Source organism: Streptomyces sp. NPDC033180 (genome assembly GCF_055577645.1).
In genome coordinates this window covers 1-54,747 of the sequence record NZ_JBVIPU010000001.1, presented here as the reverse complement: position 1 = coordinate 54,747, position 54,747 = coordinate 1, and the positions used below count along the sequence as shown (strand labels likewise).

Sequence of the window (54,747 nt, the reverse complement as noted above, 5' to 3'; positions counted from 1 at the left end):
CACCTCGACGCCGACTCCATCGTCTGGCTGCGGGACTACCTCAAGTCCTACCGCGGCGGTTTCATCGTGATCTCCCACGACGTCGAACTGGTCGAGACGGTCGTCAACAAGGTCTTCTATCTGGACGCCAACCGCGCCCAGATCGACGTCTACAACATGGGCTGGCGGCTCTACCAGCAGCAGCGCGAGTCCGACGAGAAGCGCCGCAAGCGCGAGCGCCAGAACGCGGAGAAGAAGGCAAGCCAGCTCCACTCGCAGGCCGACAAGATGCGCGCCAAGGCCACCAAGACCGTCGCCGCGCAGAACATGGCCAAGCGCGCCGACAAGCTCCTCGCGGGCCTCGACGAGGTACGCCAGAGCGACAAGGTCGCCAAGCTGCGCTTCCCGGAGCCCTCACCCTGCGGCAAGACCCCGCTGATGGCCGAGGGGCTCTCCAAGTCGTACGGCTCCCTGGAGATCTTCACGGACGTCGACCTCGCCATCGACAAGGGCTCGCGCGTGGTCATCCTCGGCCTCAACGGCGCGGGCAAGACCACCCTCCTGCGGCTCCTCGGCGGCGCCGAGAAGCCCGACACCGGGCAGGTCATCGAGGGCCACGGCCTCAAGCTCGGCTACTACGCGCAGGAGCACGAGACGCTCGACCCGGAGCGCTCGGTCCTGGAGAACATGCGCTCGGCCGCTCCCGACCTCGACCTCGTGGCGGTGCGCAAGACGCTCGGTTCGTTCCTCTTCTCCGGCGACGACGTCGACAAGCCGGCGGGCGTCCTGTCCGGCGGCGAGAAGACCCGGCTGGCGCTCGCGACCCTGGTGGTCTCCTCCGCCAACGTGCTGCTCCTCGACGAGCCCACCAACAACCTCGACCCGGCGAGCCGCGAGGAGATCCTCGGCGCGCTGCGCACCTACAAGGGCGCGGTCGTCCTCGTCACGCACGACGAGGGCGCGGTGGAGGCGCTCCAGCCGGAGCGGATCATTCTGCTGCCCGACGGCGTCGAGGACCTGTGGGGCCAGGACTACGCGGATCTGGTCGCGCTCGCCTGATCCGTGGACGCCCCGCGGGGCGTCCACATTGATTGATCGAATAACTGATCCACAGCGTATGGATCATTCGGCCGATCCGTGATCCTTCATCTGTGTGAGGTGTCCTCGTACCGAAGTGCGGGGTACACGGATTTCGGGGGTGGCAAGGGCGTCGGACCCTGTTCTCGCCCGCCACCGCGCTGACCTGGCACTTCGGCCCGCAACCCATTCGGTCGCATGGAATTCCCTGCGCGGAATCGTTAATTCCACTCGTGGTGTCGCCTTCTTCCGCGGGAAACCTCGTCGTACGGACCTTGCCGAATGGGTGGCCAGGAAGGCCGGGAGGGGTGATCATGAGAAGTCCAGAGCGCACTTCCTATGAGGAGGCACGGGTGGCCGAGACTCTGAAGAAGGGCAGCCGGGTAACCGGCGCCGCGCGTGACAAGCTCGCGGCAGACCTGAAGAAGAAGTACGACGGCGGTGCGAGCATCCGGGCGCTGGCTGAGGAGACGGGCCGTTCGTACGGCTTTGTGCACCGCATGCTCAGCGAGTCCGGAGTCACGCTGCGAGGACGCGGCGGGGCGACGCGAGGCAAGAAGGCCGCAGCCGGCTGACGGCTGCGGGCGGTTCACCGGCTCCGACGGTGGCCACCCGGTCGATCGACTGATCGGCCGGGTGGTTACTGTGCAGTCACTTACGGGCGCGTACGTGCGTCCGGACCGACTGCACACCACCATCGGAGGCCCCCATGGTTTCGCCCGGCAGTGAACTCGGCGGATCCGCACCGGTACTCGACAAGGACGGCGTACGCCTGACTGTCGACGAGGCCGTCGCCACGGTGACGCTGGCCAACCCGGCCAAGCGCAACGCCCAATCTCCCGCGCTGTGGAGGGCGTTGGCCGAGGCAGGCCGGATGTTGCCGGGCAGTGTCCGTGTCGTTGTGCTCCGCGGTGAGGGCAAGTCCTTCTCCGCGGGCCTCGACCGACAGGCGTTCACACCCGAGGGCTTCGACGGTGAGCCGTCCTTCATCGATTTGGCGCGCGGCGACGACGACGTCCTCGACGCGACGATCGCCGAATACCAGGAGGCGTTCACCTGGTGGCGGCGCAGTGACATCGTGTCGATCGCTGCCGTCCAGGGGCATGCCATCGGTGCGGGCTTCCAGCTCGCGCTCGCCTGTGACCTGCGGATCGCCGCGGACGACGTGCAGTTCGCCATGCGCGAGACCAGCCTGGGCCTGGTGCCCGACCTCACCGGCACACACCCCCTCGTGGGACTTGTCGGCTACGCCCGCGCGCTGGAGATCTGCGCCACCGGGCGGTTCGTCCACGCGCCCGAGGCCGAACGCGTCGGCCTGGCCAACCTTGTCGTGCCCGCCGACCAGCTCGACGCGTCCGTGAGCGATCTCGCGGCCGCGCTGCTCACCGCGCCGCGCGACGCCGTCATCGAGACCAAGGCGCTGCTTCAGGGCGTCGCCGGTCGTACGTACGAGGAGCAGCGCACCGCCGAGCGTGCCGCGCAGGGGCGCCGGCTGCGGGACCTGGCGGGGCTCGGCGACTGACGCCGTCACTCCACCCCGGTGACCAGGACGGTCACCGACGGGTGGTCCGTCAGCGCGTCGCCGACCGCCGTACGGACCGCGAGCGCCACATCAAGGGCGCGGTGTTCGCGGTCCGTCGCCAGCTCCACGCGCGCGTGGCGACGCGGCAGGGACGCATCCGCCGCCCGATCGCTCACGGCCTCGTCGAGATGGACGCCGCGGCCGAAGCCGCCGAGGGCGCCGGTCAGCCGCCGCACGCCCGGCACGTCGAGGGCCGCGCTCGCCACGCGGGCCTCGTCCTCGTCGCCGGGCGCCGCCTGCGCACCGTCCGGCGGCGTCGCTGAGTCCACCCGTACGTCCACGGGGGCCTGCCCCGCGTCCAGCAGCGACGTCACGCTGAGGTCGACCTCCTCGACCACCAGGCCGAGCCGTTCCCCGGCCGCCACGAACAGCGCGGCCCGGAGCCGGGCCGCCGCCGCGGGCAACGGCTCCGTCGGCTCGGCCGCGAACTCCGCGGTGATCCGCAGTGGCCCCGGCGGCAGCGCGCTCGGCGGCGCGGGCACGGAGGAGACGTACTCCTGCGACGGATCTGCGAGCGCCACCCGCAGACGGCCCAGCCGTACACCGCTCACTCGCTCCGCCGCACGGCGCAGCACGCCGTCCGCGCACGCCTCGGTCAGCCAGGAGCCGTCACCCGGTCCGCCGAGGGGGAGAACGCGCCCCAGGCCGAGCTGTCGCCGCACCGCATCGGTCCATCCGTCACCGGTCATTGCCCCAGCCTGCCGCATCCCTGGCGCGCGAGGACGTAACCGCACTTAGTGTGGACGAAGGAGTAGATCCCCGTTCGAAAGGGACACACGGCGATGAGTGACATCGGACAGCGGAACCGGCCTGGGGAGGCCCTTGAGAAGGGGGCTTCGGACGAGGCGGCGGGGAAGAGCGGTACGACCAGGAAGGGCGGCGGTGACCCCGCGTCCCGTGGGCGTACCACCATCGCGGACGGCGTGGTCGAGAAGATCGCCGGGCTCGCGGCCCGCGATGTCGACGGCGTGCACGCGATGGGCGGCGGGCTCGCGAGGACCTTCGGGGCCGTCCGCGACAGGGTGCCCGGAGGATCGAACTCCAAGTCCGTCTCGCGCGGCGTGAAGGCCGAGGTCGGCGAGGTGCAGACGGCACTCGACCTGGAGATCGTCGTCGAGTACGGCGTCTCGATCGCCGACGTCGCGCGTGATGTGCGGGAGAACGTCATCGGGGCGGTCGAGCGCATGACCGGGCTCGAGGTCGTCGAGGTCAACATCGCCGTGAGCGATGTGAAGCTCCCGGACGACGAGGAAGACGATGAGCCGCAAGGCCGCCTTCAGTGACATCCGTGTCTTGCTAAGGAGCGCACGATGAGCATGGCCGTGGTCGGCATGATTGCCGGAATGGCGCTCGGCTTCGCCGGGTACTTCGGCGGGTTCGGGGCGTTTGTGCTGGTGGCGGCCCTGGGCGCCATAGGGTTTGTCGCGGGCCGGTTCCTCGAGGGGGACCTGGAGCCCGGCGACTTCTTCCGTACCCGTGGCGACGACCGGCGGCGGTGAGCCGTGGCGGCACAGGTCGCGCCCGGGGAGCGCGGCGCGACCCTGATCGCCGACCGGGTCGTCGCGAAGATCGCCGCGCAGGCGGCACGTGAGGCGCTGACGGAGCTGCCCGCGGACTGCTCGCCGCCGCACGCGAGCGTCCACGTACGCCATGACGTGGCCCGCGTCAGGGTCAGCGTCGAGCTGGACTACCCCTCGGACATCGGCGGGCAGTGCGGCGCCGTGCGTCGCCAAGTCGCCCAGCGGGTAGAGGCGTTGGCGGGGATGGAAGTTCCCGAGGTCGCGGTCCAGGTCGAGCGGCTGCACTCGGCACACGTGCGCTCCGCGGCGCAGGGGAGGACGCGATGAGCGAGGCTCAGGGGTCGCACAGGGCGGGCGGCGGTGGCGGCACGCAGCCGCTGCCCGTCGTCGAACGCGCCGAGGGCGAACTCGACCAGTCGGCCTCCGCGGCGTCCTACGAACCGCCGCCCACGCTGGCCGACGAGACCAAGGCGACCCGCTTCTGGTCACCGCGGCGCGTGCCCGCCGCCATCCTCGCGCTGCTTGTCCTCGGTGGTGCGGGACTTCTGCTGTACGACATCGCGGCGGTGCGGGCCGATCACTCCGCCATGGGGTGGCGGCGCGGCCTCGCCCGCGAACTCGCCGAACGGCCTCTGGACAACACGGCGGTGCTCGTCGGCGCCGGGGTGGCCGCGGCCGCCGGCATCTGGCTCATCGTGCTCGCCGCGACACCCGGGCTCCGGGCGGTCCTCGCCATGCGGCGCGAGGACACGGACGTGCGGGCGGGCCTGCACCGGGGCGTCGCCGCGATGGTGCTGCGGGACCGGGCGATGGACGTGTCCGGCGTGCAGTCGGTGCGGGTCCGCATGAAGCGCTCCAAGGTGGACGTCCACGCGGTCTCGCACTTCCGTGAACTCGACGACGTACGAAGCGACTTGGACGCCACGCTGGCCGACGGCATCAGGGACCTGGGCCTTGCCCGCCGCCCCGCGCTCTCGGTCCGGGTGGCACGGCCTGGCAGGAAGGGCTGAGCGCGTGATGCTGAAGACGGTCAACCGTGTGGTGCTCGGCCTGATCGGCCTGGTGCTCGTGGTCGGGGGCGGCTCGGTCCTCGCGGTCGGGCTCGGGGCGTCGCCGCCGTCGTGGTGGGTCCACGACGGGAAGCGCGATGTGCTGCTGAGCGATGCGGACCGGGCGCGGTGGCGGGACGAGGGCTGGTTCTGGCCCACGGTGATCGCCGTGCTCGCGGTGTTCCTGCTGCTCGCTCTGTGGTGGCTGGTGGCGCAGTTGAGGCGGCGCAGGCTGGCCGAGGTGCTCGTGGAGACCGGCGACGGGGAGGGCGCGCTACTGCGGGGGCGGGCCCTGGAGAGCGTGCTGGTAGGGGAGGCGGAGTCGCTGGAGGGCGTGCGGCGGGCCGGGGTCGTGCTGACGGGGCGCCGCAACGCGCCCGAGGCGCGGGTGGCCCTGCACCTGGAGCCCCACTCGACGCCCGGTGAGGCGCTGCACCAGCTCTCCGCCGAGGCGCTGGCGCACGCGAGGGATTCGGCGGGGCTGGCCAGGCTGCCCGCGGTGGTGCAGTTGCGGGCGGTGAAGCACCGGGCCGAGCGGGTGAGTTGACGGGCCGGACGTTCCAGCCCGTCCTGCCGATCAGAAGCCGTGCCGTGCCCCGCCGTCCACCGGCAGCATGACGCCCGTCAGGTATGAGGCGGCGGGCGAAAGGAAGAACGCCGCCGTCCGTCCGAACTCCTCCGGAGTTCCGTACCGCCGCAGCGGGATCCGCGACTCGTGGCCCGCCCGAGTCGCCTCGGGGTCGGCGGAGAGCCCGTCGAGCTGCCGCACCCGATCCGTGTCGATACGGGACGGAAGCAGTCCCACGACGCGGATGCCCCGGGGGCCGAGCTCGTCGGAGAGCGACTTCGCGAAGCCCGCGAGTCCGGGCCGCAGGCCGTTGGAGATGGTGAGCCCCGGAATCGGTTCGTGCACGGAGGCGGAGAGCACGAAGCCGATGACACCCCCATCGCCGAGCTCCGCCGCCGCGGAACGGGCAAGGCGCACCGCCCCGAGGAACACGGACTCGAAGGCCGACTCCCACTGCTCGTCCGTGTTGTCGGCGGCGAAACCGGGCGCAGGCCCGCCGACGCTGATCAGCACACCGTCGAAGCGCCCGAAATGCTCACGCGCGGCGGCGATCAGCCGGCCGGCGACGGCCGGATCGGCGTTGTCGGCGGCGAGGCCGCGGGCGTTGCCGCCGAGCTCGGTCGCCGCTTCGGCGACCGTCTTCTCGTCCCGGCCGGTGATCAGTACCTTCGCGCCGTCCGCGACCAGCGCACGCGCTGCGGCGTTGCCCAGGCCCCGGGTGGCACCGGTGATGACGTAGACGCGGTCCTTCAGTCCAAGATCCATGGCTCTATCCTGCCGCCTCGCGACAGTGCTGTCTGCGCCGAGGGGGGCTACACCGCGGCCGGGGCAGTCTCCGGAGCCGGTGCCTGCGCGGCGGCCCTGCGGTCCCGCATCTCCCTGCGCACCAGAACCACCCAGCCGATGGGTACGCCCGTGCAGAACAACCACCACTGGACGGCGTACGCCATGTGCGGCCCGATGTCGCCGTGCTCGGGCTCACCGATCAGCTGGGGGGAGTTGTCGGCGGGCTCCGGTGAGGTCAGCTCGACGTAGCCGCCGAGCACTTCCTTGCCGAGGCTGTGCGCCTGCTGCCCGCTGCTGATCAGCATGATCTGACGGTCCGGCAGCCCCTGGACGTCCTTGATGCCGCTCTGCGCGGACGTCTCGTCGGCCATCAGGCGGCCGGTGACGGTGATCTCGCCCTTGGGCGCGGCCGGGACCTTCGGGAACGCGGTCTGCGGTCCGTTCGCCGGGATCCAGCCCCGATTGACCAGGAGGACCTTGCCGTCGTCGAGGACGAACGGGGTCAGGACGTGGAAGCCGATCTCCTCGTCGGAGTTCGTGCGGCGCCGCACGACGACCTCGTCCTTCGTGTCGAACGTTCCCCGCGCGCTCACCCGGCGGTAGCGCTCGGAGTCCGTGACGGAGTGGCCGGGCGAGGTCAGCCGCTCGGCCGGTACCGGCTCGGCGTCCAGCGCCTTGGAGATCTCCGCGTTCTGCGCGACGCGGTGCTCGTGGCGGTGCAACTGCCAGAAGCCCAGCTCGATCATCGTGGGGATGAGAACGAGGGCGATGAGGGTGAGGATCACCCACTGCCGGGACAACAGGAAGCGGTACACCCCACGACGGTACAACTCGGTCGTGGGGTGCACGGGGGTGGGGTACTCCGGAACGGAGCCGGGAAGGGCCGCCGGGACCCTGGGGAGGGCCCCTGTCACACCCTGTCGACGATGCCCACCTGCCCCTCCGCCCGCGAGCAGTGCGCACCGCAGTACCACTGCCCGTCGGCCTCCACGCCCTGGCCGATGATCCGGCACCGGCAGTGCTCACAGATGGGCGCCATCCGGTGAATGGCGCAGGAGAAGCAGTCGAAGACGTGCACCGCGCCTTGCGCGTGCACCTCGAACGACATGCCGTAGTCGTTTCCGCAGACCTCGCAACGTGCCATGCGCCACAGGGTGGGACGCCAGGCGCCCGCATGCGAGCAAGCAGGCGGACGCCGGTCCGACAATCACCCGTCTGCCGCCCGCGGGCGGCTCAGCCCTCCGCCGCCGGAGCGACATCCTGGAGGAGCTGGCCGAACGCGGCCTCGTCGATGACGGGCGTGCCGAAGGACCGCGCCTTCACGGTCTTGGAGGTGCCCGAGTCCGGGTCGTTCGTGACGAGCAGGCTGGTCAGACGCGACACGCTCGTCGCGATGTGCAGGCCGGCCTCGACCGCGCGGTCCTCAAGGAGCTCGCGCTCGATGGAGGTGTCGCCGGAGAACGCGACGCGCATGCCCTGTTGGAGCGTTTTGCCCGGTTCGTACCGACCCGGGTTGGGGTACGGGCAGGCGGGCCGCTTGCGCGAGGGACGCCAACTCGCCGGGCCGTACGAGGAGTACGAGGAGGTCGACGAGCCCGGTCCGGTCGGCTGGCGGACGATCCGGGCCGCTCCGTCGGACCACTCGGTGAGCGGACGGCACTCCAGGAGCGGCAGCCGCACCCCGCCGCCGGCCGCGGCCTTGAGGCTGGGGCGGAAGGCCTCGGCGAGCACGCGCGCGTCGTCGAGCGCGTTGTGGGCGTTGCGCTGTTCCACCCCGAAGTGCGCGGCGAGCGACTCCAGCTTGTGGTTGGGCAGCGGGAGCCGCAGCTCCTTGGAGAGGGCGATGGTGCACAGGCGCTGGCGCACGGGGGCGGTGAGTTCCGCGCGTGCGTACTCCCTGGCGATCATCGACCAGTCGAAGACGGCGTTGTGCGCGACCAGGACGCGGTCGGCCAGGCGCGCGGCGAACTCCTCGGCGATGTCCTTGAAGAGGGGGGCGTTCGCGAGCAGCTCACTGGTGAGGCCGTGGATCCAGACGGGTCCGGGGTCGCGCTGGGGGTTGACCAGCGTGTACCAGTGGTCCTCCACCTCGCCCCGGGCGTCCACGCGGTAGACGGCAGCCGACACTATGCGGTCGTCGCGGGCGAGACCTGTGGTCTCGACGTCGACGACCGCGTACCCCGTTGGGTACGCGGCCGGCCAAGAGGCTGCGGACGCTGCGGTCGTCTGGTCTTCGAGCATGGTCCATGAGGATACGGGCCGCGACTGACAGTCAGGTCCCTGGGCTGTTCTCCCGGCCGAGGAGTCCGGACACCAGTGCCGTCACCGACAGGGTGAACAACGCCTCGGGGTCGACGGGTCGAGCGAGCGCGCGGGCGAGCGCAGGGTCCTCTTCGGCCGTCTGCGCGCCCCACAGTTCTTCCTCGCCGGGGCGCTGCAGGGGGGCGCGTTCGCGGTTGCGCTCGACCAGGACGTGGCCGACGACGTGGACCTGGACCGCGCGTACGGCGTCGGCCGCGCGGGCGCCGCGCAGACCCGCCGCGTGCACTTCGTGGACGAGGACCTGCTGGGCGGGCAGGAACATCCGCTCGGTGAGGCCGCGTTCGTGCACCATCGCGACGAGGTGCGGGTGGTCGCGCAGCTGCCGGCGCAGGGCGCGCGCGACGGAGACGATGCGCCCGTCGGGGGTGCGGCCGGTGGGCCGGATCGCGCCGAGGTCGGCGAGGGTGCGCTCGACGAGGGCGTCCAGGAGCGACTCGCGGTTGCCGACGTGCCAGTAGATCGAGGTGACGGCGGCGCCGAGCTCGGCGGCGAGCCTGCGCATCGTCAGGGCCTGCGGGCCGTGCCGCTTGACGAGCGCGGTGGCGGCGGCGAGCACCTGCTCCCGGTCGAGATGGCCGCGTTCCCGGTTCAGATGCGTGCGCGTCTCTTCACTCTTCACGGTTCCTGTTGTAACTGTGTTACAGAACCGCCGCAAGTCCCCGTCGCGGGCCCGATTCCCGCGCTGACGAAGGGTGGTACGACATGGCACGCGTACGGTACGGAGCGCGCACGGAGGCGGAGATCGCCGCGGCGCGCAGCGCGAGTTCGAAGCTGCCCGACATCTGGTCCACGGGTGTGGTGGCCGTCTGGGAGAGCGACCCGGACGCGGTGGCGGCCGTCCTGCCGCCCCCGCTGAAGCCCACACACCGGCCGCTGGTGCGCGCCAACATCAGCAAGGTGGACCTGCCCGGGTATCCGCTCGGAGCGGGCTCGGTGGCCGTCGCCGCCGAGCACGACGGGGTGGCGGGCTGGTATCCGCTCGTCATGCCGATGACCCATGAACGGGCCCTGATCGGCGGACGCGAGGTCTTCGGGGAGCCCAAGAAGCTGGGTGAGGTCGAGGTGGAGCGCGACGGCCTGGTCATCCGTGCCTCGTTGGCCCGGCACGGCATCGCCTTCGTGGAGGTGCGCGGCGCGGTCAGCGGCGCCCTGCCACTTCCCGAGCCGGCCCAGAAGACGGACTTCTACTTCAAGTTCCTTCCCGCGGTGGACGGTTCGGGCTTCGACGCGGACCCGGTGCTCGTGCACTGCGTGCGCAACGAGAAGGTCCGCAAGCTGGAGGGCATCACCGGGGACGTCGTCCTGCGCGAGTCGATGTACGACCCGGTCGCGGACCTTCCCGTACGCGCGGTCGTCGAGATCACGATCGGCGAGAAGACCACCGACCAGAAGGGCCGGGTGGCCGAGCGGGTCAGCGCACAGGCGCTGCTGCCCTACATCCACCAGCGCTACGACGACCCGCAGCAGATCCTCGACGGCCCGCCCGAGGGGAGCGTCTGAGATGGAGTTGCGGGAAGGGCAGGTCGCCGTCGTCACGGGCGCGGCGAGCGGCATCGGTCTGGCCATGGCGCGGCGGTTCGCGGCGGACGGCCTGAAGGTGGTCCTCGCCGACGTCGAGGAGGGCGCCCTGGAGAAGGCGGCCGCCGGGCTGCGCGAGGACGGGGCGAGCGTGCACGCGCGCGTGGTCGACGTCGGCTCCCGCGAGGAGGTCTTCGCGCTCGCCGAAGCGGCGTACGACACGTTCGGCGCCGTGCATGTGCTGTGCAACAACGCGGGCGTCGGCTCGGGGGCCGAGGGCCGCATGTGGGAGCACGAGCCGAACGACTGGAAGTGGGCCTTCGAGGTCAATGTGTGGGGCGTCTTCCACGGCATCCAGGCCTTCGTGCCCAGGATGATCGCGGGCGGGGGGCCCGGCTATGTCGTCAACACCTCGTCCGGTGACGGCGGCATCGCACCGCTGCCGACGGCGTCCGTGTACGCGGTCACCAAGGCGGCCGTCGTGACGATGACGGAGTCGCTGTACGCCCATCTGAAGGCGGAGCACGCGCGCGTGGGCGCTTCCGTGCTCTTTCCGGGGCCGCACATGCTGCGCACGGGGCTGTGGGAGTCGCACCGCAACCGCCCCGACCGGTATGCCAAGTCCCGCCCACGCAAGACCCCTTACCGCTCCCTCGACCAGTGGGAGTCCGCGATGAAGGACGCGGGCAAGGAGGTCGAGTTCACGCCCGTCGAACAGGTGGCGGACTTCGTGGCGGAGGGGATCGCGGCCGGCCGCTTCTGGTTGCTTCCCGCGAGCGAGCACAGCGACCGGCAGATCAAGGCGAGGTCGCGGTCGATGCTGGACCGCGCGAACCCGGCGTATCTGGAGAGCTTCATTCTGGACTGAAGGGCACGTGATGACCGACCAGGATCCCTACCTGATCATTTCCTCCGACTGCCACGCCGGGCTCCCCACCGAGGAGTACCGGCCCTATCTCGACAGCCGATTCCACCGGGACTTCGATCAGTTCCTGGGGGAGCGCGACGCACGCCGCGCTGAGGCGACACGGCTCGGCATCCGCAACGACGCGTTCGCCGCCAAGTGGTTCCAGGACAACGAGGAGGGCCTGCGCGGCGGCTGGGAGACCGCGCAGCGCCTCAAGGAGCTCGACGGGGACGGGGTGGCCGCCGAGGTCGTCTTCCCCGACGCGGACGCCGTGGACAGCCAGACGGCCGCGCCCTTCGGGGTGGGCCTCGGCCTCTCCGGGGACCAGGACCCGGAGCTCGGCATGGCGGGCGCGCAGGCGCACAACCGCTGGCTCGCCGACTTCGTCTCCGAGCACCCCGAACGGCACTGCGGCGTCGCCCTGTTGCCCATCACCGGGGAAGTCGCCCGGGTCGTCGCCGAGGTCCACCGGGCCAAGGAGTCCGGGCTCGGCGCGCTGATGATCCCCTCCATGTGGGTCGACAAGGCGCCCTACCACGACCGGCGTTACGACCCCGTGTGGGCGGCTGCGGCCGAGTGCGCGATGCCGGTGGTGACCCACTCCGGGGCGGCGCCCCGCCACGAGTACGGCGACCACCTGGGGATCTACGTCTCCGAAGTGACCTGGTGGCCCGCGCGGCCGCTGTGGTTCATGCTCTGGTCGGGCGTCTTCGAACGTCACCCGGGGTTGAAGTTCGGCGTCGCGGAGTCCGGCTGCTGGTGGCTGCCGAACCTCCTGTGGTTCATGGACCGCCTCTACCTGGGCGCGCACGGCGGCAAGAAGCTCTCCCCGTTCTCGGAGCTCAAGCGGCCACCGCACGAGTACCTGGACCGGCAGATCTTCATCTGCGCGACCAACACCAAGCGCCGCGAACTCGCCCAGCGGTACGAGATCGGCGTGGACAACATCCTCTGGGGCAGCGACTTCCCGCACCCCGAAGGGACCTGGCCCGACACGCGCGCGTGGCTGAGGAAAACCTTCCACGACATTCCGGTGGGCGAGACCCGCCGGATGCTCGGTCTCGCGGCCGCCGAGGTCTTCGGCTTCGACACCGAGAAGCTGGCGCCGCTGGCCCGCCGGATCGGCCCGACGCCCGCCGAACTCGGCCAGCAGGCGGATCAGTTGACCGTCGAGGCGTCCTGGGCGCGCTCGCGCGACGTGGGCCGCCACTGGCTGACCGACCACGACTTCCCGGTGATGGGGGCCCAGACATGACGACTCACCCGACCGAAGAGCGCCACACCACCGAAGAGCGCTACACCGTCATCTCCGCCGACTGCCACGCGGGGGCCGACCTCCTCGACTACCGGCCCTACCTGGAGTCACGCCATCACGACGCGTTCGACGCGTGGGCGGCCACCTACGTCAATCCGTACGAGGACCTGCTCGCCGACACCGCGGACCGCAACTGGAACTCGGACCGCCGCCTCAGGGAGCTGGAGCAGGACGGCATCGTCGCCGAGGTCGTCTTCCCGAACACCATCCCGCCGTTCTTCCCGAGCGCTTCTCTGATGGCCCCGGCGCCCACCCGCGAGGAGTTCGAGCAGCGCTGGGCGGGACTGCGTGCCCACAACCGCTGGCTCGCCGACTTCTGCGCCGCCGCCCCGGGGCGCAGGGCGGGCGTCTTCCAGATCCTCCTGAACGACGTGGACGAGGCCGTCAAGGAGATCCACCGGTCGGCCGACGCGGGCCTGAACGGCGGCCTGCTGCTGCCCGGCACACCGCCGGGCAGCGGGCTCGCGGAGCTCTACTCGGCGACGTACGACCCGATCTGGGCGGCCTGCGCCGAGCGCGGCGTGCCGGTCAACCACCACGCCGGGTCGGCCTCCCCGCCTCTTGGCGAAGAACCGGCCGCGCGGGCCGTCTTCATGGTGGAGACGACGTGGTTCTCGCACCGGGCGCTGTGGCACCTGGTGTTCGGCGGCGCCTTCCGCCGCCACCCGGAGCTGCGGCTCGTGCTCACCGAGCAGGGCTCGGGGTGGATCCCGGGCGTCCTCGACATGCTGGACTACTACCACGGCCGGCTGGTCGCCGCGGCCTCGAAGGCGGACACCGCCGAGTCGAAGTTCGGTGCGGGCCTGGCCGATTCGATGGGCAAGGGCCCCTCCGAGGTGTGGCGCGACAACTGCTTCGTCGGCGCGAGCTTCATGCGCCCGCACGAGGCGCAGATGAGGGACAGGATCGGCCTCGACAAGATCATGTGGGGCAGCGACTACCCGCACGACGAAGGCACGCACCCGTACTCGCGCGAAGGCCTCCGCATCGCCTACGCGGGCCTCCCGAAGGACGAGACAGCCGCCATGGTCGGCGGCAACGCGGCCCGCGTCTACGGCTTCGACCTGGAGCGGCTCGGGGAGATCGCGGGACGCGTGGGACCGACGGTCCAGGAACTGGACGAGCCCCTCAAGGAGACACCGGCCGGCGCGACGAGCCCGGTGTTCGCCCCGGGAGGGTCGGTACGCGTCTGGTGATGCACGCGGTGGGATGCTCCCCGCGTGACTGAAGCGACGCACGAAGCGCACGGCGGCGCGCTCGCCTCCCGCCTCAACTGGCTGCGCGCGGCCGTGCTCGGCGCCAACGACGGCATCGTCTCCACGGCGGGACTCGTCGTCGGCGTGGCGGGCGCCACGGGCGATCGCGGCACGCTGCTCACGGCCGGTCTCGCCGGGCTGCTCGCCGGATCGATGTCGATGGCAGCGGGCGAGTACGTCTCCGTGTCCACCCAGCGTGACTCCGAGAAGGCCGCGCTCGCCATGGAGAAACGCGAGCTGCGCGAGCAGCCCGAGGCCGAACTGGCCGAGCTGGCCGGCCTGTTGCAGCAGCGCGGGCTGAGCCGCGAGGTGGCGCGTGAGGCGGCGGAGCAGCTCACCGAGCGGGACGCGCTGCGGGCGCACGCGCGCGTGGAGCTCGGCATCGACCCCGACGAACTCACCAACCCCTGGCACGCCGCCTGGGCCAGCTTCGTGGCCTTCACGGTGGGCGCGCTGCTTCCGCTCCTCGCGATGGTCCTGCCGCCCGCCGACTGGCGCCTCGGGGTCACCGTCGTCTCGGTCGTCGGCGCGCTGGCCCTCACGGGCTGGAGCAGCGCACGGCTCGGCTCCGCGGGGGCGCGGCCCGCGGTGCTGCGCAACATGGGGGGAGGGGTGCTCGCGATGGCGGTGACGTACGGGGCGGGGGCGCTGCTCGGGGCGGTCGGTGTCTGAGCGTCCACGTCTGCCTGAGCGTCCGCTTTTGGCGGAGACCGCCAACATCCGCTGTCTTACTCCTGGTAATACTTGTCGGTAACTACGTCTAGCGGCGGTAGACCAGGGGCCTTTACGGTGCACGCATGCCGCCGAACCTGCCCGATGTCGTGCTGTGGTCCATACCTGCCTTCGTGCTGCTCACCGTCGTGGAGATCGTGAGCCACCGGATCCATCCGGACGAGGACGAAGCCGGGTACGAGACGAAGGACGCCGCCACCTCCGTCACCATGGGGCTCGGCAGCCTCGTCTTCGACCTTCTGTGGAAGATCCCCATAGTCGCGATCTACTCGGCGGTGTACGCGCTGACGCCGCTGCAGATCCCCATCCTGTGGTGGACGATCCCGCTGATGCTGCTCGCCCAGGACTTCTTCTACTACTGGTCGCACCGCGGGCACCACGTCATCCGCATCCTGTGGGCCTGCCACGTCGTGCACCACTCCAGCCGCAAGTTCAACCTCACGACGGCGCTGCGCCAGCCCTGGACGAGCCTGACGGTCTGGCCGTTCTACGTTCCGCTGATCGCCCTCGGCGTGCACCCGGCGGCGCTCGCGTTCTGCTCGTCGGCGAACCTCGTCTACCAGTTCTGGATCCACACCGAGCGCATTGGGAAGCTCCCACGGCCCTTCGAGTTCGTCTTCAACACGCCCTCCCACCACCGCGTGCACCACGCCTCGCAGGGCGGCTACCTGGACCGCAACTTCGGCGGCATCCTGATCATCTGGGACCGGATGTTCGGCTCCTGGGTCGCGGAGACGGACCGCCCCGTCTACGGCCTCACGAAGAACATCGTTACGTACAACCCGCTGCGGGTGGCCACGCACGAGTACGCGGCGATAGCCAAGGACCTCAGGAAGGCCACGAGTTGGCGCGAGCGGGGCGGGAGGCTGTTCCGGGGGCCGGGCTGGCAACCGCAGGCGCCTGTGGCGCCGCAGACAGCGCCGCAGACAGCGCCGCAGCCGGCGCCGCAGCCGGTGCCGGAGGCGGTGCCGGAGAGCGCGGCGTGAGTCCCATCCTCGTTGCGGGCAGGCGTTCGGCGTCCACCAAGGCCAAGCTGCTCCTCGTTGCGTTCGGCCTCGCGGCGGTCGGCGACCTGGCAGCACTGTTGGCAGACTCCGAAGCCGCCCACATCGCCTTCAAGCCCCTCCTGATGCCCCTCCTGGCAGGGTACGTATGCGCGGTGAGAGGCCCGCGCCTGCTCATAGGCGCCCTCCTCTTCGGCTGGGGAGGCGACACCCTGCTCCTCTTCGACGCCGAACCCGCGTTCCTCGCCGGAATGGGCTCCTTCGCGGCGGGCCACATCTGCTACCTCACCCTCTTCAAGCGCCACGGCACGCCACGCGCGCGTGGCGCCTGGCTGGTGGCCGCGTACGCCACCGCCCTCATCGCCACGGTCGCCCTCCTCTGGCCGGACCTCCCCGCGGACATGCGCGGCCCGGTGGCGGGCTACAGCCTCCTGCTCACCGCGATGGCATTCGGCGCCACGAGACTGGGCCTCACCGCGGCGGCGGGCGGCGCGCTGTTCCTCCTGTCGGACACCCTCATCGCGACCGGCGTCGCCGAGTGGCCGCAGGCCCCGCGCCCCGACTTCTGGATCATGCTCACCTACATCGCCGCACAGTTCCTGCTGGTCAGCGGCGTACTGACAGCTCGACTCACCAGCGAATCGGCAGCGGCAACGCGGTCAGCAGAGCCGACACCGCCACCACGACCCCCAACGCGATGACCTCCCAGCGCGCGGGGGAGTACGCCGACACCACGTCCGCGGACCTGCGCAGCCGCCGGCGGGCGAGCAGCGCCAGGACGGCAACGGCTGCCACGAGGAGGACCTTGGCGAGCAGGGTGCGCCCGTAGGCCGTCTCCGTCAGTTGGTCGACGACCGTGCTCGGCGGCATCCGGCGCAGGGTGCTGCACACCCCCGTCACCGTGATCGCGGCGAGCAGGACGGCAGCCACGCGCGCGTAGAGCGCCAGTACCGCCGCGCCCGCCTCCGGAGCCGATGTCCGCCACAACTTCACCATGCGAAGGACCTGCAACAGCCCACCCGCCCACAGCACCCCGCAGGTCAGATGCACCAGCGTCAGACCGGTCCCGATGAGCGGGGTGTCCTCCACCGGAGGGTGGGCCCGCAGCGCCTCCGCGACGATCACCGCGGCCAGCGGAAGCGCGGCAGTGGACGGGCGGCGCGAGCGAGCACACAGCAGGGCCACGATGAAGGCGTTGACCTCCAGGAGCGCCAGCCTGCCGTCCCGCGACGCGTAGAGCCCGCCGAGATCCATGTCGGAGAGCTCCCGCGGCACCAGATTGCCGGTGGCCACCACCGAGGCCAGGCCGAGCGAGGCTACGATCCCCGACACCGCCGCGTACGTGGACCAGCTCCGCGGCTCACGGTCAAGCGGCGCTCCCGGCACCCTGCGGGCCAGCCGGATCGCGTACACCTCGCCCAACTGCACGCAGAGCGCGGCGAACATGACCGTCCGCAGGAACGTGATCCCGGCCGTGCCGGGCGCCTCGGCCTCCCCGGTGCCGCTCAGCGCCGCCGAAGGGCCGAGCAGGGGGACGAGCGCGGCGGCGGTCACCAGGACGAGCACGGCGACGGCGCGGGCCGTGGAGGGGCGCCGGCGCGGTGCGCGGTGCGAGGCGCGGGGTGTGGCGGCGACCGCCTCCGCCGAGGCCTCGCCTCCGGGGTCGGCGGACGGTTGTATGGAGCTCACCACATGATCTTCACCAGGTGCACCCTTAACGGGCAAGTCCTGGCAAACAACTGGCGGAATCACATTCCGCCCGGCAGGCGGCCTACGTGCCCGTACTCGTACTCGTACCCGAACCCGAACCCGAACCCGAACCCGTGCCGTCCTCGCCCCGCGTGGCCGCCGACCACCACAGCCTGACCGACTCCCGCGGCTCCGAGGGCCGCAGTTCCCAGCCCTGAGCAGCCGCGGTCTCGACCACGTAATGGCCGCCCACACCGCGGTAGACGCTCCACGGGATCTCACACTCGACGGGCCAGAGAGGCTTGTCCGGCTTCCGGGGCGCGGACGCCCGGGCAGTCCAGCCGCCGACGACCTTGTCGACCCGCGCGCGGTGGTACGCCGTGTCTCCCTCGTGGCGCATCTCCGGCCAGGTCACGCACCAGCCGGGCAGCCGGAGGCGCTCCAGCGTGCGGCCCGACAGGGCGATCAGCTTTCTCTCACCCGAGTCGCTGACCGCCTCGACGATCTCCGCGAGGAACAGGAACACGACGAACCCGGCTATCTTCACCGCCGCGAGCGCGCACCACACCGGTATGTACGCGATCATGCCGACGAATCCGAGCACCAGCTGCCACCGGGGACGGACGGGCGCCGCCACCCAATGCTCCGTACCGGTCCGCACGAACCGGGAGTCCTTGTACTCATACATGGAACGAGATCCTCTCGCGAAGGGCCGGGCGGTCTGTGACCGCCCGGCCCGGCACCTCCCGTGAGCGGGCTACTTCCGCACGGCGTCCAAGGCGTCGATCATGCCCACGCCGTAGAAGCCGTTCTTGTTCTTGCCGCCCGCGCACACCGCGTCGACCTTGCCGTCGCCGTCGATGTCGTACGGATCGGTGCACTTCATGGCGTCGGCCTCACCGTAGAGCAGCGCTTTCACCTTCGATGAAGACGCGTACGGGTGGGCCGACTTGATGAGCGCGGCGACACCGGCCGCGTGCGGTGACGCCATCGACGTACCCGCCTTGTAGCCGAACTTGCCGCCCGGGAGCGTCGACAGGATGCGGCCGTCCGTGGCCGGCGCGTCCGGCGTCTGGAACTTCGTCGAGTCGCCGCCGGGAGCGGCGATGTCGATGACGCCCTTGCCGTAGTTCGAGTACGAGGACTTGATGCCCTTCGCGCCCGTGGCCGAGACGGTCACGACTCCCGGAAGCTGCGACGGAAGGTCGAGGCAGTCCGCGGTCTTGATGACCCGCTCCGTGGGCGTCGTGTCGTCCGGGCTGGAGTCGTCGACGATCTCGTCCTGCGCGAGGTCCGTCTCGGCGTTACCGGCCGCCGCGACGTTCACCGCACCCTTGCGCTCCGCGTACCGCGTGGCCCGCCCGACGGCGTCGACCAAGGCCTTCTGGTCGTCGTCCGTCTTGCAGTTGAACAGCCACGGGTCGGTGTAGTAGCTGGAGTTGGTGACGTCGACACCGTGATCGGCCGCCCACATGAAGCCGCAGACCACGGCCTCCGTGTAGTACATGCCGGTCGCCGGCTCGGCCACCTTCAGGCTCGCCACCTTCACGCCCGGAGCGACACCGGTGACGCCGGTACCGTTCTTCGCGGCGGCGATGGTGCCCGCCACGTGCATGCCGTGGTCGCTCTCCTCGGCCACCGGACGCCACGCGTTGTCCTTCTGCACGGGCACGCCGCCCAGGCAGCTCGCGGATGCCTTCGCGTCGAAGTTCGGCGCGATGTCCGGATGCGTGTCATCCACGCCGGAGTCAAGGACGCCGACGGTGACCCTGGAGCTGCCGAGCGACTCCTTGTGGGCCTTGTCCGCCTTGATGGCGGGCAGGTCCCACTGGAGCGGCTCCAGCTCGTCCTGGCCCGCTCCCGCTCGCCCGGCCGCCTGCTTCGCCTCGGCGGCGGTCAGCGGCCGGTCGGCCTCAAGGGCGTCGTCGGACTGCGCGGACAGCGGCGCCGTCCGCGTGGCGCCCGCCGACTGGACACCCTTCGCCTTGCGGATCCGCTCGGCGAAGTCCGCGTTCGACGAGTGGACGACGATCACGCCGATCCTGTCGTACGCGATGACGACCTTGCCGCCCGCCTTGACGATGGCCTTCTTCACGTAAGCCGACGTCTTGGCGGAGGGCGAACCGCCCTGCCCGGAGCGGACGTTGACGACGTAGCTCATCGACGTGCCGTCCGTGAGCGACGCGCCGAGTGCGGAAACGGCCGACGACACCGGGGTGTCAGGACGGGCCGCGGCATCGGGCTGAGCCGACGCCGTGCCCGGCAGGAAAGCGACGGCCGAGGCCACAGCCATGCCGAGCGGGAGTGCGAGCACGCGGCGGGAGCGCGTGAAAGGTGCGGTCATGCTGCGTGTGCCCCTCACTTCTTCACGGCGTCGAGCGCGTCGACGATCCCGCTGCCGTAGAAGCCGTTCTTGTTCTTGGAGCCCTCGCAGACCGCGTCGACCTTGCCGTCACCGTCCGGGTCGTACGGCTCCGTCGGGCAGCCCGGGTTGTCGGCCTGCTTCTTGAGGAGCCGCTGGAGCTCGGCGGGGCTCGCCTTGGGGTGCGTCGACTTCAGGAGCGCGGCCACGCCCGAGGCGTGCGGTGACGCCATCGAGGTGCCCTGCAGCCAGCCGTACTCGTTGCCCGGCATCGTGGAGAGGATGCGGCCGTTCTTCGAGGGGGTGTCGGCCGGGATCTGGCGGGCGTCGCCACCGGGGGCCGCGACGTCGATGACGCCCTTGCCGTACGTGGAGTAGTACGACTTGAGGTTCTTGACGCCCGTCGCGCTGACCGTGACCACGCCCGGCAGCTGCGTCGGCAGGTCGAAGCACTCGGAGGGGTCGATGGTGCGCGGCACCGGCGTCGAGTCGTCAGGGCTGGAGTCGTCCAGGATCTCGTCCGCGGCGAGGTCGTGGTTGGAGTTGCCCGCGGAAGCGAGGTTCAGGGTGCCCTTCTTCTGGGCGTACAGCTGGGCCCGGTTGACCGCGTCGACGATCGCCCGCTGGTCCGGGTCGTCCATGCAGTTGTAGAGCCACGGGTCCACGTAGTAGCTGTTGTTCGTGATCTCGATGCCCTTGTCGGCAGCGAACACGAAGGCGCAGACCACGCTCTCCGGGAAGAACAGCTCGCTGACCGGGTCGGCCACCTTGATGCCCGCGACCTTCACGCCGGGCGCCACACCCGCGACGCCCACGCCGTTGCGTGCGGCGGCTATCTCGCCCGCCACGTGCGTGCCGTGGTAGTGGTCCGGCTTCTCCGGGCGCCAGGCGCCGGGCGAGGTGTCCGCCTTGCCGCCGACACAGCTCGCCGACTGCGAGGCCGAGAAGCTGGGCGCGAGGTCCGGGTGGGTGTCGTCGACTCCGGTGTCGATGACGCCGACGGTGACCTTCTTGCTGCCCGGGTTGATCTTCGCTGCCTTGTCGGCGCCTATCGCGCGCAGATCCCACTGGTCGGCCTCGAGCGGCTCGGCGGCCGGACCCGCCTGCGCCTTCAGCGCCTTGGCGTCCGACTTCGACAGGAGGGTCGGTGCGCCCTCCTGCGTGGTGCCCGCGGCCGTCAGGGGCGAGGTGCGGGTCGCGCCCGCGGACTGGACCCCCTTGACCTTGCGCAGCTGCTTTCCGAAGTCGGGGTTGGCCGAGTGCGCGACGATGACGCCGATCTTCGGGTAGGCCACGACGACGGTGCCGTCCGCCCTGGCGATCGCCTTCTTGACGTACGCGATCGTCTTGGAGTCCGTGCGGGTGTTGACGACGTACGCGAGCTTCGGGGCCTCGGCCTTCGTCGACGCGGTGGCGGGTGCGTCGGGGGCCGCGGTCGCGACGCCCGGGGCGAAGCCGACCGACGCCGCGAGCGCGATGCCGAGGGGCACGGTGAGCGCGATGCGACGTCTGGAACGCAGATGAGCCATGGGATCTCCACATCATCCGGATACGTGAACTGCCCGAACACGGCAAGTGATCGGGCAGGTACATGACGGGTCGTTCAGGGTGAAGCTATCCCCCGAACTCCCAGGCCAGCAATGGATTCCGGAAGAAAGCAGCGCGTCGCGCCGCGCCGGGCGTGCCGTCGTGACGTTGAACAGGTAACGGAAGCAACATCGACCCCTGTCGGATCACGTCCCGTGGCCTTAGCATCGCCATCCGTGGCTTCACGTGATCCGCGTCACTGCCGGATCAGAGAGAGCCAATGGATCAGCTGTCCGTCCCCACCGCACCCGCACCACGAGGAGAGAACTCCGTGGCCCCCGAAGCATCCCCACCGTCCAAGGACGGAGAAGCCCCCGCTCCCCATGCGCCGTCCACGGAAGAATTCCTCCAGGAGCAAGCGAGCCCCGAGTTCGGTGAACTCCGCCGCGCCCACCGCTCCTTCGCCTTCCCGCTGACCATCGCCTTCATCGCCTGGTACCTCGTGTACGTCCTGCTCTCCAACTACGCGGGCGACTTCATGGGCACCAAGCTCTTCGGCAACATCAACGTCGCCCTTGTCCTCGGCCTCGGGCAGTTCCTGACCACGTTCCTCATCGCCTGGTGGTACTCCCGCCACGCGGCCACCAAGCTCGACCCCAAGGCCGAGGCGATCAAGTCCCGTATGGAGGGCGGCGCATGAGCCCCGCGCTGAACACCACAGTCCTGGCCGCGGCCTCCGACGCCTCCGAGCACCGGGCGCTGATCATCAGCCTCTTCGCGGCCTTCGTCGTCGCGACCCTCTTCATCACCGTCTGGGCGGGGCGCCAGACCAAGAGCGCCGCCGACTTCTACGCGGGCGGCCGCCAGTTCACCGGCTTCCAGAACGGCCTGGCGATCTCCGGCGACTACATGTCCGCCGCGTCCTTCCTCGGCATCGCGGGCGCCATCGCGCTCTTCGGGTACGACGGCTTCCTCTACTCCATCGGCTTCCTGGTCGCCTGGCTGGTGGCGCTCCTCCTGGTCGCCGAGCCGCTGCGCAACTCCGGCCGCTACACGATGGGCGACGTGCTCGCCTACCGCATGCGCCAGCGCCCGGTGCGCACCGCCGCGGGTACCTCCACCATCGTCGTCTCGATCTTCTACCTGCTGGCGCAGATGGCGGGCGCCGGTGTCCTGGTCTCGCTGCTGCTCGGCATCACCAGCGACGCGGGCAAGATCCTGATCGTCGCTCTCGTCGGCGTCCTGATGATCGTCTACGTCACCATCGGCGGCATGAAGGGCACCACCTGGGTGCAGATGGTCAAGGCCGTGCTGCTCATCGCGGGCACCATCCTGATCACCTTCCTGATCCTGCTGAAGTTCAACTTCAACGTCTCCGACCTGCTCGGCACCGCCGCCTCCAACAGCGGCAAGGGCTCGGCCTTCCTGGAGCCCGGTCTCAAGTACGGCGTGAGCGGCACCTCGAAGCTGGACTTCCTCTCGCTCGGCATCGCCCTGGTGCTCGGCACGGCGGGACTGCCGCACATCCTGATCCGCTTCTACACGGTGCCGACGGCCAAGGCCGCGCGTAAGTCCGTGAACTGGGCGATCGGCATCATCGGCTCCTTCTACCTGATGACGATCGTCCTCGGCTTCGGCGCCGCCGCGCTGCTCAAGCCCGGCGACATCATCGCCTCGAACAAGGCGGGCAACACCGCGGCGCCGCTCGCCGCCCTGGAGATCGGCGGCGGTGGCGACTCCACCGGCGGCGCGCTCCTGCTCGCCGTGATCTCCGCGGTCGCCTTCGCCACGATCCTCGCGGTCGTCGCGGGCCTCACCCTGGCCTCGTCGTCCTCGTTCGCGCATGACATCTACGCCAACGTCATCAAGAAGGGCAAGGCCACCGAGAAGGAGGAGATGAAGGCCGCTCGCTGGTCGACCGTCTTCATCGGCGTCGTCTCCATCGCGCTGGGCGCCCTGGCCCGTGACCTCAACGTGGCGGGTCTGGTCGCCCTCGCCTTCGCCGTCGCGGCCTCCGCGAACCTGCCGACGATCCTCTACAGCCTCTTCTGGAAGCGGTTCACCACGCAGGGCGCGCTCTGGTCCATCTACGGCGGACTGATCGCAGCCGTCGGCCTGGTGCTGTTCTCGCCGGTCGTCTCGGGCAAGCCCACCTCGATGTTCCCCGACGCCAACTTCGACTTCTTCCCGCTGGAGAACCCGGGCCTGATCTCCATCCCGCTGGGCTTCCTGCTCGGCTGGCTCGGCACGATCCTGTCGAAGGAGGAGGCGGACAAGGGCAAGTACGCGGAGCTGGAGGTACGGTCCCTCACGGGCACCGGAGCCCACTGATCCCCTCTGAATGTGCAGGTCAGCGGCCGCGTCGTAGATCATTTGTAGATCTCTACGACGCGGCCGTGCCGCTCCTCGTGGGATCGGGCCCCCCTCGATGTCAGTCCCGTCACGTAGGCTCGGAGGTATCTGAACCGGACTGGCTCGATCAGGATCAGGGAGGGGGCCCACGTGCTCATCGACACCTACGGCCGAGTGGCCACCGATCTGCGGGTTTCGCTGACGGACAAGTGCAACCTGCGATGCACGTACTGCATGCCCGAAGAAGGCCTGCAATGGCTGTCCAAGTCCGAGCTCCTCAGCGACGACGAGATCGTGCGCCTCATCCGGATCGCCGTGACGCAGCTGGGCATCACCGAGGTCCGCTTCACCGGCGGCGAACCGCTCCTGCGCCCCGGCCTCGTCGGCATCATCGAGCGCTGCGCCCAGCTGGAGCCACGCCCCAGGATGTCCCTGACGACGAACGGCATCGGTCTCAAGCGCACCGCCGCCGCCCTCAAGGCCGCGGGCCTCGACCGGGTCAACGTCTCCCTGGACACGCTGCGCCCGGACGTCTTCAAGACCCTCACCCGCCGTGACCGCCACAAGGACGTCCTGGAAGGTCTCGAGGCGGCCCGTGACGCCGGTCTGACCCCGGTCAAGGTCAACACGGTCCTGATGCCGGGCCTGAACGACGACGAGGCCCCTGACCTGCTCGCCTGGGCCGTCGAGAACGACTACGAGCTGCGGTTCATCGAGCAGATGCCGCTTGACGCCCAGCACGGCTGGAAGCGCGACGGCATGATCACCGCCGGTGACATCCTGCAGTCGCTGCGTACGCGCTTCGAGCTCACCGAGGAGGGCTCCGGCGAGCGCGGCTCCGCGCCGGCCGAGCGCTGGCTCGTGGACGGCGGCCCGCATCGCGTCGGCGTCATCGCCTCCGTCACCCGCCCGTTCTGCTCGGCGTGCGACCGCACCCGGCTCACGGCCGACGGCCAGGTCCGCACCTGCCTGTTCGCCACGGAGGAGACCGACCTGAGGGCGGCTCTGCGGGCGCACGACGAAGACAGCCAGGACGGCTCGGACGAAGCGATCGCGCGCATATGGAAGCTCGCGATGTGGGGCAAGAAGGCAGGCTCGGGTCTCGACGACCCGACGTTCCTGCAGCCCGACCGCCCGATGTCGGCGATCGGCGGCTAGCTCGCGCTAGCTCTCCCGCGCCTCCCACTCGGCGAGCGGCACGACGTCCTTCAACATGCCGCGTACGCCCAGGAATTGGGAGAGGTGCTCGCGGTGTTCCTCACATGCGAGCCACGTCTTGCGGCGCTCCGGAGTGTGGATCTTCGGGTTGTTCCACGCGAGCACCCACACCGCGGCGGCGCGGCAGCCCTTGGCGGAACAGATCGGTGTTTCGTCGCTCACGAGTAACGTCCAAGTGCGTTCAAAACAAGGCGACGCCGAGCAGCCACGGGGGGAGCTGCCCGGCGTCGGTCTGTCGCTCCGACGGGGGATGCGGAGCGCGTACGAAGTATGTCATGGGGGACCCGGTGCCTGGCACCGGAACTACATGATTGATCTGAGCTTTTCTTGAGCTTGGCGCAACGTCGACGGTCAGTTCTGGTGGCCGTACGGAGCGTTGGGCTCGCCCGTCGCGGGGCCCGCGCCGGCTTCCGGGACGGGTTCCGCGGACTCGTCGGGCAGGGGCGGCGGCGCGAGCATCGGCCGGGACGGCGCCGGTACGAAGGTCGACGGCAGCGAAGGGGCGTTCTCCCGGCCCGCGTTGGCGATCACCACGGAGATGTACGGGAGGAGGATGCCGAGCACCAGGGCGACGAAGGCGACATGCCGCTCGACGTTCCACAGCACCGCCGCGGCAATGACCGAAAGAGTACGGATCGACATCGAGATCACGTACCGCCGCTGCCTGCCGCGCACGTCGTCCGCCAGTCCCTGCCGGGCCCCTGTGATCCGGAAGACCTGGGCGCCGCTCTGCTTCCGCATCACATTCCACCGCCTGCTCACAAGAAGCCGGGCTCTCCCCGGCCCGGACCCGCTCCACGTTACGCCTGGGCTGCGCAGCCTTCGAGACCGGGGCAGGTCTCTTCTCGGTGTCCTGCCTGCGTCATGCCACGTATGGGGGTGCCCGACATGCGCCGTATGGAGGATCAGTCGAGACTTGCCGTAATGCTCATGTTGAGCCGAACGAGGAGGCAGCTATGAGCTGGTTGTGGGCCATCGTCGTGGGATTCGTGCTGGGGCTGATCGCCAAGGCGATCCTGCCCGGGAAGCAGCACAGTCCGCTCTGGCTGACCACGATCTTCGGCATCATCGGCGCGATCATCGGCAACTCGCTTGCCTCCGCGTTCGGCATCGAAGACACCAAGGGCATCGACTGGGGACGACACGCCCTGCAGCTCGTGGCGGCCCTCGTCGTCGTGGGCGTCGGAGACATGGCGTACAAGATGATCAAGGGAAACAGGCAACGCGCCTGACCTGCCCGTAAGCGGCATGCGAAAGGGGCCGGTCCGTCGGGCCGGCCCCTTCACGCGCGAGTACGGGAATGTGGCTCAGCCCGCGGTGACCTCGGTGGCCGGGGTGACCTCGACCGCCGCCAGGTTCTTCTTGCCGCGGCGCAGCACGAGCCAGCGCCCGCGCAGGAGCTCGTCGCGGGACGGGACGGCGTCCTCGGAGGCGACCTTCGTGTTGTTCACGTAGGCCCCGCCCTCCTTGACCGTGCGCCGGGCCGCGGACTTGCTCGCCACCAGGCCGACCTCCGCGAGGAGGTCCACCACCGGGCCGAGCTCGGTGACCTGGACGCGCGGCAGCTCGGAGAGTGCCGCGCTCAGCGTCGCCTCGTCGAGGTCGCCGAGCTCACCCTGGCCGAACAGCGCCTTGGACGCGGCGATGACCGCGGCGCACTGGTCGGCGCCGTGCACCAGCGTGGTCAGCTCCTCGGCGAGCGCACGCTGGGCCGCACGGGCCTGCGGACGCTCCTCGGTGAGCTTCTCGATCTCCTCGAGCTCCTCGCGGGACTTGAAGCTGAGGATGCGCATGTACGTCGAGACGTCCCGGTCGTCCACGTTCAGCCAGAACTGGTAGAACGCGTACGGCGTCGTCATCTGCGGGTCGAGCCAGACGGCGCCGCCCTCGGACTTGCCGAACTTGGTGCCGTCCGCCTTGACCATCAGCGGCGTCGCGATCGCGTGCACGGTCGCGTCCGGCTCCAGGCGGTGGATCAGGTCGATGCCCGCGGTGAGATTGCCCCACTGGTCGGATCCACCCTGCTGGAGCGTGCAGCCGTAGCGACGGTAGAGCTCCAGGAAGTCCATGCCCTGCAGGAGCTGGTAGCTGAACTCCGTGTACGAGATGCCCTCCTGGGACTCCAGGCGGCGGGCCACGGAGTCCTTGGTCAGCATCTTGTTCACACGGAAGTGCTTGCCGATGTCCCGCAGGAACTCGATCGCGGACATCCCCGCGGTCCAGTCCAGGTTGTTGACCATCAGCGCGGCGTTCTCGCCCTCGAAGGACAGGAACGGCTCGATCTGCGAGCGCAGCCTGGCCACCCAGTTCGCGACCGTCTCCGGGTCGTTCAGGGTGCGCTCGGCGGTCGGCCGCGGGTCACCGATCTGACCCGTGGCGCCGCCCACCAGGGCGAGCGGGCGGTGGCCCGCCTGCTGGAGCCTGCGGACGGTCAGGACCTGCACCAGGTGCCCGACGTGCAGGCTGGCCGCGGTGGGGTCGAAGCCGCAATAGAACGTGACGGGGCCGTCCGCGAGCGCCTTGCGCAGTGCATCTTCGTCCGTGGACAGGGAGAAAAGGCCCCGCCACTTCAGCTCGTCGACGATGTCCGTCACGGTCTTGTGTCTCCTTGAAAGGTTTCTGGCCGGTCGAAGGGCTTCTGGCCGGTACCGGCTGGCACCGGCCAGTCTATGGGCGTCACACGCCTTGGCTGACCGAGCTCATGTTGAAGTCGGGGATGCGCAGGGCGGGCATCGCGGCCCTGGTGAACCAGTCGCCCCACTCCCGGGGCAGCGTCTTCTCCGTGCGCCCGGCCTCGGCGGCCCGCGAGAGCAGGTCGACCGGCGACTCGTTGAAACGGAAGTTGTTCACCTCGCCCACGACCTCGCCGTTCTCGACGAGATAGACGCCGTCCCGGGTGAGCCCGGTGAGCAGCAGGGTGGCCGGGTCGACCTCGCGGATGTACCAGAGGCAGGTCAGGAGCAGCCCGCGCTCCGTGCTCGCGACCATCTCCTCCAGGGAACGGTCGGTGCCACCGTCCAGGATGAGGTTGTCGATGGCGGGGGCCACCGGCAGGCCGGTCAGGGACGCGCTGTGCCGGGTGCTGGTCAGATGCGCGAGTTCGCCCGCGCGCACCCACTCGGTGGCGCCGAGCGGAAGTCCGTTGTCGAAGACGGACGAGTCGCCGCCCGATGCGTGCGCGAGCACGAACGGGGCGGACTCCAGGCCCGGCTCATTCGGGTCGCTGCGCAGCGTCAGGGGCAGCTCGGTGAGCCGGTCGCCGACACGGGTGCCGCCGCCGGGCTTGGAGAACACCGTCCGGCCCTCGGCCGCGTCCCGGGCCGACGCCGACCACAGCTGGTAGATCAGCAGGTCGGCCACGGCGGCCGGCGGCAGCACCGTCTCGTACCGCCCGGCAGGCAGATCGACGCGCCGCTGCGCCCACCCCAGGCGCTTGGCGAGCTCCGCGTCCAGCGCTGCCGGGTCCACGTCCTTGAAGTCCCGGGTCGCGCGCCCCGCCCACGCTGACTTCGTGCGGTCGGGGGACTTGGCGTTGAGTTCCAGGGTGCCGCTCGGCTGATCGTGCCGCAGGCGCAGCCCCGTCGACGTACCGAGATAGCTCGTCGTGTGTTCGTGGTTCGCGAAGCCGTACAGCTCGCGTCCGCCCGCTCGGGCCGCGGCGAACGCCTCGCCGAGCGCCGGGGCGAAGTCCGCGAAGACCGCGGAGGACGTCTCGGCGGGCGCGTCCCCGAAGTCCGCGGACTCCTTGGCCCCGGCCACCAGCGGCTGCGCGTCCTCGGCGGGACCCGCGCCGCGCGCGGCGTGCTCGGCGGCACGGACCAGGGGTTCGAGGTCGGCGGGCGTCACGGCCGAGCGGGAGACGACGCCGGAGGCCGTGCCCTCCTTGCCGTCGACGGTCGCGATGACGGTGAGGGTACGGCCGCGGGTGACGCCGTTCGTGGTCAGGGCGTTGCCCGCCCAGCGCAGGTTCGCGGTCGAGTGCTCGTCGGCGATGACGACGCAGCCGTCGGCGGTGGACAGTTCGAGGGCCCGCTCGACGATCTCGTGCGGCTTGTTCGTACGAGAGGTCATCGACCCGCCTCCTGCGTGGTGTTGAGACTGTGCTTTCCCGGGGGACAACCCCCGGGCCCCCGGCCGATTCCGTGGTCGCCGCCGCTCATCGACCCGCCTCCTGCGTGGTGTTGAGGATGTTCACGCCCCGGAACAGGGCCGATGGGCAGCCGTGGGAGACCGCCGCGACCTGGCCCGGCTGGGCCTTGCCGCAGTTGAAGGCGCCGCCGAGCACATACGTCTGCGGGCCGCCGACCGCCGTCATCGAGCCCCAGAAGTCGGTGGTCGTCGCCTGGTACGCGACATCGCGCAGCTGGCCGGTGATGCGGCCGTTCTCGATGCGGTAGAAGCGCTGCCCGGTGAACTGGAAGTTGTACCTTTGCATGTCAATTGACCATGAACGGTCGCCTACGACGTAAATGCCCCGGTCCACGCCCGCGATCAGATCCTCCGTGCCGAGCCCGCCCGGGTCCGGCTGGAGCGACACGTTCGCCATGCGCTGCACCGGTACATGACCGGGGGAGTCCGCGTACGCGCAGCCGTTGGACCGCTCGAAACCGGTGAGCTTCGCGATGCGCCGGTCCAGCTGGTAGCCGACCAGGGTGCCGTCCTTCACCAGGTCCCAGGACTGCCCTGCCACGCCCTCGTCGTCGTACCCGATGGTCGCGAGGCCGTGCTCGGCCGTCCTGTCGCCCGTCACGTTCATGATCGACGAGCCGTACGCGAGCTTGCCGAGCTGGTCGAAGGTGGCGAAGGACGTCCCCGCGTACGCCGCTTCGTAGCCGAGCGCGCGGTCCAGCTCGGTGGCGTGACCGATGGACTCGTGGATGGTCAGCCAGAGGTTGGACGGGTCGACGACCAGGTCGTACGAGCCGGCCTCCACGCTCGGCGCCCGCATCTTCTCGGCGAGGTGCTCCGGGATCCGCGCGAGCTCCGCGTCCCAGTCCCAGCCCGTCCCGGTGAGGTACTCCCAGCCGCGCCCGACCGGCGGCGCGATGGTCCGCATCGAGTCGAACTCGCCGCTCGTCCCGTCGACCGCGACCGCGGTGAGCTGCGGGTGCAGGCGGACCCGCTGCTGCGTGGTCACCGTCCCCGCCGTGTCCGCGTAGAACTTGTTCTCGTGCACGGTGAGCAGCGAGGCATCGACGTGCGAGACGCCGTCGGCGGCGAGGAGACGCGAACTCCACTCGGCGAGCAGCCCGCTCTTCTCCTCGTCCGGTACGGAGAAGGGGTCGATCTCGTACGAGGAGACCCAGGTCTGGTCGGAGTGCACCGGCTCGTGCGCGAGTTCGACCCGCTCGTCCGAGCCGGCCGCCTTGATGACTTTGGCCGAAAGCTTCGCCATCGCCACGGCCTGGGACGCGACCTTCGCCGCCGCGTCCATCGTCAGATCGACACCCGAGGCGAACCCCCAGGTCCCGCCGTGCACGACACGGACCGCGTAGCCGAGGTCCGTGGTGTCCGATGTGCCGGACGGCTTGGCGTCCCGCAGCCGCCAGGAGGCGCTGCGCACCCGCTCGAAGCGGAAGTCCGCGTGGTCTGCGCCCAGAGCACGCGCGCGGGCCAGCGCGGCGTCGGCGAGAGCCCTCAGCGGCAGCGCCGTGAAGGCTTCATCGATGGAATGAGGCACGGATGTCTCCCTGCTGTCGGCACCGGTCGCTCAGATCATGTCGCGCGTGAGGGCCCGGCGGCCAGAGTTTTCTGTAGGGACCCGACAGCGAGTCCGGTACGCCACTGTCGGTCGTCGATTCTCCGTATGGAGCACCGTACCGATAGGTTTTCGAGGTACCAGACCGCTATCGAAAGGGTGATCCGTTGAGCCGCTCGGTTCTCGTCACCGGAGGAAACCGGGGCATCGGCCTCGCCATCGCCCGCGTCTTCGCCGACGCCGGCGACAAGGTCGCGATCACCTACCGCTCGGGTGAGCCGCCGCAGGTCCTCACGGAGCTCGGAGTCCTCGCCGTCAAGTGCGACATCACCGACTCCGAGCAGGTGGAGCAGGCCTACAAGGAGATCGAGGAGAAGCACGGTCCGGTCGAGATCCTGGTGGCCAACGCCGGGATCACCAAGGACCAGCTCCTCATGCGGATGTCCGAGGAGGACTTCACGTCCGTCCTCGACACCAACCTCACCGGCACCTTCCGTGTCGTGAAGCGCGCCAACCGCGGCATGCTGCGCGCCAAGAAGGGCCGCGTCGTGCTGATCTCCTCCGTCGTCGGACTGATGGGCGGCCCGGGGCAGGCGAACTACGCCGCCTCCAAGGCGGGCCTGGTCGGATTCGCGCGCTCGCTCGCCCGTGAACTCGGGTCGCGCAACCTCACTTTCAACGTCGTGGCGCCCGGTTTCGTCGACACCGACATGACCAAGGTGCTCACCGACGAGCAGCGGTCGAACATCGTGGCGCAGGTGCCGCTCGGCCGTTACGCGCAGCCCGAGGAGATCGCCGCAGCGGTGAAGTTCCTCGCCTCGGACGACGCGTCGTACATCACTGGAGCCGTCATCCCCGTTGACGGCGGATTGGGCATGGGTCACTGATCACCATGAGCGGAATTCTCGACGGCAAGAAGATTTTGATCACGGGCGTGCTGATGGAGTCCTCCATCGCGTTCCACGCGGCCAAGGTCGCGCAGGAGCAGGGCGCCGAGATCATCCTCACCGCCTTCCCGCGCCCCACGCTCACCGAGCGCATCGCCAGGAAGCTGCCCAAGCCCGCCAAGGTCATCGAGCTCGACGTGACCAACCAGGAGCACCTGGACCGGCTCGCGGGCCTGGTCAAGGACGAGCTCGGCGGCCTCGACGGCATCGTGCACTCCATCGGCTTCGCTCCGCAGGGCGCCTTCAACTTCCTCGAGGCGACCTTCGAGGACGTCGCGACGGCGATGCACGTCTCGGCGTTCTCCCTGAAGTCGCTCACCATGGCCTGCCGCCCGCTGATGCCGAACGGCGGCTCTGTCGTGGGGCTGACCTTCGACGCGCAGTTCGCCTGGCCGAAGTACGACTGGATGGGCCCGGCCAAGGCAGCCCTGGAGGCCACGAGCCGCTACCTCGCCCGTGATCTGGGCAAGGAGAACATCCGCTGCAACATGATTTCCGCGGGCCCGATCGGCTCCATGGCGGCCAAGTCCATCCCGGGCTTCGCCGACCTCGCGGACGTCTGGAACACCCGCTCCCCGCTGGACTGGGACATGGCCGACCCGGAGCCCGCGGGCCGCGGCATCGTCGCGCTGCTCTCGGACTTCTTCCCGAAGACGACCGGCGAGATCATTCACGTCGACGGCGGCGTGCACATGATGGGTGCCTGACCAGGCATTCTCGTACGTTTCTGACGCCCCGTCCCCCGTGCAGCGCGGGAGGCGGGGCGTCACCCGTTCGGCCCACCGGCCAGGCGCGGTCGGGGCCGGACAGCGCACCCTGAAGTGTGCGCCCGTCACCTCCTGCGGTGCTCGCCGCTCTCACCCTGCTGATCGCCCTGCCGTACGGCGCCGCGTCGCATGCCGTCGGAGAGGCGGAGCCTCCCCACGCGCGCGTGGACGCTCTTGAGGCGGCGAAACCGCGGCCCTTCGGCTCGGAGTGCCGCACCAGTGTCCAGGGCTCGGACGCGGTCGCCTACTGCCACAACCCGTACCCCGAGACCGACCGGGTCCGGCTGCACCTGGAGTGCGAGCAGTGGTGGGACATCGACAGCGACGGGGTCCTTGTGGAGGCCGGGCCCGCCCAGACCGTGCGGCTCACCGGACGGTGCTGGAAGGAGATCCACTCGGTCTGGGTCAGCCACCAGAAGTGAGGGCGCAGGGGCTGGTGAGGGCGCCGGGGTTCACGGCCGCGCCGGGTCGTCGAAGAGCTCCGGGCGGCACATGAAGGGGTAGCCGGCGGCTTCCTTGGCAGCCGCCTCCGCGTCGCTGTCCCGGATCGCGTCGACGAGGCGGGCGTGGTCCATGTGGCTCTCGGGGGTCAGCTTCTCGCCGACGTCCTCGCGCAGCCAGTCCCGCATGACCTCGCCGAGGTCGGCGTACATCGCCGTCATCACGTCGTTGTGGGACGCGGCAACCACGGCCAGGTGGAAGGTCGCGTCGGCCGCGACGAAGGTCTCCTTGTCGCCGGACGCCCAGGCCTCCTCGCGGCGCTCCAGAAGGGCGTCGAGCTGTTTGAGGTCACGCTCCGTGCGCCGCTGGGCGGCCAGCTTCGCCGCGCTCGACTCCAGCGTGCTGCGCAGCTCCGCGATGTGCCGCGGCTCGGCGTCGGCGAACCTGCGCTGCATCACGCCGGCCAGCTCGCTCGTCGCGACCACGTAGGTGCCCGAGCCCTGGCGGATGTCGAGGAGGCCGTTGTGCGCGAGGGCGCGGACCGCCTCCCGGACGGTGTTGCGCGCCACGCCCAGCTGCTCGACCAGCTCGGGCTCGGTGGGGATGCGGGAGCCGACCGGCCACTCTCCCGACGAGATCTGGTTACGCAGCTCGGCGATGACCTGCTCGGAGAGCGCCGAACGGTGAGGGGTGGTCAGCGGCATGACGTTCCTTCGTGCGCGGTGTGACGGACGGTGTGGCGGACGGTGTGACGGAAACAGAGGCAGCGGGTTCAAGGAAATCAGTGGCAACGGATTGGACAGTCAATCATCCCATGATTCTATGATGGCTCCATGGCTAGTGAGGAAACCAGGACGATGACACCGACACCGACGACACCGATACGCACCGACGCGGCGCACGGGGCAGCGGAGAAACAGCCCCCCACGCGCGCGTGGGCGACGCGTCTCGTCATCGTCGGCATCGTCCTGGCCGCCCTCAACCTCCGTCCGGCCATCACCAGCCTCGGCTCCCTCCTCGAAGAGGTACGTGACGGGCTCGGCATGAGCGGCACGCTCGCCGGACTGCTCACATCCGTCCCGCCGCTCTGCTTCGCGGTCTTCGGTGTGATGGCGCCGCGGCTCGCCCGCCGGTTCGGCCCCAGCGCGGTGGTCTGCGCGGGCATGGTCGCCATCGCCACGGGCCTGGCGCTCCGCCCCTTCCTGGGCGGCACCGTCGGCTTCCTCGCCGCGAGCGCGCTCGCCCTCATGGGCATCGCGGTCAGCAACGTCCTGATGCCGGTGATCGTCAAGCGCTGGTTCCCCGACCGCGTCGGCTCCATGACCGGGCTGTACTCGATGGCACTCGCCCTCGGCACCTCGCTCGCCGCGGCCATCACGGTCCCCATGACCGACGCGCTGGGCGGCAGTTGGCAGTCCGGGCTCGCGGTGTGGGCGGCGCTCGCCGTCGTCGCCGTCGTGCCGTGGGTGCCGCTCGTGCGGGACAAGAGTGCCGCGTCGGCCGCCCCGGAGCACGTCAGCTCCGAGGTGCGCAAGGAGGACGCGGGCCTGCGCATCACGCGCAGCCGTACGGCGTGGGCGCTGGCCTGCTTCTTCGGGCTCCAGGCCACCGCCGCGTACATCACGATGGGCTGGATGCCGCAGATCTTCCGTGACGCCGGGGTTCCGGCGGGGGAGGCCGGCGTGCTGCTCGCCGTCACCATGGCGATGGGCGTGCCGCTGGCCTTCGTGATCCCGCGGGTCGCCACCCGGCTGCCGAACCAGGGCCCCGTGGTGGTCGTGCTCGGTGCCTGCGGCCTCGCCGGATACGCGGGTCTCTACCTCGCCCCCGAGAGCGGCGCCTGGGCCTGGGCCCTGCTGCTCGGCGTCTCCAACTGCGCCTTCCCGCTGGCCCTCACGATGGTCGGCATGCGGGCCAAGAGCAGCGTGGGCGTCGCCAAGCTCTCGGCCTTCGCGCAGAGCACGGGCTACCTGATCTCGATCCCGGGGCCGCTCCTGGTGGGCGTGCTCTACCAGCACAGCGGCGGCTGGGGGCTGCCGATCGCGCTCATGGCGGGCCTGATGGTGCCGCAGATCGTGGTGGGCATCCTGGCGGGCCGCAACCGCACGGTCGAGGAGGAGGTCGCGGCGGCTGCCTGAGCCTGACCGCGACGTGTCGGGCAACCTGGCCCCGGCTGGGGCTCGTCGGGCAACCTGGCCCCGGCTGGGGCTCGTCGGACAACCTGACCCCGGCGGCGACGCGTCGCACAAAGGGTGCGAGACTCTCTCCATGCCAGTGCTCGACCCGAACCCCCAGAACGGCCAGAAGAAGCTGCTCATCGTGCTTGGCTCGATGCTGGCCATCACCGTGATCATCGGGATCATCGCCTCCATCGCCTCGCCGTGAACTGACCTCAGTGGGGCCGATGGTGGGGCTAGCACCACCATCCCCTAGGGGGTCAGTGTCAGGGTCAAGTGGGTGGATCACCGGATGTGCTGAGGGTCGCCCGATCCGTACCTTCGAGATGTGGCCGCGAGGACGCGGCACGGAGGACTCGAAGACCCCGGAGGCGGCATGTCGGCCCATTCGCACACTCAGCGCGACCTGGGAGCCACCAAGGACTCCGCGAGCGTCGAGATCCAGCTTCCGTGGTGGGCGATCGCCCTCCCCGCCATCGCCTTCGCTGCCCTGCTCCTGCTGATACTGAACCCCGCCGACGCACACGCGGCGAGCGGCGAGCCCGTGGTCACGCACTTGCTCGAGCGCATCCAGGAGACCGTGTTCCGTACGACCCCGTGACCTGCCCCGCCTGGACGCCGTCACCCGTGGCGGGGGAGCCCGCCAACTCCCTGCGCCCGCTGGCAGGTTTCATGCGAAGCTGGGACACATGAGCGTCGCAGAACCCCGCAGGATTGTCCTTTTCCGGCATGCGAAGGCCGACTGGCCGCAGGTGTCCGACCATGAGCGGCCCCTCGCGGAGCGCGGCCGCAAGGATGCACCCGTCGCCGGGCGCAAGCTCGCCGACAGCGGCATCCCTTTCGACCTGGCCCTCTGCTCGACCGCCGCCAGAACCCGCGAAACATGGAAGCTCGCCGTCCATGAGCTGCCGCACAGGCCCAGGACCGTCTACGAGGATCGGCTGTACGAAGCCTCTCCGGGCGAACTGATCGCCGTACTCAACGAAACCCCGGACGACGTGCAGAACGTCGTACTGATCGGCCACAACCCCGGAGTGCAGGGACTCGCCGACGTCCTCGCGGGCGATGCGGAAGGCGACGCCCGTACGCGCATGGACCGCCGCGGCTTCCCGACCGCCGCCTTCGCCGTTCTGACGTACTCCGGCTCATGGAAGGCCCTGGAGCCCGGGGTCGGCACGCTCGCCGACTACTGGGCGCCTTCTGAATAACCCCTGACGCGCTTACACCGATGGCCCCCGTACCGCAGTGGTACGGGGGCCATCGGTGTGATGGCGACTTGCGGCATTCGACCTGCGGCTTGCTGCTTCAGTCGGTGTGGGTGTCCGCGGCCTCGACCTCTTCACGGGTGACGCCGAGGAGGTAGAGGACGGTGTCGAGGAAGGGAACGTTCACCGCGGTGTGCGCGGCCTCCCGGACGACAGGCTTGGCGTTGAAGGCGACACCGAGACCGGCCGCGTTCAGCATGTCGAGGTCGTTGGCGCCGTCACCGATCGCGACGGTCTGCTCCAGCGGGACCCCGGCCTCGTCGGCGAAGCGGCGCAGCAGGCGGGCCTTGCCCGCGCGGTCCACGATCTCGCCGGTCACCTTGCCGGTGAGCTTGCCGTCGACGATTTCCAGGGTGTTGGCCTGGGCGAAGTCGAGGCCGAGACGTTCCTTCAGATCATCGGTCACCTGGGTGAACCCGCCCGAGACGACGCCCACTTGGTAGCCGAGGCGCTTGAGCGTGCGGATGAGGGTACGGGCGCCGGGGGTGAGGCGGACCTCGGAGCGGACCTTGTCGACGACCGAGGCGTCGAGCCCGGCGAGGAGTTCCACGCGGGCGTGCAGCGACTGCTCGAAGTCCAGTTCGCCGCGCATCGCGGCCGCGGTCACCTCGGCGACCTTGTCCTCGCAGCCGGCGTGCGCCGCGAAGAGTTCGATCACCTCGTCCTGGATGAGGGTCGAGTCGACGTCCATGACGACGAGCCGCTGGGCGCGGCGGTGCAGACCCGCGGCGACGACGGCGACGTCCACGCCGAGCTTCGCCGCTTCGAGGGCGAGGGCGGTCCGCAGCGGCTCGGTCTCGGTGCCGGACACGGCGAACTCGACGGCGGTGACGGGGTACTTGGCGAGCCGGAAGATGCGGTCGATGTTGCCGCCGATCGCGGTGATGCTGGCGGCGATGGCGGCGGTCGACTCGGCGGTCAGGGGGTGGCCGAGCACGGTGACGTGGGAACGGCCGTGGCCACGGGGGCGGTTGTCGCCGATGCCCGAGATGATCTCGGCCTGCATCTTCAGGGAGTCGGCCCAGCTGTGCACGGTGGACCGCAGGTCGCCCTCCAGGCCGGCCGGCGGCTGGGTCACGAGCGCGCACAGCACTATGCGGCCACGGGTGACGACCTGCTCGATGTCGACGACGTCGACGGAGTAGGCGGCGAGGGTGTCGAAGAGGCCTGCGGTGATTCCAGGACGGTCCTTGCCGAAGATCTTGACGAGGAGCGTGGGGACGTCGGCGGGGTGCGGGGGCTGCGAAGCGCTCATGGTGTCCCCACGGTATCCGGCGCCCCGCGGACCCGTCCCGCCGGTCCGCTGGGCGGACACCGCCCCCCTGCGCGGGCCCCCTCCTCCACCACCACCCGGCCCCGACTCACCGCTGACCTACCCCCCCGGCGGCCCTTCTCCCCCCCAGACCTTCGCCTCCGGCGGGTTCTCTCCCACCCGCCCACCCGTTCACCCCGCGGTGTAGGCCGTCCGCGCCCGCGGGGGTTTCTCGGTCGCTTGCCGGTTTGCTCGGCGGTGGTTCTTTCCCGCCAGCCCACCCACCCGCGCGTTCAGCCGTGCCGGGTTTCTCCCACGCCCCGTGCCCCCCGGCGGGTTTCTCCCACCCGGGCGTTCACCTCGGGCGGGTCTTTTCCCGCCCGCCCGCCCGTTCGCCCCGTGGTGTAGGCCGTTCGCGGCCGCGGGGGTTTCTCGGTCGCTTGCCGGTTTGCTCGGCGGTGGTTCTTTTCCGCCCGGCCAGCCGTTTGGCCTGCAGCGTTGACCGTGCCCCGCTCGCCCTCGTCTGTCGATCGCCGTCTCGGCCGCGGGGTGATCGGGTGGGTGGGCGGAGAAGAATCCGCCGCGAAGCGGCGGGACAGAGCGCCCCCGCCGGAAGCGGCGCTACCGCCCCCCGCCGCCCCGCGGCCCCCGCGGCCCCCGCGGCCCCCGCGGCCCCCGCTGCGGGGGAGGAGGCGGTGGCGGAGGCGGCGGAGGCCAGTCTCCGTTGCCCGAGGAGCGCGGGCGCGGCTTCGGCCGCGGGGGAGGCGTGATCGGCCCCACCACCGTCGGCGCCCCCGAGGCATCACGCGGCGGCCGGAGGTAAGGGTTGGTGTCAGGGTTCGACGGCCGGAAGGGTGCACTCGGGCTGTACGGCCCCGCAGTACCGGGCGGCTCCGCAGCGCCCGCAGCGCCCGCAGCGCCCGCAGCACCAGCGACATCCCCCACCCCCACCCCCGCCCCCGCCCCCGCCCCCGCCCCCGCCAGGGCCAGCGCCGCAACCCTGCCCCCCGCCGCCCCACTAGCCACCGCAAGCACCGCCCCCACCACCCCCGCCCCCGCGCCCCACGCCGCGCCGAGCAGCACCGCCATCCCCAGTTGTCCGTGCAGCTCTATCCCCGCCCCGAACGCGTCGAAGCCGAGCACCGAGAGTGAGGCGTCCGCGGAGACCCCGGTCAGCCACACCAGCAACGGCAGGGCGAGCGCCGTCACCGCGGCGAGCCGCACCGCGCACTGCCCCGCGAACCGCAGGGCGCCCGTTTCACCACGTAAGTAAGGAGTGCGGACAGCCGTGAGCACCCCCGCGAACAGGATCATCAGCGCCGCCGCGACGCCGAGGAGCCAGACCCGGCTGTCGAGTTCCGCGAGCCTCCCCAAGGTCACCGCTTCGTTCCCCGAGGCGCCCGACCCCGTCAGGAGATCGTCCAGCGGATCCGGGAGCAGCTTCGCCAGCTCTCCCGTCGCCTCGCCGTCCCACGGCACGAAGAGCCCGATCGGCACCCCGAGCCACACCCCGTTCGGCGCCCCGAGCAGCGCGGCCCCCGCGATCCGCTTGGGATGGGCGTCGCCGATCATCGCGTACAGCGCCGCGGCAAGACCGGCGAGCACCGCCATCAGCAACACCGTGACCAGCGCCGACGCGGCAGGACGCAGCACGCGGTGCACGGCGTCCCACCCGCGCGGCAGCGGCGTACGACGCGAGGCGAGCAGGGCGATCAGCAGGACGCCGAGCACCCACACCGCGCCCCCGAGCAGCGTTGGACCCGTGTCCACGGTGAAGCCGACCGCCGCTTTCGCCTGCGCGAGATCGCCGAGCCGGTCGGGCAGCAGCCCGCCGATGTCGCCGAGCCCGTCGGGGAGTTTGTCCGTGATGTCGTCCGGGAGCTGGTCGATCCCCTCGTCGATGCCCTTGTCGATCCCCAGCTGGTCGCCGTCGATCGTGATGATGTCGTGACCTGCCCATGCCAACCCGCCGAGCATCGCCAGAAAGAGGACGATCACCGCACTCACGCGCGCCGCCAGTTCGGCGACCGTGATCACAACTCCCGCTCCGCGCAAGGAGCGTAGGAAGAAATACGCAAGCAGTACCGCGCCCGTGAGGCCGACGCCCAGTGGCGCGACATCGATCGCCGTGGTCGCCTCGGCACCTTCGAGCCCGAACGCCGACACGTCACCGGACGGGGTGACCGAGCCACCCGCGCCGAGCGCCACCACAGCGGCCGTCATCGGCCCCAGTTGCCCCACCGCGTTCGCGCCGAGAAGGTGCAGGCCGAGCGCCGCCACGCCGGCCATCCCGACAAGTGCCCAGCTCACGGCGGCGATCGCGGAGAGCAGCACATCGCCCCACCGCACACCCCGGCCTTCGGCCCGTTTCCCGCCGGTCTCCATCAGGACCCCCCGACTCACGCCGTGTCGCCCGATTCATACGAGATATGCGCAATGCGCATGATCCGTATGCACTCATGGGCGGTTACTACTCTCCGGGGTGGTTTCTGCCTCGTCAACGGGGCGGTCATGGAGGCCCGTACGCAGTCTTCACAAGGCCCGACTTTCGGTCAGAGGCCTCCGCCTGAAATAGTTCCTCCCGATGTTCGACATCCCTAGACTCCCCATGATGGGGGCTAGCTCGGGGGACAACTCAGTGGGGCTGGAGTGCCGGAACTCGTACTGGAATTGAATGGAAGGACCTGGACGCTCGATCCGTCCAGGTCGTACACCCTCGGACGTGATCCGCAGGGAGATCTCGCGCTTGACGACGCCAGAGTTTCCTGGCGTCACGCCACGATCAGCTGGAGCGGCCGCAGTTGGGTCATCGAGGATCACGGCAGCACCAATGGCACCTTTGTGCAGGGCCAGCGGATCCACCAGATGGAAATCGGCCCCGGCTCGGCCGTGAACCTCGGCAACGCGACCGACGGTCCGCGGCTGAATGTGTCCGGTAGCGCCTCGGGCGCCGCCGCCGTATCCGCACCGCAGCAGGCCGCTCAGCAGGCCCCGGCCCACCAGGCGCCGCAACATCAGGCGCCGCAGCACCACGCGCAGCAGCAGGGCGGACCCGGCTGGGCCGCCAACGCATCCCAGCAGCACGCACCCCAGCAGCAGGCGCCGCAGTACCAGGCGCCGCAGCAGATGCCCCAGCAACAGGGCTGGCCGCAGCCCCAGCAACAACAGGCTCATCACCAGCAGCCCCAGCAGCCGCAGGTCCCGCAGCAGCAGGGCCCCGGCGCGGGTTCCGGCGGTGTCGCGGGGGCCCCGCCGGTCTACGGTGACCGCAGCCCGACGACGTTCCACCAGCTCTCGCTCGGCCGCAAGATGCGCATCGGCCGCGCCCTGGAGAACGAGCTGGTCGTCTCCGACCTCCAGGTCTCACGGCACCACGCCGAGTTCACGGCCACTCCGGACGGCCGCTTCGAGATCCACGACCTCGGCTCGCACAACGGCACGTACATCAACGGTCAGCCGGTCGCGAAGTCGGGCACGGCCCTCATCGGCCCGAACGACATCGTCAGCGTCGGCCACTCGACGTTCCGGCTCGTCGGCGACCGGCTCGAGGAGTTCGTCGACACCGGTGAGATCTCCTTCTCCGCCCGCCACCTGACGGTGACGGTCGACGGCGGCAAGGACATCCTCAAGGACGTCTCCTTCGGCGTCCCGGAGAAGTCGCTCATCGCGGTCATCGGCCCCTCGGGCTCCGGAAAGTCCACCCTGCTGAAGGCGCTCACCGGCTACCGGCCCGCCAACAAGGGTGACGTCCTCTACGACAACCGGAACCTGTACAAGCAGTTCGCCGAGCTGCGCCAGCGCATCGGTCTGGTCCCGCAGGACGACATCCTGCACAAGGAACTGACCGTCAAGAAGGCCCTCAAGTACGCCGCCAAGCTGCGCTTCCCCTCGGACACCAGCGAGCAGGAACGCGAGCAGCGCATCGGCGAGGTCCTGCGCGAGCTCAAGCTGGACATCCACAAGGAGAAGAAGGTCACTTCCCTCTCCGGTGGCCAGCGCAAGCGCGTGTCGGTGGCCCTCGAACTGCTCACCAAGCCGTCGCTGATCTTCCTGGACGAGCCGACCTCCGGCCTCGACCCGGGCATGGACCGCGACGTCATGCAGCTCCTGCGCGGCCTCGCCGACGACGGGCGTACGGTCCTGGTCGTCACGCACTCGGTCGCCGAGCTGGCGATCTGCGACAAGCTCCTGGTGATGGCGCCGGGCGGCTCGGTCGCGTACTTCGGTCCGCCGGAGGAAGCGCTCAACTTCTTCGGCTACCAGACGTGGGCGGACGTCTTCTCGGCGTTCGAGAACTACCGCGACTACGACTGGGCGGGCCGCTGGAAGGGCTCGCAGCACTACCAGATGTACGCCGCCGACATCGACGCCGTGGCCGCGCAGTCGGTCCATATGCCGCCCCCGCAGGCGATCAGACCGCCCAAGCCGCAGGGCTGGGGTTCGCAGTTGTGGACCCTGATCCGCCGCTACACCTCGGTGATCGCGTCCGACAAGGGCTTCATGGGTCTGATGGTGATCCTGCCCGCGGTCCTCGGCATCGTCAGCGTCGTCATCCCGGCCGACTTCGGGCTCGGCCCGCCCAAGCCGCCGGCCAAGTTCAACGGCGACGCGGGCACGATCATGCTGATCCTCGCGGTCGGCATGTGCTTCTCGGGCGCGGCCAACTCCGTACGAGAGCTGATCAAGGAACGGGTCATCTACGAACGGGAGCGGGCCACCGGCCTTTCCCGCTCGGCGTACCTGATGTCCAAGGTCATCGTCCTCGGTGTGATCACGGCCCTGCAGGGCGTGATCATCTGCGGCATCGGCTTCGCGACCCGCGACATGCCGGAAGAGGGTCTGATCATGCCCCCGGCCGTCGAGATCTGCCTGACGATCATCGCCCTGGGCTTCACGTCGATGATGTTCGGCCTGGTCATCTCCTCGCTGGTGAAGACCTCCGAGAAGACCATGCCGCTCCTGGTGATGTTCGCGATCGTCCAGGTCGTCTTCACCGGCGTGCTCTTCCAGGTCTACGGCTCGCCGGGCCTGGAGCAGTTCGCCTGGCTGATGCCGTCGCGCTGGGCCATCGCCGGCGCGGGCGCCACGCTGGACCTCGCCCACCTCATGCCGCCGTGGGACCCGAAGAAGCCGGGCGACCTCGACCCGCTGTGGGAGCACTCGGCAGGGCAGTGGGGCATGAACATCACGATCCTGCTCCTGATCGGCATCGCCTGCGGCTTCGCGGTCGCGCGCCTGCTGCGCCGCCACGAGCCCGAGGTCATGCGCAAGTAGGCAGGCCCGTGAGAAGGGCCTGTGAGAACGACGAGAAGGGCGGCACCCCGTGCGGGGTGCCGCCCTTCGGCGTCTGACGAGCCTCGGCGAAGAGGTCCGTTGATCAGGAGATCAGGCTCAGTAGGCGCCGTTCACGTTGTCCATCGAGCCGTACCGGTCGGCCGCGTAGTTGGCCGCGGCCGTGATGTTGGCGACCGGGTCGTAGATGTTCGTGGACGTGCCCGCGACGTGGTACGCGTCGAACGTCGGCTGGATGACCTGGAGCAGGCCGACGGACGGGGTGCCGTTGATGGCGTTGATGTCCCAGCCGTTCTTGGCGTTCGGGTCGCCCGCCGACTCACGGATGATGTTGCGGTGCAGGCCCTCGTAGGAGCCGGGGATGCCCTTGGACTTCATGATGTCCAGGGACTGGCGGATCCAGCCGTCGAGGTTGTTGGCGTAGACCGGCTTGCGCGCGGCGGCACGGCTCGCGGCTTCCTTGGCCTTGCGCTCGTCCTCGGCCTTCTTCTTGGCCGCGGCCTCCTCGTCGGCCCGCTTCTTCGCGGCGGCGTCGGCCTCGGCCTTCGCCTTCGCGGCGGCGGCGTCCTTGGCCTGCTTGTCGACTGCGGTGTGCTGCTTGATGACACCGGCCTCGACCGCCTGCTGGGCGTCGGCGTTCTGCTTGAAGGCCACCGGGGCGGCCTCGATGTTCTGGGTTCCGGTTCCGGCATCGGCGCTGCCCGGCACGAGGGAGAACGCGAGGGCGGCGGCGCCGAGCGTGGCGACACCGGCGATCGAGAACTTCTGGGTCTTGGTCGGCGCGGGGCGACTATGACCAGGGGTGCTGTGCTTGGACATGCTGATGGACCTCTTCGAAATCGCGGAGGTCGCTCTGGCCGGCGGGGACATTGCTTACCCGACACGAACGCCGCGGTGCGAGACCGCGGCGCCGAGCGACGGGAGCAATTGTTAGCGGCCGCAAAATTCTGTGGCAAAGCAGTGACGTACGAAGCCGGGTAGTGGATCAGGGGGTGCTTTGTACCTTCTGACGGCAACGCACCCCCGCCCAAAAAGGACTTTCTTATCCACTAGGGACCTTCGTACGTGACGTGCGCCCTATGCGCGGGCTCACATCGAACACGTAACAGCCTTACCAACAGTTGCCACAGCAATTCCCTGCGTGAGCAAACTCCTCCGGAAGTAGGAGATGCACATCGCCGAACTCATGCCAGAGGTAGAGACGGCGTACCGCCTCCGCATAACCCCGGTCCACGGCGGCCGGGCCCGCGATCGCCTCGAGCATCAGCAGATGCGATGCCTGCGGCTCGTGCAGACCCGTGAGCAGCCCGTCCACCACGCGCACGCCCCGCTCGGGCGTCACCACGAGCTCCGTACGGCCCGCTGCCGCCCGGACCACCCCGCCGGGTCCCGCGGCCGACTCGACGGCACGCACGGCCGTCGTACCGACCGCGATGACACGCCCGCCGCCCGCCCTGGCGGCGTTGATCAGCCGCGCCGACGTCCGGGGCACCTCGAAGAGCTCGGGATACGGCGGCTCGTGCGCCTCGGGCGATGCCACCCCCGTATGCAGGGTGACCGGCGCGAACTGCACACCCCGGCTCACCAGGCGTGCCACCAGGGCCGCGGTGAACGGCCGGGCCGCGCTCGGCATCTCGGCGCTGCCCGTTCCGTCGTCCGACGGGAGCGCGAACACCGTCTGGTGGGCGGAGAGCGGCTGATCCCTCTCTGTATAGGAGTAACGGATGGGGCGCCCGTGCCGCCGCAGCAGCGACGGCACATCGGCCGACACGCGGGCCCACCACAACCGCCCGCTTCCGGGGGCCAGCGGCTCATCGACGACGAGGCGTACGTCCCCGGGGAGCCGCACGACCGAGTCCGCGGGCCCGCCCGCCCGCGGACGCGTGGTGCCGTTGCCGTCCGGCTCCCGCAACTCGACGGCCCACCGCCCGTCGTCGCCCCGCGTCGAGAAATGCACCACTACGCGCGCGTGCCCGGCGGCTCCGTCGACCGCGGCGGGCAGTGTCCGTGAGGTGTTCACGATCAGCACGTCCCCTGCCCTGAGCAGCGTGGGCAGGTCGGCGAACGCGTGATGAGAGACCTCCGTCCCGCGCGAGACGAGCAGCCGCACCGCGTCCCTGCCGAGCCCCGGGCCACGCTGCTCGGCGGGAACACGCGCCGCCAGCTCATCGGGCACCCGCACGGCCAGCGTCATCGCGCGTCCCGCGCGTCCTGGAGAGAGGGACCTTCGAGCAACGCAGGCGCGGAGTGCCGTCCGCTCGCCGGCCGCTCGTCGAGCAGCCGCAGGAAGGCGGGCACCACCGCCTCCGGTGACGGCCGCCCCGAGGCGTCATCGTCCGGCACGGCCGCCTCGTAGAGGTCGGTGCGCATGTCACCGGGATCGACCGCCCACACCCTGATCCCCGGCTCCTCCACGGCGAGGACCGCCGACAGCTGGTCGAGGGCGGCCTTGGACGCCCCGTAACCACCCCAGGTCTCGTACGCCTCGACGGCCGCGTCGGAGCTGACGTCGACCACCGCTCCGGCCTCCGAGGCCCGCAACAGGGGCAGCGCCTCGCGGACCAGCCCCAGAGCCGCCACCACATTGGTCTCCAGGGCCTGCCGCAGCCCGTCGAGCGTGAGCTCCTCAAGGCGTACGAGAGGCTCCGCGCCCAGCGCGCTCGCGTTGTTCACCAGCAGATCGAGACCGCCCAGCTTCCGCGCCGCGGCCACCAGATCCGCCCGGTGTCCGGCATCCGTGACATCCCCGGCGACGGCCTCCACGCGCGCGCCGCGTCCCGCCAGGTCCCGTGCGGTCTCCTCGAGCACGGCGGCCGTTCTCGCGTCGAGCACCAGAGCCCACCCCCGCTCGGCGAGCGCCGCCCCCAGCGCCCGCCCCAGTCCCTTCGAAGCCCCCGTGATGATCGCTACCGGCATGACATCCATCCCCTCGGGTCGCCCTTGCAGCCGCTTCTCCAGCGGATGACCCCACGGTAGGAACGGACTTCCGCCCGGCGCCTCGTGCGCGGGCCGCAACGGCTCAGGGCCCTTGGGCCTACGCCCACGGCCCTAGGCGGTCGCCATCACAGGTCCGATACGCGCTGTCACACCCCGCCGGTACGGTGAGGCCATGAGTCAAGGTCCCCGGTCCGGTCTGAACGCGGTGAGCTCCGCGCTTCTCGCCATGAGCAGGCAGCTCGAGGTGCGTGACGTCCTCAAGACGATCGTCGCCTCGGCCCGCGAACTGCTCGACGCCCAGTACGCGGCGCTCGGCGTTCCGGACGACCACGGCGGGTTCGCCCAGTTCGTCGTCGACGGCGTCAGCGACGAGCAGTGGCGTGCCATCGGACCGCTGCCCCGGCAGCACGGCATCCTCGCCTCGATGCTGCACAAGGCCGAGCCCGAGCGCCTCGCCGACGTGCGCAAGGACCCGCGCTTCGAGGGCTGGCCGTCCGCCCACCCGGACATGTCCGACTTCCTGGGCCTGCCGATCCGGTACGGGGACGAGACACTCGGCGCCCTCTTCCTCGCCAACAAGCTGCGATCTTCTGGGGGGCGCCCCCCGGACCCCCGGCGGCCCGCAGAGCCGGACGGCGGTTGCGGATTCACCGCCGACGACGAAGAGCTCCTGTCGATCCTCGCCCAGCACGCCGCGATCGCCCTCACGAACGCCCGTCTTTACGAACGCAGCCGCGAGCTCACCATCGCCGAGGAGCGCTCGCGCCTCGCCCATGAACTGCATGACGCCGTCAGCCAGAAGCTGTTCTCGTTGCGCCTGACGGCCCAGGCCGCGGCCGCCCTGGTGGACCGCGACCCCGCCCGCGCCAAGGGCGAACTCCAGCAGGTGACCGTGCTCGCGGCCGAGGCGGCGGACGAACTGCGCGCCGCCGTCGTGGAGTTGCGCCCCGCGGCCCTGGACGAGGACGGCCTGGTGGCCACCTTGCGCACCCACACGCAGGTCCTGGACCGCGCGCACTCCGCCCAAGTCACCTTCGAGAGCCGCGCGGTCCGCGCTCTGCCCGCTTCCCAGGAGGAAGCGATGCTGCGCGTTGCCCAGGAGGCGCTGCACAATGCCCTGCGCCACTCCGGCGCGGAACGCGTCTGCGTCACCTTGGAGCGGCGCGGCGCCGGCGCGGTGCTGCGCGTCATGGACGACGGCAGCGGCTTCGACCCGCGCGTGATCCGGCGCGCGGGGCGGCACTTGGGCCTGGTCTCCATGCGGGACAGGGCCGGCGGGGTCGGCGGACGGCTGACCGTGGAATCGGAGCCCGGCAAGGGCACGACGATCGAGATGGAGGTTCCCGGTGGCTGACGCTGTGTCCCATCCGAAGCCCGACCCGAAGACTGGGATCCGGGTGCTGTTGGTCGACGACCACCAGGTGGTCCGCCGCGGTCTGCGTACGTTCCTCGAGGTGCAGGACGACATCGAGGTCGTGGGCGAGGCGTCGGACGGCGCCGAAGGGGTCGAGCAGGCCGAGAAGTTGAAGCCGGACGTCGTCCTCATGGACGTCAAGATGCCGGGCATGGACGGCGTCGAGGCGCTGCGAAAACTCCGCGAACTGGCCAACCCCGCGCGCGTGCTCATCGTCACCAGCTTCACCGAGCAGCGCACGGTCGTCCCGGCCCTGCGCGCGGGCGCCGCCGGGTATGTCTACAAGGACGTCGACCCGGACGCCCTGGCGGGTGCCATCCGCTCCGTGCACGCGGGCCATGTGCTCCTCCAGCCCGAGGTGGCGGGGGCGCTGCTGTCCCAGGAGGAGGCCAACACCGGGCAGGGGAGGGGCGGTTCGCTCACCGAGCGGGAGCGCGAGGTTTTGGGGCTCATCGCAGACGGCCGCTCGAACCGCGAGATCGCGCGCGCCCTCGTGCTCTCCGAGAAGACCGTCAAGACCCACGTCTCGAACATCCTGATGAAGCTGGACCTCGCCGACCGCACCCAGGCCGCCCTGTGGGCCGTACGACATGGTGTGACCGGCTGATCAACGTTTCGTCGCACTCCGTCAACCGACAATGCGGACCGTCGCGTTCCGGACTGAGATTCATACCGTCGTGTAGATGTCCCTCGTATGGCGCAACCTGCGCGCCGCCCGGCCGTTCTCCAGTGCGTGCTGCGGCGGCTGGCCGCGGCGATCGCTAGGAGGGTCCAGAAGTGAAGAACCTGAAGAAGGCCGCTGCCGTCACGATGATGGCGGGTGGCCTCGTCGTCGCCGGCGCCTCTCTCGCCTCCGCCACGGACGGTGCGCAGGCCAACGGCAAGGCCGTGAAGTCCCCGGGCGTCGGCTCGGGCAACCTCGTCCAGGCGCCGGTGCACATCCCCGTGAACGCCGTGGGCAACACCGTGTCCGTCATCGGTGCCCTCAACCCGGCCTTCGCGAACGACGGCGTCAACGTCTGACGAACGCCTCAGGCGCAGCAGCGACTACCGGCCTCTCGGGTGATTCCCGGGGGGCCGGTCTGCGTGCCCCGTAGGGGCGCGGGGAACTGCGCGGAAAGCCACGGTGGTCCCGCAGTCGACAGTCTCTCCGGAACACACGGCGCCGAAGCTCCGGGCGCCCTGGGCCAACGGGGCTCAGCCCCGTTCTCGCTCCTCCACGTACGCGTTATAGGCGGCCACCTGCGCCCGCCGGGCAGTCCGCTCCACGGGGCGCAACGCCGCCCCCCGCGCCGCCATCTCCGAGGCGCTCACGGCCCCGCCGTGGCCGTTCTCGTACGCCACCGAGATCAGCAGGCCGACCCGCTGGGCCAGCTCCAACACCCGTACGGCACGCGGCGGGTAGCCGGGGGCCAGAGCCTCGCGCCCCCGCTCGGCCCGCGCCCGGTAGGCGTCCACCGCGGCCTCGGCAACCGGCCCCGAGCCCGCCACGTCGAGCCGCGAGAGCACCTCCGTCGCGTCCCGCAGCGCCTCGGCGAGCTCGCGCTCCGCCTCGCCCAGCGAAGGAACGTCGGCGGGCGGCGCCTCCCGTACGGGCAGGCAGTGCCAGAGCACCTCCACGTGCACATCACCGGCCGGCCCCGCCTCGGACACCTCGGGCACCAGGCCGTACGGCGCCCCGAAAGCGACGACCGCCTCCTGTGCGTCCAGGGCCCGTGCGTTGAAATCGGGCGGGCCGCTCAGGCCGAGCGGATGTCCCGGCGCGGGCAGCGCGACCCGGAGCCCGGTCACCCCGAGCGTGCGCAGTCGTCCGAGGGCGAGCGTGAGACCGACGGGCCCCGACTCGCCGGGGAGGCCTTCGACCCGGTGCACGGCGTCGTCGCCGACCATTGCGAGCACCGCGTCATCCGGCGAGACAAGTCCGGCAAGAAGGGCATTTCCCCATGCAGCCAAGCGTCCTGAGCGTGGTTCCGAGAGCATGCGTACAGCCTAAGGACCGGGCTAAGGGCTGGAGCGCTCGGCCGGTGGCGTAGGTTTTCTCCCAGGGGACTGCGCCCACAGGCGCAAGCGACAGCCGAGACTGCAATGGGAGACAACGCGCTCATGAGCGATGTACTGGAGCTGGAGGACGTATCCGTGGTCCGCGAGGGCCGGGCTCTGGTGGACCAGGTCTCCTGGTCGGTCAAGGAGGGTGAGCGCTGGGTCATCCTCGGACCGAACGGCGCGGGGAAGACCACCCTCCTGAACGTCGCGTCCAGCTACCTCCACCCGAGCACCGGAACCGCCACCATCCTCGGCGAGACCCTCGGCAAGCCCGGCACGGACGTCTTCGAGCTCCGCCCGCGCATCGGCGTCGCCGGCATCGCGATGGCCGAGAAGCTGCCCAAGCGCCAGACCGTCCTGCAGACGGTGCTCACGGCCGCGTACGGCATGACCGCCGGCTGGCACGAGGACTACGAGGACGTCGACGAGCAGCGCGCCCGCGCCTTCCTCGACCGCCTCGGCATGACCGACTACCTGGACCGCAGGTTCGGCACCCTCTCCGAGGGGGAGCGCAAGCGCACCCTGATCGCGCGCGCCCTGATGACCGACCCCGAGCTGCTCCTCCTCGACGAGCCCGCCGCGGGCCTCGACCTCGGCGGCCGCGAAGACCTCGTACGCCGCCTCGGCCGCCTCGCCCGCGACCCGATCGCCCCCTCGATGATCATGGTCACGCACCACGTCGAGGAGATCGCCCCCGGCTTCACCCACGTCCTCATGATCCGCCAGGGCAAGATCATGGCCGCGGGCCCGCTGGAGCTCGAACTGACCTCCCGCAACCTCTCCCTCTGCTTCGGACTGCCCCTGGTGGTCGAGGAGCGGGGCGAGCGCTGGAGCGCCCAGGGCCTCCCGCTCGGCTGACACCGGCGCGAACGGCCGGGCCCGCGCCGGTCGGTAGATCACGTGCCCTGTGCGGGAAGGTCCCGCGGTCCTACCATGACCATGTGGACATCGACGCATGGGTGTGGTGGCTGATCGGGGCCGCCGCGCTCGGAATCCCGCTCGTACTGACCGCGATGCCGGAGTTCGGCATGCTCTCCGTGGGCGCCGTCGCGGGCGCCGTGACCGCGGGCCTCGGCGGCGGCACCGTGCTCCAAGTCGTCGTCTTCGCCGTGGTGTCGGTCGCGCTTATCGCGGTCGTACGCCCGGTGGCGGCGAGACACCGTGCCGGGCGGCCCGAACTGGCCACGGGTGTGGACGCGTTGAAGGGCAAGACGGCCGTCGTCCTGGAACGCGTCGACGGCTCCGGCGGCCGGATCAAACTCGCCGGCGAGATCTGGTCGGCCCGCGCACTCGACACCGCCGAGAGCTACGAGGCGGGACGCGAGGTGGACGTGGTCGAGATCGACGGAGCGACAGCCATCGTCATGTGACGGTCAGTCATCGTCAGCTGAATGCACCACGGGGTGTGCGACGGTCTGACAGACTCGACCAGCAAGATCTTCGCCGACGCGCGTTCTGGCTCTGCGGATCTTCCGGGAACACCGAGGCAAGAGGGGTACGGGGAACAACGATGCAACCAATCATCATCGTCCTGATCATTCTGGTGGTGCTGGTCTTCATCGCCCTGATCAAGACGATCCAGGTGATCCCGCAGGCCAGCGCGGCGATCGTCGAGCGCTTCGGCCGCTACACCCGGACACTGAACGCGGGCCTGAACATCGTCGTCCCGTTCATCGACTCGATCCGCAACCGCATCGACCTCCGTGAACAGGTCGTCCCCTTCCCGCCCCAGCCGGTGATCACCCAGGACAACCTCGTGGTGAACATCGACACCGTCATCTACTACCAGGTGACCGACGCCCGCGCCGCGACGTACGAAGTCGCCAGCTACATCCAGGCGATCGAGCAGCTCACCGTCACCACCCTGCGCAACATCATCGGTGGCATGGACCTCGAGCGGACCCTGACGTCCCGCGAGGAGATCAACGCGGCGCTGCGCGGCGTCCTCGACGAGGCCACCGGCAAGTGGGGCATCCGCGTCAACCGCGTCGAGCTCAAGGCGATCGAGCCGCCGACCTCCATCCAGGACTCGATGGAGAAGCAGATGCGCGCCGACCGCGACAAGCGCGCCGCGATCCTCCAGGCCGAAGGTGTACGGCAGTCGGAGATCCTGCGCGCCGAGGGCGAGAAGCAGTCCGCGATCCTGCGGGCCGAGGGAGAGGCCAAGGCCGCGGCCCTGCGCGCCGAGGGCGAGGCCCAGGCGATCCGTACGGTCTTCGAGTCCATCCACGCCGGAGACCCGGACCAGAAGCTCCTCTCGTACCAGTACCTCCAGATGCTCCCGAAGATCGCCGAGGGCGACGCGAACAAGCTCTGGATCGTCCCCAGCGAGATCGGCGACGCCCTCAAGGGCCTCGGCGGCGCACTCGGCAACTTCGGCCCGATGGGCGGCGGGCCCAGCATCCCGTCCCCCTCGCCCAAGGAGCGCCGCGAGCAACCGCCGATCGACTGAGCGCCCCAAAGGGGCGCGGGGCTGTCACATATGCGGCTCCGCCGCGTGGGCGCGCTCAGCCAAGGCCGAGCGGTTACGCGGCAGGCGCCGCCAGCCACCCCGGCAAGGTGTCCCACGCGTCCCGGCCGAGCGCCAGCAACATCGCATCCGCAGGCGTCGGCTCAAAGGGCTGCCGCAACAACGGCATCCCCGCCTCCTCCGGCGTACGGTCCGCCTTGCGGTGATTGTCCATCGCGCACGAGGCGACCGTGTTCAGCCAGGTGTCCGTACCACCCTGCGCCCGCGGCACCACGTGGTCCACGGTCGTCGCCCGCCTCCCGCAGTACGCGCACCGGTGCTGGTCCCGTACGAGCACGCCACGCCGCGACCACGGAGCCCGTCTTCGGAACGGCACCCGTACGTACCTGCAGAGCCTGATCACCCGAGGCACCGGTATCTCGACCGCGGCCGCGCGCACACGGAGTCCGGGATGGGCCTGCTCGACGACTGCCTTGTCGCTGAGGACCAGCACGACGGCACGGTTCAGCGTCACCGTCGACAGCGGCTCGAAGCTCGCGTTCAGCACCAGCGTGTCCCGCATTTCGCCCACCTCCCGTATGCACACCGACCCACCCCCTGGCGGGCTTGGATCAACTCTGGCCGGGCACGCCGAGATGGACAACGCAATAAAAATGCCCGCCCCTGATCACTTCCATGACCAGGGGCGGGCAAACGTTCAGTGAACGCTCAGCTATCGGCCGGAGCCGCGTACTCGGCGAGCACCTGCGCGCGCCCGAGCGTGTGGAACCGGAGGTTGAATCCGATGGCGGCGGGCGAAGCGTCGGAGTCCGGCCCGAGCTTCTCCTCATCCACCGCGTACACGGTGAACACATAACGGTGTGCCGGGTCACCGGGCGGCGGGGCCGCGCCCCCGAATTCCTTCGTCCCGTAGTCGTTCCGCACCTGCACCGCGCCTTCGGGCAGCCCCTCGAACTTGCCGCTGCCGGCACCGGTGGGCAGCTCCGTCACCGACACCGGGATGTCGATGACGGACCAGTGCCAGAACCCGCTGCCCGTGGGCGCGTCCGGGTCGAAGCACGTCACGGCGAAGCTCTTGGTCTCCGGCGGGAAACCTTCCCACCGCAGGTGCGGCGAGGTGTTCCCGGCCGCATGGACCTGAGCGTCCTTGAGGACCGCACCCGGCTCGAAGTCCTCGCTCACGACCGTGAACGAGGGCACGGGCGGATGGAAGTCATGGGGAAGCGGCGGCCTCTTGAGCTCGGTCACGTCGGCACCTCCTGGTTGGTTCCTGCTCGGCGGTAGCTCTACGGCTCTGCTCTCCCGAGCCTAGAACCAGTTGCGCTTGCTGCCGACCTGGGACAGCCACTCGTTGAGGTACGCCGCCCAGTCCGTGCCCTGGAAGTCGTTCAGACCGACCTTGAACGAGCGGAACGAGTCGCTGCCCTCACTGAACATGCCCGGCTTCTTGTCCATCTCCAGGATGACGTCCATCTCGCGGTCGTCGGCCACGAAGCTCAACTCGACCTGGTTGAGTCCGCGGTACTGCTGCGGCGGGAAGAACTCGATCTCCTGGTAGAAGGGCAGCTTCTGCCGCGTGCCACGGATGTGCCCGCGCTCCATGTCCGCGCTCTTGAAGCGGAAGCCCAGCTGGATGAAGGCGTCCAGGATGGCCTGCTGCGCCGGAAGAGGGTGCACGTTGATCGGGTCCAGGTCGCCGGAGTCCACGGCCCGCGCGATCTCGAGCTCGGTGGTCACACCGATGTTCATCCCGCGCAGCTGCTGCCCGTCGATGGAGGTGACCGGCGTCTCCCAGGGGATCTCGAGCCCGAACGGCACCGCGTGCACCTGGTTCGCCTGGAGCGTGAAGGCCCCACCGAGCCGCAGCTTGGTGAACTCGATGTCCTGCTTGGTCTCCTGGTCCTGGCCCTCGACCTCGACCCGCGCCTGCAGACCGACCGAGAGACCCTCGATCTCCTGGTCCACGGACCCGCCCTGGATCCGCACCTCACCCTGGACGACGCCACCCGGTACGACGTTGACCTCGGTCAGCACCGTCTCCACCGACGCACCGCCGGCCCCCAGGCTCGCAAGCAGCTTCTTGAACCCCATGACTCTCCTCCCCCAGGCCGCGCCTGTGGTTCGACTCGACTTGAATCCTTGATCCATACAAACGCGGTGAACCCACGTCCGGTTCCGCGTCCTCACCCTGGCAATCCGCCCGGCAGGTGACCACCCGTCCGTACAGAACTGTCTCCAGTACGCTCGGACGCCATGATCGAGGCCCCTGACCGTACGCCCCTCACCCACGACTTCTTTGAGCGCCCTGTCCTCGACGTGGCCCCTGATCTGCTGGGCCGCGTCCTCGTGCGCAGCTCACCCGACGGTCCGATCGAGCTCCGCCTGACAGAGGTGGAGGCGTACGCGGGCGATGCCGACCCTGGGTCACACGCCTATCGCGGCCCCACTGCCCGCAACAGCGTGATGTTCGGTCCGCCCGGATACGCGTACGTCTACTTCACCTACGGCATGTGGCACTGCCTCAACGTGGTGTGCGGCCCTGAAGGCAAGGCGAGCGGGGTCCTGCTCCGAGCCGGGGAGATCACGACGGGCGCCGATATCGCCCGCAAGCGTCGACTCTCGGCCCGCAACGACAGGGAACTGGCCAAAGGCCCGGCCCGTCTGGCCACGGCTCTTGACGTGGACCGCGACCTGAACGGCACCGACCTCTGCGCGGGCGCGGACGCCCCTCTCACTCTCCTCACGGGCACCCCCGTCGGCTCCGACCAGGTCGGTAGCGGCCCCCGTACGGGAGTCGGCGGTGACGGAGCGGCCCACCCCTGGCGCTTCTGGACCCTCAACGACCCGACGGTGAGCCCTTATCGGGCCCATACGCCCCGACGCCGCCGAACTTGACGCGGCCCTGGGCGGACCGTAATGTGGCCCGAGCCGCTTGACCCGGTGACGGCAATCTGCCGACAGCTGGAAGCGGCCAACCACTACCTACGACTTCCCCTCAGCGGGGGCGAATTTGGCGTGCTCGCATGTCTGAATTCGAACTCGCGGAACTCGATTATGAGTTGCCGAGGGAATCCGCTAACGTAGTGAACACGCCGAAAGGCAAAGGCCCTCCAACGGCCACTGGAAATGAAATCCGGACCGGGAACGGAACGGAAAACGGATCTGGTAGAGTTGGAAACACGAAATACCGAAGGGAAGCGCCCGGAGGAAAGCCCGAGAGGGTGAGTACAAAGGAAGCGTCCGTTCCTTGAGAACTCAACAGCGTGCCAAAAGTCAACGCC

General features: G+C 70.1%; 59 protein-coding genes (1 of these 59 only partly in view). 34 read left to right on the top strand and 25 right to left on the bottom strand.

Annotation, left to right across the window (positions count from 1 at the left end; translation table 11 throughout):
• The 3 genes from ACZ5WE_RS00295 to ACZ5WE_RS00285 form a co-directional block, all read left to right on the top strand.
• Positions 1-1,038 carry the 3' portion of an ABC-F family ATP-binding cassette domain-containing protein gene (locus ACZ5WE_RS00295; protein ID WP_467690272.1) on the top strand. Its footprint begins 561 nt before the window's first position, so the window shows 1,038 of its 1,599 coding nt (coding positions 562-1,599); its start codon lies off the left edge, out of view; its stop codon occupies positions 1,036-1,038.
• 371 nt (positions 1,039-1,409) lie between these two features.
• A complete protein-coding gene (locus ACZ5WE_RS00290) occupies positions 1,410-1,631 on the top strand; it encodes a helix-turn-helix domain-containing protein (protein WP_055550175.1) in 222 nt (73 codons plus the stop codon).
• Positions 1,632-1,765: 134 nt separating this feature from the next.
• Positions 1,766-2,578: an enoyl-CoA hydratase/isomerase family protein gene (locus ACZ5WE_RS00285; RefSeq protein WP_363207950.1), complete on the top strand. Its 813-nt coding sequence runs from the start codon at positions 1,766-1,768 to the stop codon at positions 2,576-2,578.
• A 5-nt stretch (positions 2,579-2,583) separates the two neighbouring features.
• Here ACZ5WE_RS00285 and ACZ5WE_RS00280 read toward each other — a convergent pair whose 3' ends face one another.
• Positions 2,584-3,327: a nucleopolyhedrovirus P10 family protein gene (locus tag ACZ5WE_RS00280; RefSeq protein ID WP_467690274.1), complete on the bottom strand. Its 744-nt coding sequence runs from the start codon at positions 3,325-3,327 to the stop codon at positions 2,584-2,586.
• 93 nt (positions 3,328-3,420) lie between these two features.
• Between ACZ5WE_RS00280 and ACZ5WE_RS00275 the strand changes: the two genes are divergently transcribed.
• Genes ACZ5WE_RS00275 through amaP form a run of 5 tightly spaced genes read left to right on the top strand, consistent with a single transcriptional unit; the run spans position 3,421 to position 5,754 of the window.
• Positions 3,421-3,921 carry an Asp23/Gls24 family envelope stress response protein gene (locus ACZ5WE_RS00275; protein WP_467690276.1) on the top strand — a complete coding sequence of 167 codons (501 nt, stop codon included), beginning with the start codon at positions 3,421-3,423 and terminating at the stop codon, positions 3,919-3,921.
• A 27-nt stretch (positions 3,922-3,948) separates the two neighbouring features.
• The gene (locus ACZ5WE_RS00270; protein ID WP_399385861.1) at positions 3,949-4,137 is read left to right on the top strand and encodes a hypothetical protein; all 189 of its coding nucleotides are present in this window, start codon (positions 3,949-3,951) and stop codon (positions 4,135-4,137) included.
• 3 nt (positions 4,138-4,140) lie between these two features.
• Positions 4,141-4,485, top strand: a complete 345-nt coding sequence (locus ACZ5WE_RS00265) for an Asp23/Gls24 family envelope stress response protein (RefSeq protein WP_467690277.1) — start codon at positions 4,141-4,143, stop codon at positions 4,483-4,485.
• Positions 4,482-5,168: a DUF6286 domain-containing protein gene (locus ACZ5WE_RS00260; RefSeq protein ID WP_467690278.1), complete on the top strand. Its 687-nt coding sequence runs from the start codon at positions 4,482-4,484 to the stop codon at positions 5,166-5,168. The genes ACZ5WE_RS00265 and ACZ5WE_RS00260 overlap by 4 nt, the downstream gene beginning before the upstream one ends.
• Before the next feature lie 7 nt (positions 5,169-5,175).
• Positions 5,176-5,754 carry an alkaline shock response membrane anchor protein AmaP gene (gene amaP, locus ACZ5WE_RS00255; protein WP_467690380.1) on the top strand — a complete coding sequence of 193 codons (579 nt, stop codon included), beginning with the start codon at positions 5,176-5,178 and terminating at the stop codon, positions 5,752-5,754.
• A gap of 30 nt (positions 5,755-5,784) precedes the next feature.
• Here amaP and ACZ5WE_RS00250 read toward each other — a convergent pair whose 3' ends face one another.
• The 5 genes from ACZ5WE_RS00250 to ACZ5WE_RS00230 all read right to left on the bottom strand — a co-directional run bounded on the left by ACZ5WE_RS00250 (position 5,785) and on the right by ACZ5WE_RS00230 (position 9,502).
• Complete coding sequence (locus ACZ5WE_RS00250) at positions 5,785-6,540, bottom strand: SDR family oxidoreductase (protein WP_467690280.1); 756 nt, start codon at positions 6,538-6,540, stop codon at positions 5,785-5,787.
• Between the two features lie 47 nt (positions 6,541-6,587).
• On the bottom strand, positions 6,588-7,376 hold the full coding sequence (locus tag ACZ5WE_RS00245) for an SURF1 family cytochrome oxidase biogenesis protein (protein ID WP_467690382.1): 789 nt from the start codon (positions 7,374-7,376) through the stop codon (positions 6,588-6,590).
• 95 nt (positions 7,377-7,471) lie between these two features.
• Complete coding sequence (locus ACZ5WE_RS00240; protein WP_135331724.1) at positions 7,472-7,705, bottom strand: hypothetical protein; 234 nt, start codon at positions 7,703-7,705, stop codon at positions 7,472-7,474.
• Between the two features lie 89 nt (positions 7,706-7,794).
• On the bottom strand, positions 7,795-8,802 hold the full coding sequence (locus ACZ5WE_RS00235) for a DEDDh family exonuclease (RefSeq protein WP_467690282.1): 1,008 nt from the start codon (positions 8,800-8,802) through the stop codon (positions 7,795-7,797).
• Positions 8,803-8,833: 31 nt separating this feature from the next.
• Complete coding sequence (locus ACZ5WE_RS00230) at positions 8,834-9,502, bottom strand: TetR/AcrR family transcriptional regulator (RefSeq protein ID WP_467690283.1); 669 nt, start codon at positions 9,500-9,502, stop codon at positions 8,834-8,836.
• Between the two features lie 83 nt (positions 9,503-9,585).
• Here ACZ5WE_RS00230 and ACZ5WE_RS00225 point away from each other — a divergent pair, with 83 nt between their 5' ends.
• From ACZ5WE_RS00225 to ACZ5WE_RS00195, 7 genes are all read left to right on the top strand, one after another.
• Positions 9,586-10,383 carry an acetoacetate decarboxylase family protein gene (locus ACZ5WE_RS00225; RefSeq protein WP_467690285.1) on the top strand — a complete coding sequence of 266 codons (798 nt, stop codon included), beginning with the start codon at positions 9,586-9,588 and terminating at the stop codon, positions 10,381-10,383.
• Position 10,384: 1 nt separating this feature from the next.
• Positions 10,385-11,269: an SDR family NAD(P)-dependent oxidoreductase gene (locus ACZ5WE_RS00220; protein WP_467690287.1), complete on the top strand. Its 885-nt coding sequence runs from the start codon at positions 10,385-10,387 to the stop codon at positions 11,267-11,269.
• 10 nt (positions 11,270-11,279) lie between these two features.
• Complete coding sequence (locus tag ACZ5WE_RS00215) at positions 11,280-12,563, top strand: amidohydrolase family protein (RefSeq protein WP_467690289.1); 1,284 nt, start codon at positions 11,280-11,282, stop codon at positions 12,561-12,563.
• Positions 12,560-13,819 carry an amidohydrolase family protein gene (locus ACZ5WE_RS00210; RefSeq protein WP_467690290.1) on the top strand — a complete coding sequence of 420 codons (1,260 nt, stop codon included), beginning with the start codon at positions 12,560-12,562 and terminating at the stop codon, positions 13,817-13,819. The genes ACZ5WE_RS00215 and ACZ5WE_RS00210 overlap by 4 nt, the downstream gene beginning before the upstream one ends.
• 24 nt (positions 13,820-13,843) lie before the next feature.
• Positions 13,844-14,551, top strand: coding sequence for a VIT1/CCC1 transporter family protein (locus ACZ5WE_RS00205; RefSeq protein ID WP_467690292.1), 708 nt, complete (start codon positions 13,844-13,846; stop codon positions 14,549-14,551).
• Positions 14,552-14,676: 125 nt separating this feature from the next.
• Positions 14,677-15,597: a sterol desaturase family protein gene (locus tag ACZ5WE_RS00200; protein WP_467690294.1), complete on the top strand. Its 921-nt coding sequence runs from the start codon at positions 14,677-14,679 to the stop codon at positions 15,595-15,597.
• Complete coding sequence (locus ACZ5WE_RS00195) at positions 15,594-16,316, top strand: lysoplasmalogenase (protein ID WP_467690296.1); 723 nt, start codon at positions 15,594-15,596, stop codon at positions 16,314-16,316. The genes ACZ5WE_RS00200 and ACZ5WE_RS00195 overlap by 4 nt, the downstream gene beginning before the upstream one ends.
• Here the strand turns inward: ACZ5WE_RS00195 and ACZ5WE_RS00190 are convergent.
• The 4 genes from ACZ5WE_RS00190 to ACZ5WE_RS00175 form a co-directional block, all read right to left on the bottom strand.
• Positions 16,246-17,304, bottom strand: a complete 1,059-nt coding sequence (locus tag ACZ5WE_RS00190) for a CopD family protein (protein WP_467690298.1) — start codon at positions 17,302-17,304, stop codon at positions 16,246-16,248. The two genes, ACZ5WE_RS00195 and ACZ5WE_RS00190, sit on opposite strands and share 71 nt — an antisense overlap.
• A gap of 82 nt (positions 17,305-17,386) precedes the next feature.
• Positions 17,387-17,992, bottom strand: a complete 606-nt coding sequence (locus ACZ5WE_RS00185) for a hypothetical protein (RefSeq protein WP_467690299.1) — start codon at positions 17,990-17,992, stop codon at positions 17,387-17,389.
• A 69-nt stretch (positions 17,993-18,061) separates the two neighbouring features.
• Entirely contained in the window at positions 18,062-19,648 is a 1,587-nt protein-coding gene (locus ACZ5WE_RS00180) for a S8 family peptidase (RefSeq protein WP_467690301.1), read from the bottom strand.
• A gap of 14 nt (positions 19,649-19,662) precedes the next feature.
• Entirely contained in the window at positions 19,663-21,195 is a 1,533-nt protein-coding gene (locus ACZ5WE_RS00175; RefSeq protein WP_467690303.1) for a S8 family peptidase, read from the bottom strand.
• A gap of 329 nt (positions 21,196-21,524) precedes the next feature.
• On the opposite strand from ACZ5WE_RS00175, the gene ACZ5WE_RS00170 reads away from it, so the two are divergent.
• The 3 genes from ACZ5WE_RS00170 (at position 21,525) to moaA (ending at position 24,703) form a co-directional block, all read left to right on the top strand.
• Complete coding sequence (locus tag ACZ5WE_RS00170; RefSeq protein WP_467690304.1) at positions 21,525-21,893, top strand: DUF485 domain-containing protein; 369 nt, start codon at positions 21,525-21,527, stop codon at positions 21,891-21,893.
• The gene (locus tag ACZ5WE_RS00165) at positions 21,890-23,524 is read left to right on the top strand and encodes a solute symporter family protein (RefSeq protein WP_467690306.1); all 1,635 of its coding nucleotides are present in this window, start codon (positions 21,890-21,892) and stop codon (positions 23,522-23,524) included. Before ACZ5WE_RS00170 ends, ACZ5WE_RS00165 begins: the two co-directional genes overlap by 4 nt.
• Before the next feature lie 171 nt (positions 23,525-23,695).
• Entirely contained in the window at positions 23,696-24,703 is a 1,008-nt protein-coding gene (gene moaA, locus ACZ5WE_RS00160) for a GTP 3',8-cyclase MoaA (protein ID WP_467690308.1), read from the top strand.
• Positions 24,704-24,709: 6 nt separating this feature from the next.
• On the opposite strand, the gene ACZ5WE_RS00155 is transcribed toward moaA, so the two are convergent.
• Positions 24,710-24,925: a hypothetical protein gene (locus tag ACZ5WE_RS00155; RefSeq protein WP_467690310.1), complete on the bottom strand. Its 216-nt coding sequence runs from the start codon at positions 24,923-24,925 to the stop codon at positions 24,710-24,712.
• A gap of 189 nt (positions 24,926-25,114) precedes the next feature.
• Positions 25,115-25,504: a DUF3099 domain-containing protein gene (locus ACZ5WE_RS00150; RefSeq protein ID WP_467690311.1), complete on the bottom strand. Its 390-nt coding sequence runs from the start codon at positions 25,502-25,504 to the stop codon at positions 25,115-25,117.
• Positions 25,505-25,719: 215 nt separating this feature from the next.
• Between ACZ5WE_RS00150 and ACZ5WE_RS00145 the strand changes: the two genes are divergently transcribed.
• Positions 25,720-25,995: a GlsB/YeaQ/YmgE family stress response membrane protein gene (locus ACZ5WE_RS00145; protein ID WP_365827039.1), complete on the top strand. Its 276-nt coding sequence runs from the start codon at positions 25,720-25,722 to the stop codon at positions 25,993-25,995.
• Positions 25,996-26,070: 75 nt separating this feature from the next.
• Here the strand turns inward: ACZ5WE_RS00145 and tyrS are convergent, their stop codons facing one another.
• The 3 genes from tyrS to ACZ5WE_RS00130 form a co-directional block, all read right to left on the bottom strand.
• Positions 26,071-27,357, bottom strand: coding sequence for a tyrosine--tRNA ligase (gene tyrS, locus ACZ5WE_RS00140; protein WP_467690313.1), 1,287 nt, complete (start codon positions 27,355-27,357; stop codon positions 26,071-26,073).
• An 82-nt stretch (positions 27,358-27,439) separates the two neighbouring features.
• A complete protein-coding gene (locus ACZ5WE_RS00135) occupies positions 27,440-28,834 on the bottom strand; it encodes a metallopeptidase TldD-related protein (protein WP_467690315.1) in 1,395 nt (464 codons plus the stop codon).
• Between the two features lie 85 nt (positions 28,835-28,919).
• Complete coding sequence (locus tag ACZ5WE_RS00130) at positions 28,920-30,443, bottom strand: TldD/PmbA family protein (protein ID WP_467690317.1); 1,524 nt, start codon at positions 30,441-30,443, stop codon at positions 28,920-28,922.
• A gap of 185 nt (positions 30,444-30,628) precedes the next feature.
• Between ACZ5WE_RS00130 and fabG the strand changes: the two genes are divergently transcribed.
• The 3 genes from fabG (at position 30,629) to ACZ5WE_RS00115 (ending at position 32,597) form a co-directional block, all read left to right on the top strand.
• A complete protein-coding gene (gene fabG / locus ACZ5WE_RS00125) occupies positions 30,629-31,348 on the top strand; it encodes a 3-oxoacyl-[acyl-carrier-protein] reductase (RefSeq protein ID WP_467690318.1) in 720 nt (239 codons plus the stop codon).
• Positions 31,349-31,353: 5 nt separating this feature from the next.
• A complete protein-coding gene (fabI, locus tag ACZ5WE_RS00120; protein ID WP_249590752.1) occupies positions 31,354-32,115 on the top strand; it encodes an enoyl-ACP reductase FabI in 762 nt (253 codons plus the stop codon).
• Between the two features lie 137 nt (positions 32,116-32,252).
• A complete protein-coding gene (locus ACZ5WE_RS00115; RefSeq protein WP_467690320.1) occupies positions 32,253-32,597 on the top strand; it encodes a hypothetical protein in 345 nt (114 codons plus the stop codon).
• Between the two features lie 30 nt (positions 32,598-32,627).
• Here ACZ5WE_RS00115 and ACZ5WE_RS00110 read toward each other — a convergent pair whose 3' ends face one another.
• Positions 32,628-33,320: a FadR/GntR family transcriptional regulator gene (locus ACZ5WE_RS00110; protein WP_467690322.1), complete on the bottom strand. Its 693-nt coding sequence runs from the start codon at positions 33,318-33,320 to the stop codon at positions 32,628-32,630.
• A gap of 129 nt (positions 33,321-33,449) precedes the next feature.
• Between ACZ5WE_RS00110 and ACZ5WE_RS00105 the strand changes: the two genes are divergently transcribed.
• The 4 genes from ACZ5WE_RS00105 (at position 33,450) to ACZ5WE_RS00090 (ending at position 36,001) form a co-directional block, all read left to right on the top strand.
• Positions 33,450-34,754, top strand: a complete 1,305-nt coding sequence (locus ACZ5WE_RS00105; RefSeq protein WP_467690324.1) for a CynX/NimT family MFS transporter — start codon at positions 33,450-33,452, stop codon at positions 34,752-34,754.
• 130 nt (positions 34,755-34,884) lie between these two features.
• Positions 34,885-35,001, top strand: a complete 117-nt coding sequence (locus ACZ5WE_RS00100; protein WP_150166275.1) for an SGM_5486 family transporter-associated protein — start codon at positions 34,885-34,887, stop codon at positions 34,999-35,001.
• Between the two features lie 168 nt (positions 35,002-35,169).
• Positions 35,170-35,394: a hypothetical protein gene (locus ACZ5WE_RS00095; RefSeq protein WP_467690326.1), complete on the top strand. Its 225-nt coding sequence runs from the start codon at positions 35,170-35,172 to the stop codon at positions 35,392-35,394.
• Positions 35,395-35,482: 88 nt separating this feature from the next.
• Positions 35,483-36,001 (top strand): SixA phosphatase family protein, encoded by a 519-nt coding sequence (locus ACZ5WE_RS00090; RefSeq protein WP_467690327.1) that lies wholly within the window; start codon positions 35,483-35,485, stop codon positions 35,999-36,001.
• Positions 36,002-36,098: 97 nt separating this feature from the next.
• Here the strand turns inward: ACZ5WE_RS00090 and serB are convergent, their stop codons facing one another.
• Together serB and ACZ5WE_RS00080 are read right to left on the bottom strand one after the other, a co-directional pair.
• The gene (gene serB / locus ACZ5WE_RS00085) at positions 36,099-37,313 is read right to left on the bottom strand and encodes a phosphoserine phosphatase SerB (protein ID WP_467690329.1); all 1,215 of its coding nucleotides are present in this window, start codon (positions 37,311-37,313) and stop codon (positions 36,099-36,101) included.
• Between the two features lie 618 nt (positions 37,314-37,931).
• Positions 37,932-39,695 (bottom strand): streptophobe family protein, encoded by a 1,764-nt coding sequence (locus tag ACZ5WE_RS00080; protein WP_467690331.1) that lies wholly within the window; start codon positions 39,693-39,695, stop codon positions 37,932-37,934.
• Between the two features lie 264 nt (positions 39,696-39,959).
• On the opposite strand from ACZ5WE_RS00080, the gene ACZ5WE_RS00075 reads away from it, so the two are divergent.
• Positions 39,960-42,584, top strand: coding sequence for an ABC transporter ATP-binding protein/permease (locus ACZ5WE_RS00075; protein ID WP_467690333.1), 2,625 nt, complete (start codon positions 39,960-39,962; stop codon positions 42,582-42,584).
• Between the two features lie 117 nt (positions 42,585-42,701).
• On the opposite strand, the gene ACZ5WE_RS00070 is transcribed toward ACZ5WE_RS00075, so the two are convergent.
• From ACZ5WE_RS00070 to ACZ5WE_RS00060, 3 genes are all read right to left on the bottom strand, one after another.
• Positions 42,702-43,421: a transglycosylase SLT domain-containing protein gene (locus ACZ5WE_RS00070; RefSeq protein WP_467690335.1), complete on the bottom strand. Its 720-nt coding sequence runs from the start codon at positions 43,419-43,421 to the stop codon at positions 42,702-42,704.
• Between the two features lie 292 nt (positions 43,422-43,713).
• Positions 43,714-44,796 (bottom strand): S-adenosylmethionine:tRNA ribosyltransferase-isomerase, encoded by a 1,083-nt coding sequence (locus ACZ5WE_RS00065; RefSeq protein ID WP_467690337.1) that lies wholly within the window; start codon positions 44,794-44,796, stop codon positions 43,714-43,716.
• The gene (locus ACZ5WE_RS00060; protein WP_467690338.1) at positions 44,793-45,518 is read right to left on the bottom strand and encodes an SDR family NAD(P)-dependent oxidoreductase; all 726 of its coding nucleotides are present in this window, start codon (positions 45,516-45,518) and stop codon (positions 44,793-44,795) included. The genes ACZ5WE_RS00065 and ACZ5WE_RS00060 overlap by 4 nt, the downstream gene beginning before the upstream one ends.
• A gap of 193 nt (positions 45,519-45,711) precedes the next feature.
• Here ACZ5WE_RS00060 and ACZ5WE_RS00055 point away from each other — a divergent pair, with 193 nt between their 5' ends.
• The 3 genes from ACZ5WE_RS00055 to ACZ5WE_RS00045 all read left to right on the top strand — a co-directional run bounded on the left by ACZ5WE_RS00055 (position 45,712) and on the right by ACZ5WE_RS00045 (position 47,976).
• The gene (locus ACZ5WE_RS00055) at positions 45,712-46,893 is read left to right on the top strand and encodes a GAF domain-containing sensor histidine kinase (RefSeq protein WP_467690339.1); all 1,182 of its coding nucleotides are present in this window, start codon (positions 45,712-45,714) and stop codon (positions 46,891-46,893) included.
• Positions 46,886-47,560 carry a response regulator transcription factor gene (locus ACZ5WE_RS00050; protein ID WP_363313063.1) on the top strand — a complete coding sequence of 225 codons (675 nt, stop codon included), beginning with the start codon at positions 46,886-46,888 and terminating at the stop codon, positions 47,558-47,560. The genes ACZ5WE_RS00055 and ACZ5WE_RS00050 overlap by 8 nt, the downstream gene beginning before the upstream one ends.
• A gap of 170 nt (positions 47,561-47,730) precedes the next feature.
• On the top strand, positions 47,731-47,976 hold the full coding sequence (locus tag ACZ5WE_RS00045; protein WP_467690340.1) for a chaplin: 246 nt from the start codon (positions 47,731-47,733) through the stop codon (positions 47,974-47,976).
• A gap of 174 nt (positions 47,977-48,150) precedes the next feature.
• On the opposite strand, the gene ACZ5WE_RS00040 is transcribed toward ACZ5WE_RS00045, so the two are convergent.
• The gene (locus ACZ5WE_RS00040; RefSeq protein WP_467690341.1) at positions 48,151-48,933 is read right to left on the bottom strand and encodes a hypothetical protein; all 783 of its coding nucleotides are present in this window, start codon (positions 48,931-48,933) and stop codon (positions 48,151-48,153) included.
• Positions 48,934-49,056: 123 nt separating this feature from the next.
• Here ACZ5WE_RS00040 and ACZ5WE_RS00035 point away from each other — a divergent pair, with 123 nt between their 5' ends.
• From ACZ5WE_RS00035 to ACZ5WE_RS00025, 3 genes are all read left to right on the top strand, one after another.
• Positions 49,057-49,854, top strand: a complete 798-nt coding sequence (locus ACZ5WE_RS00035) for an ABC transporter ATP-binding protein (RefSeq protein WP_467690343.1) — start codon at positions 49,057-49,059, stop codon at positions 49,852-49,854.
• An 83-nt stretch (positions 49,855-49,937) separates the two neighbouring features.
• Positions 49,938-50,366 carry an NfeD family protein gene (locus ACZ5WE_RS00030; RefSeq protein ID WP_467690345.1) on the top strand — a complete coding sequence of 143 codons (429 nt, stop codon included), beginning with the start codon at positions 49,938-49,940 and terminating at the stop codon, positions 50,364-50,366.
• A 140-nt stretch (positions 50,367-50,506) separates the two neighbouring features.
• Complete coding sequence (locus ACZ5WE_RS00025; protein WP_467690347.1) at positions 50,507-51,448, top strand: SPFH domain-containing protein; 942 nt, start codon at positions 50,507-50,509, stop codon at positions 51,446-51,448.
• Positions 51,449-51,521: 73 nt separating this feature from the next.
• Here ACZ5WE_RS00025 and ACZ5WE_RS00020 read toward each other — a convergent pair whose 3' ends face one another.
• The 3 genes from ACZ5WE_RS00020 to ACZ5WE_RS00010 all read right to left on the bottom strand — a co-directional run bounded on the left by ACZ5WE_RS00020 (position 51,522) and on the right by ACZ5WE_RS00010 (position 53,557).
• Positions 51,522-52,028 carry an HNH endonuclease gene (locus ACZ5WE_RS00020; RefSeq protein WP_467690349.1) on the bottom strand — a complete coding sequence of 169 codons (507 nt, stop codon included), beginning with the start codon at positions 52,026-52,028 and terminating at the stop codon, positions 51,522-51,524.
• 146 nt (positions 52,029-52,174) lie between these two features.
• A complete protein-coding gene (locus tag ACZ5WE_RS00015; protein WP_467690351.1) occupies positions 52,175-52,714 on the bottom strand; it encodes a YbhB/YbcL family Raf kinase inhibitor-like protein in 540 nt (179 codons plus the stop codon).
• Between the two features lie 60 nt (positions 52,715-52,774).
• Positions 52,775-53,557, bottom strand: a complete 783-nt coding sequence (locus tag ACZ5WE_RS00010; protein ID WP_467690353.1) for a sporulation protein — start codon at positions 53,555-53,557, stop codon at positions 52,775-52,777.
• 162 nt (positions 53,558-53,719) lie between these two features.
• On the opposite strand from ACZ5WE_RS00010, the gene ACZ5WE_RS00005 reads away from it, so the two are divergent.
• Complete coding sequence (locus ACZ5WE_RS00005) at positions 53,720-54,361, top strand: DNA-3-methyladenine glycosylase (protein ID WP_467690354.1); 642 nt, start codon at positions 53,720-53,722, stop codon at positions 54,359-54,361.
• Positions 54,362-54,747: the final 386 nt, after the last annotated feature.

Bases quoted from the DNA above. Each gene is read 5' to 3' on its own strand.
- ACZ5WE_RS00285 (WP_363207950.1), top strand. From the start codon at position 1,766: ATGGTTTCGCCCGGCAGTGAACTCGGCGGATCCGCACCGGTACTCGAC.
- ACZ5WE_RS00280 (WP_467690274.1), bottom strand. From the start codon at position 3,327: ATGACCGGTGACGGATGGACCGATGCGGTGCGGCGACAGCTCGGCCTG.
- ACZ5WE_RS00275 (WP_467690276.1), top strand. From the start codon at position 3,421: ATGAGTGACATCGGACAGCGGAACCGGCCTGGGGAGGCCCTTGAGAAG.
- ACZ5WE_RS00270 (WP_399385861.1), top strand. From the start codon at position 3,949: ATGAGCATGGCCGTGGTCGGCATGATTGCCGGAATGGCGCTCGGCTTC.
- ACZ5WE_RS00260 (WP_467690278.1), top strand. From the start codon at position 4,482: ATGAGCGAGGCTCAGGGGTCGCACAGGGCGGGCGGCGGTGGCGGCACG.
- amaP (WP_467690380.1), top strand. From the start codon at position 5,176: ATGCTGAAGACGGTCAACCGTGTGGTGCTCGGCCTGATCGGCCTGGTG.
- ACZ5WE_RS00250 (WP_467690280.1), bottom strand. From the start codon at position 6,540: ATGGATCTTGGACTGAAGGACCGCGTCTACGTCATCACCGGTGCCACC.
- ACZ5WE_RS00240 (WP_135331724.1), bottom strand. From the start codon at position 7,705: ATGGCACGTTGCGAGGTCTGCGGAAACGACTACGGCATGTCGTTCGAG.
- ACZ5WE_RS00235 (WP_467690282.1), bottom strand. From the start codon at position 8,802: ATGCTCGAAGACCAGACGACCGCAGCGTCCGCAGCCTCTTGGCCGGCC.
- ACZ5WE_RS00225 (WP_467690285.1), top strand. From the start codon at position 9,586: ATGGCACGCGTACGGTACGGAGCGCGCACGGAGGCGGAGATCGCCGCG.
- ACZ5WE_RS00220 (WP_467690287.1), top strand. From the start codon at position 10,385: ATGGAGTTGCGGGAAGGGCAGGTCGCCGTCGTCACGGGCGCGGCGAGC.
- ACZ5WE_RS00215 (WP_467690289.1), top strand. From the start codon at position 11,280: ATGACCGACCAGGATCCCTACCTGATCATTTCCTCCGACTGCCACGCC.
- ACZ5WE_RS00210 (WP_467690290.1), top strand. From the start codon at position 12,560: ATGACGACTCACCCGACCGAAGAGCGCCACACCACCGAAGAGCGCTAC.
- ACZ5WE_RS00200 (WP_467690294.1), top strand. From the start codon at position 14,677: ATGCCGCCGAACCTGCCCGATGTCGTGCTGTGGTCCATACCTGCCTTC.
- ACZ5WE_RS00185 (WP_467690299.1), bottom strand. From the start codon at position 17,992: ATGTATGAGTACAAGGACTCCCGGTTCGTGCGGACCGGTACGGAGCAT.
- ACZ5WE_RS00180 (WP_467690301.1), bottom strand. From the start codon at position 19,648: ATGACCGCACCTTTCACGCGCTCCCGCCGCGTGCTCGCACTCCCGCTC.
- ACZ5WE_RS00175 (WP_467690303.1), bottom strand. From the start codon at position 21,195: ATGGCTCATCTGCGTTCCAGACGTCGCATCGCGCTCACCGTGCCCCTC.
- ACZ5WE_RS00165 (WP_467690306.1), top strand. From the start codon at position 21,890: ATGAGCCCCGCGCTGAACACCACAGTCCTGGCCGCGGCCTCCGACGCC.
- ACZ5WE_RS00150 (WP_467690311.1), bottom strand. From the start codon at position 25,504: ATGCGGAAGCAGAGCGGCGCCCAGGTCTTCCGGATCACAGGGGCCCGG.
- ACZ5WE_RS00145 (WP_365827039.1), top strand. From the start codon at position 25,720: ATGAGCTGGTTGTGGGCCATCGTCGTGGGATTCGTGCTGGGGCTGATC.
- ACZ5WE_RS00135 (WP_467690315.1), bottom strand. From the start codon at position 28,834: ATGACCTCTCGTACGAACAAGCCGCACGAGATCGTCGAGCGGGCCCTC.
- fabI (WP_249590752.1), top strand. From the start codon at position 31,354: ATGAGCGGAATTCTCGACGGCAAGAAGATTTTGATCACGGGCGTGCTG.
- ACZ5WE_RS00110 (WP_467690322.1), bottom strand. From the start codon at position 33,320: ATGCCGCTGACCACCCCTCACCGTTCGGCGCTCTCCGAGCAGGTCATC.
- ACZ5WE_RS00105 (WP_467690324.1), top strand. From the start codon at position 33,450: ATGGCTAGTGAGGAAACCAGGACGATGACACCGACACCGACGACACCG.
- ACZ5WE_RS00100 (WP_150166275.1), top strand. From the start codon at position 34,885: ATGCCAGTGCTCGACCCGAACCCCCAGAACGGCCAGAAGAAGCTGCTC.
- ACZ5WE_RS00095 (WP_467690326.1), top strand. From the start codon at position 35,170: ATGTCGGCCCATTCGCACACTCAGCGCGACCTGGGAGCCACCAAGGAC.
- ACZ5WE_RS00090 (WP_467690327.1), top strand. From the start codon at position 35,483: ATGAGCGTCGCAGAACCCCGCAGGATTGTCCTTTTCCGGCATGCGAAG.
- serB (WP_467690329.1), bottom strand. From the start codon at position 37,313: ATGAGCGCTTCGCAGCCCCCGCACCCCGCCGACGTCCCCACGCTCCTC.
- ACZ5WE_RS00080 (WP_467690331.1), bottom strand. From the start codon at position 39,695: ATGGAGACCGGCGGGAAACGGGCCGAAGGCCGGGGTGTGCGGTGGGGC.
- ACZ5WE_RS00070 (WP_467690335.1), bottom strand. From the start codon at position 43,421: ATGTCCAAGCACAGCACCCCTGGTCATAGTCGCCCCGCGCCGACCAAG.
- ACZ5WE_RS00065 (WP_467690337.1), bottom strand. From the start codon at position 44,796: ATGACGCTGGCCGTGCGGGTGCCCGATGAGCTGGCGGCGCGTGTTCCC.
- ACZ5WE_RS00060 (WP_467690338.1), bottom strand. From the start codon at position 45,518: ATGCCGGTAGCGATCATCACGGGGGCTTCGAAGGGACTGGGGCGGGCG.
- ACZ5WE_RS00055 (WP_467690339.1), top strand. From the start codon at position 45,712: ATGAGTCAAGGTCCCCGGTCCGGTCTGAACGCGGTGAGCTCCGCGCTT.
- ACZ5WE_RS00040 (WP_467690341.1), bottom strand. From the start codon at position 48,933: ATGCTCTCGGAACCACGCTCAGGACGCTTGGCTGCATGGGGAAATGCC.
- ACZ5WE_RS00035 (WP_467690343.1), top strand. From the start codon at position 49,057: ATGAGCGATGTACTGGAGCTGGAGGACGTATCCGTGGTCCGCGAGGGC.
- ACZ5WE_RS00025 (WP_467690347.1), top strand. From the start codon at position 50,507: ATGCAACCAATCATCATCGTCCTGATCATTCTGGTGGTGCTGGTCTTC.
- ACZ5WE_RS00020 (WP_467690349.1), bottom strand. From the start codon at position 52,028: ATGCGGGACACGCTGGTGCTGAACGCGAGCTTCGAGCCGCTGTCGACG.
- ACZ5WE_RS00010 (WP_467690353.1), bottom strand. From the start codon at position 53,557: ATGGGGTTCAAGAAGCTGCTTGCGAGCCTGGGGGCCGGCGGTGCGTCG.
- ACZ5WE_RS00005 (WP_467690354.1), top strand. From the start codon at position 53,720: ATGATCGAGGCCCCTGACCGTACGCCCCTCACCCACGACTTCTTTGAG.